Source organism: Clostridia bacterium, from assembly GCA_035561135.1.
GTDB lineage: Bacteria > Acidobacteriota > Terriglobia > Terriglobales > Acidobacteriaceae > DATMYA01.
Genome location: DATMYA010000018.1, coordinates 1 through 57,671, shown reverse-complemented (window position 1 = coordinate 57,671; position 57,671 = coordinate 1). Strand labels below are relative to the sequence as shown.

The window sequence follows — 57,671 nt, the reverse complement described above, 5'->3', positions numbered from 1 at the left end:
GGAGTTCTGCTCATCGGCGAGCCACCCGCCGAGCAATAGCGCCAAGCCAGGCAGCGCAGGAATCGTGTAGTACTCCTGCCGGCTGGAGAAACTGAAGAATATCAGGATGACCCCGGCCCAGATGGCGAAGAGCAGCCGCGCTCTGCCTGCCTTATCCAAACCACGAGAAAGCTCCCGCAAACGGTGCGGAACCTGCCCAAACGCCTTGAACAGGAATGCGCTCCACGGCATGAGCCAGACAAGAATCATGCCCCAGAAAAGCGGGAATGGCACCGTATCGTAATCCTTGGGAAAGCGCTTGTTGAGATACCGCAGGAAATGCTCGTTAACGAAATAGAACCAGAAGAACCCTTTGGATTCTCCAGCGGCAGGATTCCGAAGACCGGCAAGAATGTGCCAGGGCGCAGCGATGGCCAGCAAAACCGCAAAGCTGGAGGCGAGCCTCATACGGAGCAGGTGCCGAAGATTGCTGGTAAGCAGCAAGTAAAGGAAGATGATACCCGCCGGAAAAACAATGCCGATAAGACCCTTGGTCAGCACGTTGAGCGCTGCGGCCGCCGCAAGCCCCCAGCAGGACACGAGCGACGGTCGCTCCTCTTCCAAGCCTTGCAGGAAGAAATCGAAACCTAGCGTCAACCAGAGTCCGACAAGAATGTCCGGGATGAGAATTCGCGTAAAGATGTACGGGCCGAATGATGTTCCGAGAGCGAGAGCGGCATATAAACCTGCGGTTTCGCCCATCGTTCGTCGGCCCAATCGATACGTAGCCAAAAGCAGAGCGAGCATGCCGAGCGCCAGGGGCAAGCGCGCCGACCATTCCGAGACGCCGAAGACTTTGAAACTCGCGCCCATGCCCCAGTACATCAGCGGAGCTTTTTCCAGATAACGAATGCCGTTGTTGATGCGCAGCGTCACCCAGTCGCCCCGTGCCACCATCTCGCGCGATGCTTCCGCGTGCACCGAGTCGGCGTCATCGAGCAGTGCCGGGGTGAAGAGGCCAGGGATGTAAAGAAAGGCCCAGACCGCGATGATCAGCAGCAGATACGTCTTTCGCCGCGATCTTGATTGTGCGAAATTCGGCGCTAAAGCGCTGACCGATGGCTGTTCCTGAGCAGTTATCGACGAATGCATCATTTATGACCGGATTGATGATTATACGGCACTGCTCCAGCTTGCTCGCCGCTGGTTGCGCCGCTTCCGAATCCGGCAATACTGCTGGCAATGCTGCTCAAGAACAGGGTTAGCCATACAAGTACGGCTGTGCCAGGGACGAACCGAGGAAGCGACCGCCCTTCCTTGTGCGCCACGACGCCGAGAACATGCCGCACATTACACGTGCTGCGGCGTTTTGGTTCCTGGCTCGCGGACAGGGCCTCCCGGTTCGCTGATGGGAGTGTCGGGAGGTTCCTTCACCGGTGGGTCACCGGGCTCATCGGGCGGAACCGGAACTTCATCGCCTTCATCTTGTCGTAGCCATACAGTTCGTAGCCACGCAGTTCGGAGCCACACAACCTTCATCACGCTGCCTTCTGCATCTGGCCACGGCCTCGCGATCGCGATTGTGATTGTGTTGCGCCACGCTTGATCGAAGTGACATTGGCTTTTCGCGTGGCGGTGTTGGCCGGGCGGCTTCGCGTACCGGTGCTGCGCGCCGAGCGGCTCGACGCCGAACGTGAACTTGCAGAACGTGTGCCGGCACGTGACTGAGTGCGCGCTGCACCAGAACGGCGGCGGCTTGTGGCAGCCCTGCCGGTTGCTGAAGCAGTTCGTTTCGCAGACGTGCGCGCCACGCTGGAACCCCTCCGCGCGGATGCGCCACGCGTAGACGCGGTACGTGTAGATGCGCGGCGGGAGCTTGCTGCGCGAGTCGTCTTGGACGCGCTACGCGGAGCGGATTTCGCGCGCGTGCGCTTGCCGGACATCGTACGCGACTTGGCACGTGATGAACCCGTCCTTGAACTGCTTCGCGCCGAGGCGGTCGCCGAGCGCCGGGTCCCCGTACTCTTCGAAGCCGTCGAGCGAGAACCGCTCGCCGCGCGCTTGCGACCCGAACTGGCGGAAGTACGACGTACGGTGCCTCCGGTAGCTGAAGCACTACGCTTGGCCTGTGAAGATGCGCGGCCTCGTACGGAGCGTAGGCTTGCTTTCGTGTCGCCCTCTGCCCGCGCCTCGGCGGTTTCCCTTGCAATCAACTTGTTGAAGTTGCTCTTCTGGCCGCGCGCTGTCGTGTCCTGGTACAGCAGTGCGAGTCCACGCTCATCAAACTTCTGGAACCAGTTATCCCAGGAAATTTCCTCCAGGGACTGGCCGCCCGTGTAACCGGGAAAATCAAGTCGCAACATCCCGATATCGCCTTCGCCGCCTGTGCCGCGAACGCAGGAAGGCTTTGCGCCGCGCTCTTCCGCCCACTGTCGAATCTCGTCGTGCTCGGTAGTCGTCTTTGCTGATGCTCGTGATGCCATAGCAACCGCTCCTCAACTCGTTATTGACCCGGTGCTTGTAGCCGGCTAGACCTTGCCATCTCTCCACGGCTTAGCACACATGCCATACGATGCGCCCACTGCCGAGCGCGTGGGCCAGTACGGTACGGTCACGAGAGCGATCTGCAACAGAGCATCTACGGGGTCACAGCAGCCACAGAGTCAAAGCCATCGGCAACGTCGCCGTGGCCGGGTGCCCGCCCAGCATTGCCAGCGCTGGAGATCAGCCGGCGACGCGCTGCGCCGGATATTGATGAAGCTCACGCCCGGCGTCGCGTCCCAGCTTAGTCACGAACGATCTGGAGATCGCGTTTTCACTTTCTGCGCCGCTATGGCGACTCTTGTCGAAACTGCCCGTACCCGGCATCCATCGGTTCACCAACCCAAGCGCCGAGATTGTGGCTCCGGGGAAGATGCCGTGCACTCGCGCAGCGATATTCGCAGGGACACCCAGGATGACTTCCGGCGTACCGCGACGGACGGCTGCAACGATGGATCGCGCAGCACGGCGCGCACCTATCGCCGTCACAGGGGTCGCTGCTCCCAGGCTGAACCAGGTGAATTCGGCGCGGTTGTCACCTTTGAATTCTGCGTTCACATGCGATCCCGTGCGCATGAGGCCCGGCACGACGGTCGTGACCTTGATATTGTCCTTAGCGAGTTCCGCGGCGAGGCCTTCGGAGAAGCCGACGGCAGCAAACTTGGCACAGCCGTAAGGCACGAGGTGCGGAACGCTGATCTTGCCTCCGATTGATGTGATGTTCGCTATGCGTCCGCTGCGGCGCGCCCTCATTTGCGGCAAGACAGCGAGCGTCGGATATACAACTCCCCAGAACATTACGTTCATCGCTTCTTCGAAGTCTTCGATAGATTGGCATTCGATGGGTCCCACGGCGATCACGCCGGCATTGTTCACAAGCACATCGATGCCGCCGAAATGCGCGGTGGCCTGCTCGACCATCTTGTTCACGTCGTCGCGATTGGCAACGTCACAGCGGATAGCCAGCACTCCAGGACCGCGCCGCCGCAAGTCCTCGGCGGCCCACTCCAACTCGTCTTCTTTTCGAGCGCAGATGACCAGCCTGCAACCGAGTGCGGCAAACTCCTGCGCCATGGCGAAGCCGAGCCCTCGCGAGGCACCCGTGATGAGCACCACCTGCCCGCGAAGGTCTGTCGCGCGCATGTAGTTCCACGCCGCGCGGCCGGCCAGCGCCATGCCTACGCCGGCGACTGCCCCACCTGCTGCCAGTCCGGCTGCGGAAAGTGCAACGAAACGGGATGACGGAAGTCGAAATCTCATAATCTCTCCAAGGCGCACGAAGCGCAGGGCTGAAAGCTCACTCGTTCACATGCCCGAAATTGAGAACCGTAACAAACGTGACTCCACCCATGATGTAAGGATGGCAACGGCAAGCCAACAGGCATAACGAAAAGAGTTGATATGTCCGGAGAACACGGCCGCTGAGAATCTCCCCACTTGATGCAATGCATTGCGCGAGTGTCCCATTCCGACAACGACCGTGAGTGTCAGGGCTTCCGGCACATTTCTCCCTTAAGAGCCCCTTAGATGCCGCGCTTCAGGGTGAGTTGGAAGACGCCACCACGGTGCCCAGAAGATTGTGACCAACCACTTCATGACAGCAGTGCTCTAACGGACTACGCCTACTTCGATAACCAAAGCCGTAACCACCCTTAGGAGATTCCATGAAGAAGGCTTTACTCGCCACATCTGTACTGCTGCTCGGCAGCAGCTTTGCCATTGCGCAGTCTGCGGGTACCTCCAGCACAGGCACCCAACAAAGCGGAAGCACTGGTGAAGCGCAGAGCACCAGCAGCCCCAGTGCTTCCCAGGGCACAAGTGGAACAACACAAAGCAGCGATACGAATGCAACGAAGAAAAAGCGTCACCATGCGCGTAAGTCGAGCAAGAAACACAAGGGAACTAGCACGAGCGGCGCGTCCGGAACTAGCGGCGCGATGAGCGGCTCGACATCCAACACGACTGGCTCTTCCAGCGGCACGACTTCCGGAACCGGAAACCAGAACCCTGACCAGAACCCCAAATAGACAACCACCTACCGAGGAAGTGCTGCCAGCGAGGCGCAGCTCAGGCTGCGCCTCAAGCTGTTTACGAGTGCATCTTTCCTGGCTTCGTCCAGGATGACGGCTCTCTTTCCTGCGCATGCACGGGCGAATGGCCAGCCTGGTGACTGCTCTCACGGAGAGGAGTGATTGCCATCACCGCCCCGGGTGTTACTTACTTACTACCCTCGATAGTGCCGCAGTGTGGAGGCGCTATTCCTATGGCCAACTTCCCCATCATCGATTGCTTGTATTCCCCCGAAGCTCGGGCGGGCGACAAGGCTCGGCTCTCGATCGAGGCTTCCGAACAACGCGCAGCACCTTCAGTCGAATGCTCCGAAACACCGGCCTCGCTCTTAGAGCGAATGGACGGGTTCGGCATGACACAGGTACTGCTCTCGCCATGCAGAAAGTGGACGTGCGAGCGGCACTGGATGTGCGGTGAAATACAAACAGACGAGATTGTGAACTACATCGCAGCCGCGCCTCATCGCTTCGCAGGTTTGGCCGGCTACAACCCTTACGCAATCAGTGAAAGCCTGCTGCAATTGAGCGCTTCCGTGAGGATGCAGGACATGCGCGGTGTGTACGTGCCCACGGAGAATTCCACTGTGGCGCTCGGTCACGCTCGCATGTATCCGCTTTATGCGCGATGCGTCGAACTCAATGTGCCGGTGATGACGCAGGTAGGGCTGAGCGGACAAGTCGCACACCCGTCCGAACTGGAGCAGATAGCGGCAGACTTCCCCGAAGTAACCCTCGTTGCCGCATGGTCCGGTGCGATGGATGCGGGCGTGGCGACCAGGCTGTGCGAGCAACGCGACCAGGTGTACGTGGCCTTCAATGGCTTGGACGCGAGCGAGAGCGTTTGCGATTGGCTGGATCTGTGGGCGGGCATGGGCCGATGTATGTGGGGCAGCAACGGTCGGCCCTGGCACGATGTTCTGACTTCTCTTCACACAGCCGGACTGAACGAAACGACACTCCAGAAATTTTTGCATGACAATGCCGTACGTGTTTTCCGCCTTGATCGCGCGTCGGCGCAACCCTGGAGAGATGCAAACCCGATCGCTGTTGCGGAACGCTAACGGCCGTGCGAAATGCGCATGGCAGTTACAGATTTTATTCTTGCTAAGGTGGCCGCCGGGTAAAACGCTGGCGCTTTGAGACCAGAGGTATCGGATGTTTTCGGCAACATCGGAATACGCACTTCGCGCACTCAGCCAACTTGCTCGCCTCCCACGCGGCACCTCGATGCTGGGCCGCGATCTTTCTGAGGCGACCGGTGTGCCCGGCAAGTATCTCTCAAAAGTGATGCTGTCGTTACGCAATGCCGGACTCGTCGGTGCCATACGAGGCAGCGGTGGCGGCTATCGTCTGATGAGAACACCCGAAGCGATACGCCTGCTCGAAGTCGTAGAGCTGTTCGAAGGCCGCACGGTCAGACCGGAATGCATACTTGGGCGAGGTGGTTGTTCTGATGTCACAGCGTGCGCGGCACATGCTGCCTGGCGAGAGGTTAGCATCAGCTATCTGAAGTTTCTGCAAACGACAACACTGGCCGACATCTCCCACTTAACGGCCGCGCGAGTTGCGCGAGCTACATAGAAGCCTAATCCCAGCAATTCACCTCCAGACTTCGCGCGCAAAAATCTCGGGCAGGCAGGCCGCGCGTTTTTGTAGATGTCTGCGTTACGGCACAGCTATGTCACGGCAGCGCGTTGAAGTAGCAAGGTGCACTGACCGGCTGCGCAGGTAGCTGTGGCGGTGTCGCCCATGGCGGATTGCTGAAGTCGAAAAATTCGAGCATGTCGGGCTGCGCCGCATCGCGAGCATTCAGATTCGGCAGATCGAAACGCATCTCGATGAACTTGAGGATCGCCGTGAAGTCAGCCGTCGCGTGGGACACGTACCCTTTGCGCGTGAATGGCGATATCACGATCAAGGGGACGCGGAAGCCCGTCATCGAGAAGTTATCTGCGAAGTTGGTAATCGTTTCGCCCTGTAGTTTCGGTGCGATGCCGTCCGGGTTCGCAGCGGGCGCAGGCGGCACATGGTCGTAGAGTCCGCCCCCCTCGTCGTAGGTCAGGAGAAAAACGGAATCCTTCCACGAAGAACTCTTCATAAGAGCGTCGAGAAGGCGAGCAACGTGCGCCGCACCGGTTTGCACATTATTCTTCGGATGTTCATCAAGACCAGACGAATAACCACCTTCGATCAACACGACTGATGGCAGCGTGCCATTGTTCAGGTCCGTGAAGTACTGCGAAACCGGAACAATCTTGTCCGCATGATTTGTAGCGAATGGCTGGAAATAAGTGAGGAATGTTAAGCCCGGGTCTGTTGTGTACACCTTCCATGTAACGCCTGCGTCTTGAATCAGGTGGAAGATCGTTTTCTGTGAAAGCACCGCTTGAGGCACGGCCGTCCAGCCGTCGGAAGTCGCGGCAAGGCCGAACAGACGGTTCGGCTCTGTCTTGGACAGTACGGGAGAAAACCAGCGATCCGATGTGGCGAAGTTGGTGGCCATGAAGTAGTAAAAGGGCAAAACATCCTGATCGTAGTAACCCATCGCGCGCTGACCTACCAGATCGTTCAACCCATTCGCTGCAGCGTACCCCGCAGCACTGAGGACAAAACCATCCATGGTCGCCGGATTGGTGATGTCCGGCGTGTTGCGATTACGCTGCACATGGCTCTCGCTCCAGGCCGGACTGACATTCTCCGTACATGCGGTGAGCAATTTGAATGAAGCAATCGTCGAGCTACCGTCTCGTGTTTTATTCGATGGATTGACAACCCTATCGAGTCCGTCCACGTCTGCGCCAAATCCGTTCGCGGTCCGATACGCATTCAACTGGCCGAAGTAGCTGTCGAACGAACGATTCTCCTGGAACATGAAAATGATGTGATTGACGTTCTGTTTGAGAGCGGCCTGAGTTGCAGGAGTGCTATTGCTGCCAGAGCCGCCATTGCCGTTGTCACCTCCGCAGCCCGAGAGGACAAGAGCTCCAGCCAGCAGAAAGAACGAGAAAATTCTAATCATCAGTATCAGCCCCCGATTATTTCGGAACACGCCTATGATGAATTTCCTGCGCTGCTGTGTTGCCCGATATCCGGCCTCTCCGGACGGGAGCTTACACGCACAGCTCTGGCCTACGCCGTACGCCGTCCGAACTGACGCTCGTGCGCCACCTTTATATTGCGGATAGTTATTGGCGCGGCTTCGCGATTAGACGAACTCGCTTCCAGGTGAACGCCATGTTTTTGTGAGGCATATCACAGTGGCAGGTGTTATGAAGTTGGTATCATTTGGTCGCAATCGGAAGGTCGTAGTCTGTCCCTGTCCCTAGCAGACCAGCGCGGCGTACTCATGATGAAGGAGAAGCAAGATGGCCACAGGCACTAACGGTTCGACAAACCCAACGTCCAATGCAAACTGGACCCCAACCCAGGGCTACATTCTCGCCGTCATCTGCCTCGTAGCCGGGATTGCAGTAGGTTACTTCCTGCGCGGTTCGGCGAGTACGACCGCATCACCGGTTACCGCTACGCAACAGGCTCCGGCTGGCATGGGCATGAACGGTGGGCAGGTCACTCCTGAGCAGTTGAAGCACATGGCCGATAAGCAGGTAGAACCGCTTCTCGCCAAGCTCAATACCACCCCGAACGATCCGGTACTGCTGGCTGAAATCGGCAACGCTTACTATGACGCGCAGGTCTTCAACATTGCAACCGAGTATTACGGCCGCTCACTTCAGATCGCGCCGCAGAATACATCGGTTCGCACAGACTTTGGCACAGCTTTCTGGTACCTGGGTGATGCCGACAAAGCGATCGCAGAGTTCGACACGGCGTTGAAGACTGAACCATCCAAGGCGAACACGCTGCTCAATCGCGGGATAGTGAAATGGCAAGGCAAGATGGACATCGAAGGTGCCGTCGCAGACTGGCAGAAGTTGCTCGACAAGAACCCGACCTACGAAAATCGCGAGAAGGTGCAGGAACTCATCGTCAAAGCTAAACAGCACACCACGATGAAACCCGGCACGAAAACCGATAAGCCGGCAATGATCCAATAGACGACAGATTAGTCGATTTAGAAGAAGCCTACGTCTCTACACGTAGGCTTTTTCAATGTGCTCCGAACTTATGGACCCTGAATTTCATCGGGAAGACCGCGCCAAAAGACGCGTTTGCCGCGCCAAAAGACGCCTGCTGCGGCGAAAACCTTCACAGTGGGTCAAAGTTGAATTCGACATTCCGTCGTAAGCTGCTGAACTGACTGGGATAACATCCACATTTCGTCTTGCGGAATTTGGCATTGCGAGTGCAATTGCCAACGTTGGATTATTGTGCCGTGTACACCAGCGCCTCGCGTCAGTTCACCCGAACTGTGCGTCGTTATCGCCGTGACGTGCGGAACTGATTGGAGATCCGGTGGAAATTGACATGAATTCACAGAAGCGGTGGAGTAACACTCAGGCATACGGCCTTGCGATCATTTGCCTGCTACTCGGAATTACTAGCGGCTATCTTATTCACGGACCCGCGACACCGGCCGCAGTTCCTTCGGATCCCCACCAGCATGTGCATGAGCTTCCACCAGAGGCCTCCGCAATCCAGCCGACACCTGACCAGCTGAAACACATGGCGGACAAGCAAACCGAACCGCTTCTCGCAAAGCTGGAGGCGAACCCCAATGATCCGGATTTGTTGGTGCAAGTTGGCAAAGCTTACCTTTATGCGCGCCAATTCCAAACGTCGATTGAGTATTTCGAAAAGTCAGTGAAGATCAAGCCCGATGCGCGAGTTCTCACGACGCTCGGTGGTGCGTACCACTTCGCGGGGGCGGACGATAAGGCGCTCGATGCCTGGGATCGCGCGCTGAGAATCGATCCCGGCTACGGAGATGCACTCGTCAACATTGGCCTCGTGAAATTGCAGACTGAATCAAACCCAAAAGCAGCAATCGCGGCGTGGCGGAAGATGCTGAAGGCAAACCCGAATCACCCGCAACGCGCGAAAGTCGAAGCGATGATTGCAAGCGCGCAGGAACAGATTGAAACGCGCTCTGGCAAGTAAGAGGGTTCAGAGGTCATTGCGTAAGCAGGAACGAACGCAAGTGTTGCGACTCAAAATCTGAGCATTGGTAATGCCAACTACCGCACGCCGGAGTTGGCATTTTTGTTAGAGCGTCTGCCCCTGAAGACCTACGGCGCCTATTCGCAAACGTCTTGCCGGCCAGCGATACCGTTACAGAAAGCAGCGACGCCCGTTGTTAATTGGCAGGCGTCACTGTGCCGTTGGGTTCGTGGTCGACCATATGACAGGTCAGCGTACAGGTGTTAGTGCTGCGGTCATAAGAGAGCACGCCGTTGTTGGGACGAACCACATTTACATCGAAGTTAATCAGGCGCTGCCCCGAACCAGCACCCGCAGCAGGCACGCCATGCGCGCTATGACACACAGAACATGAAATGCCAGTGAGGATGTGTTTGCTGTGTTTGCTGAAGCTTACGTCGGACACAACATTGTTCAGGTTGTGACATTTGGCGCACATTGAATAAGGTCCGCCGCTACCCGGGTCCAGCGCGGGATTCGGAGTCAGGTTAATCACAAGACTGCCCGGCCCTCCGCTTGGCCACGTCCCCGCCGCCACCTGGCTGAAGGTGTAGGGACGCTCAAGAATGTGGTCGTTCTTCGATCCGTGAGGTCCGTTCGGCCCGGTCCCTCCAAACTCCCGGTTATCGTCGCTGTTGTGACAGTCGGTACAGAAGATGCGCGTCCCCATGGCGCGATTTTGTATGTTCCCGGAGAGATCCCACATAGAACCCAGCAGGCTGGGCTGTGATGTTGACGTGCTGTCCCTCATTACCGGATGACTCGAGGCCGCAGTAATGTCGAACTGTGTAATCAGGTTTAGCGGATCGCCGGCAAATACCGCGCGCGAAGGCAAGTAGCCGTAAATTGCGAGAGACTGTTTGCCCGAACTGTTTCCGTGGCAGCGAAGGCAGTTTTCGTACTGCTTGGTCGCCATTCCAGTCAGACTCGAACCGTCTGCCGCAACGCCCGCGACTCCATTCTGGGATGGCCGAAGGCCGGGAGCGGCACTGAATGTCGTCACCTGGTTGGCAATGTGCGCGTTGTGACAATCGACACAGGTTGCGTGGCGATTTTGAACAAGAACCACTGGTTCCGAGGGAGAATGCGTGTTGCCGCCAGTCGGGAACGGATGGCCTTTCTTCTCAAACTCCGCGAACACGTTTGCGACTGGCTGCAGCAACTTATCGCTGCCGTTATGACACATGATGCAGCTCTGCGAGGTGCTGTCGATGTTGGCGGCCGGCGGCACCGGATTGCGCAGCAGGCCTGCTGTGCCACTTGCATTGTGTGTGACGTGGCAGGATAAACAGGCGAATTCAGCCACAGTGGAGTAACCGCCCAACCCAGCCGTTGGAGCGACCTGTGCGGCCGAGTTGGCGTGTATGCTTGTCGTCCATTGCGCCAGCGCATTCTCCCGGGCGTTCACGGTGCGCGGCTTGGTCTCATGGCAGGAAAGGCAGAGCGCCCCGTTGGCGTTGTCTCGCACTAGGAACGTCATCGAACGTTTGTCGATGCCCTGGTTGTGCGGATTATGACAGCTCGTGCACTCGACGTTACCCTTGATCAACTTAACGGAGTGTGTGGAGTCGGCCGTAGTCTGGGTCGCGGCAATGCTCGGCACGAGTGTTGCCGAGTCCTGTATCGGGAGCTTGAGGCTGAACGGATGAGAGCCCTCCAGCTTAGTGCTCAGGATGCTCGTCATCGTACCGGACATTTGGGCTTTGCCGTAGGGCACCATCTGTCCTGGCGCGACGGTTCCATCGTGGCAGCTAAGGCAAAGCGTGCTCGTCTCGCCGAGAACAGGCTGTACCGTCGTGTTTCGAATCGTCTCGCTGCTATACATCGAGTATGTCTGCGAAGACAGTGTCTGTCCCCAAAGTGGCCCCTTGCCGATGCCGGAATGCGGAGCATGGCAGTACAAACACGCCGCAGACATCGAGCCACTGACTGGCGATGCGCCGCTTGAAAGGTCGTGTGCGCCCAGAATGTCGCGGCCTTCGTTCTGCGCGGCAGTAAACGTGATCAGCAGCAGCATCATGAGCAATAAGGCTGAAGCAACGCGCATCACTGTTTCGCTCCTTCCGCCTTTACTTTCACTCCATGATATTGGAACACCTGAATCCGCTGATTAAATGAGTCCGCCACGTACACGCGGTCGTTCTGATCGATAAACAATCCTGCTGGCAATTGGAACTCCCCGAGCCGCGTGCCGCGCCCGCCAAACGTGTACAGCAGTTGTCCTGTGCGGTCGAAGACCTGTACCACTCCCCACATGCCTTCGACGAGGTATATGTGCGCTTCCGAATCCAGCGCGATTCCCTTCGGACGGAACAGTCCGCCGGCCCTGTCGCCCAGGCTGCCGATCGCTCCCTTGTACGTGCCGTTGCGATCGAACATCTGCACGCGGAAGTTCATCGCGTCCACCACGGCCAGCACGCCGTCCCTCATCAGAATTTCGGTCGGAAAGTTGAATTCGCCGTCGCCGCTGCCGCGCTGTCCGATTGTCCGCAAGGTTTGTCCGTTCGAGTCGAGCACGTAGATTTTGTCGCGCAGCGTGTCCGTCACGTAGATCTGTTGCGTCTGTGTGTCGATCGCGATTCCCGTAGGACGCTTGAACAAGCCCTCTCCGCCTTTAAGACTGCCAAGCACTCCAAGGTACTTCCCCTGCTGATCCCACATGAACACTTTGCCGGCCTTCGAGTCCGTGACGTAGATGTTGTCTTTCGCATCTACGGCCACGCACTGCGGCTCGATCATAGGGTCCTTGCTTTTTTCTTTTCTCTCCAGGAACTTGTACTTGCGCCGCTCAACGTCGAAGATGTGGACTCCGGTCATGCCCGGATCGCTGACGATCACCCGCCCGCGCGAATCCACGGCCACGCTATACGGCCGCACCATCTTCTTGTAGTCTGGCTCGCCGGCAACTACGTCCACCAGCTTCGTCCAGAAGCCGGGGTTGCCTCGAATGTCCTTCTCGGAGCTGAAGCTGCGTTCGTAAGTCAGCTTGCGTCCGCCTTCCAACAGCAGGTCCGGAGGTGAGACCTGCGCTGGGACTTTCTGACGCTTAGCGGACAGCGCAGGAGCCAACAGCAAAAGAATTAAGGGCAGAATCCAAGCCGCACTGCGCAGCTTTGCCGTGCAAGCACTGCTTAGAAAACGTTGAACCATCTTGAGATACCAAAGTAGTACGAGTTTACTACCGTCGAAGGGGCACCAGAAGCGCTCACCAGTTGCCCTGTCCTCGTGTAACCAGCTCGGAGCGACAACTTTCGAAGCCTGTATTCCAACTGGCTGGTCAACCTGTCGCCATCGTTCATCGAAAACAGCGCGTGCGAAAGCGTGTCGCTCTTAATCTTGCTGTAGTACCCGCTAATCGTCATTCTCTTGAGTGGCGACGCGTTGACGCCCACTGTGTAACTGCGGCCGTTGAAGACCACGAAATCGTTCGTAATGAGGCTGGGCGGCAGGGGCGTCGGATTCAACAAGCCGGATGCCGTCAACACCGTGGTTCCATGCGACTGCGAATAGCCTCCGGTCACCCCGAAGCTTCTCCAGGTTAGTCCGCTTGAAATTGTCTCGGAAAGGTTGCCGTCCCCCTCACGCTGTGTCAAGGCACTGCGCATTGCGCGGTATGAACCGTGCCAGGAGGTTCTGTACGTCAAGCGCCGGCGGACAAACCCGCCGTAACTGTAGGAACTTGTGGTGAACAGTGCAACCTGCGTCTGTACGTTCTGCGAGTAGGCGAAATCCGCGCTGGTTTCCCAACGACCGAACTTGCGCGACGCGCTCACATTGCTGACGAATCCGAGGTTGGTATTGCCGAACTTGTTCGCGTTGTTCACCATTCCGAAGCTGAAATAGAGAAGCCCGAAAAGTGGACGGGCGTACCGGTAGTTCACCGTGCCGCCATACTGCGTGTCTGAAACCTGCTTGCCGTAGTAGTTCTGTTCGCGGTGAGAGATGTGACCATTCACGGACAAACCTTTACCTAGCGTGAGGTAAGTGTTGCCGGTGAAGACCAGGGACTCTGCGCTTCCGTCACCCAGAAAGATGGGCACTCCGCCCGCGTCGATAATGCTTTGCTGCATGGCGTTGAATAGGTTACTGGTGTACCTCACATCGCCATTCAGGCTCAGCCTCCGAAACGGCACAAATGACACTCCAACGGTGGCCGTATCTGTCGTGTTTGTCCGCTCGATGTCGCCTTCGCTGCTTGACGTCGATCGCCCCCAGGACGCCCCTATGCTGCCGGAGAGCGGCAAGGAATGGCTTGCTGAGACTCCGTACGACGAAGTCGTCCCGGCACTCGCCGTCGGCCCGGCGCCAAAAAAACCGGGAAAACTTGAAGCCATATTCTGATGAGTGTAATAAGCGCCTAACTGATAACCCCTTAGCAGATATCTGGAGTCCAGGCTGAAATTCTTTGCCGAGCTCTGTACGTCGCCTTCCGTCCCTAAGACTGTCGAAGAGTTGCTGGCATCGCTGAAGGTTGCGGTCAGGCTCGGCAGCTTTGGCACGAGCGCGCTCCACGTGACGCCGAAGTTCCGCGCCGATCCGGTGGTGTTCAACCCTGCCAGACCCGGAATTCCGTACTCGCCGCTGTTGTTGAACTCTTTTCCAAACGACACGGAACCGGGAAAGCGGCTTCCGCTAAACAAATTCATGGCCCCGTTCACGCCGCTACTGTTCAAAATCGATTGAGAAGCGCCATTGTTTTGGCTGCGGTTATAGTGAGGCTGCAAGCTGAAGGAAAGAAAGTTTGGGTGGTAATAGAAACCGGATAGTGTCCCGCTCCCCATGAGACTGTTGCTATGGCTTGATCCGCCATAGTCACCCCATCCTCCTCCGTAGCCAAAACCAAGTGAACCGTTCAGGTTCATCTTGAGGTTCTCGCCTACCTCAACTTGCGCGCTGGCCGGGGCTAAGAAGAGCAACACTACTGCCAACAATAGGCGAATCTGCCGAATTGTTCTGTTCCTATATCCGTGCATCGGGTCCGTCCGCCTATAACTTTTCGATCTTTGCGTTTTTCCGCAGTTTGTCCCCGAGCGTTGCACGGATGTTCTGCGTCTTCTCTTTTTCCAAGTCCGATCTCAGCTTCGCCTTTACTTCCGCGTATAGCACCTTGCCCGGCAACTGATGCGCCTGTAGGCGGAATATGGTGTAGGCGTTCCCTAATTGAATGAGGTCACTCACGTCTCCCGGCTTCATCGTCATCGCGGCCTTCACAATCTCCGGCGGGAGTTTGCTCGGGGGCACAGGCTTGTGGTCGCCCATATTGACCCTGTAGTCGTCATCCGACATCTGCTCTGCCAATAACCCAAACGCGCGATAACTCTTTGCATTCTTCGCCTGCTTCGCGGCTGCTTCGGCCCGAACGCGCGCTTCCTTCAGGACATCGGGAACATTATTGGGCGGAAGGATGGAAATGCTCTGTATGTGAATCATCTCTGGCCGTTTGAACTGTGACGGGTTCTTGTCGTAGTAGGCCTTTGCCTGGGCTGGTGTAACCGTGGATTTCGCCGTGATTTCGGTCCTCAGCATCGATTCGATCAGCAGCGAGCGCCGTATCAGCTCTCGCAGCGCTGGTTTCGAGCCGCCCAGTTCAACATTCATATAGCCTTGAAAAATTTCCTTGTTCGGGAACTGTTTGCGGAAATTGGCTTCGGCCTGGGCCAGGCGCGCAGGCGGAATCGTCACGTTTCGGCGCTTCGCTTCCTGGTAGAGCAACTCCTCAAAGATGATCATGTCGAGGGCGCCTTGGCGGATCTGCGGCTCCATGTCTTTGGGAAAGCCGTTGTGCTGCCGCGCGTATGGGAAGATGGCATACATCTGGCGCAATAGGTCTCGATCGGTCAGCACCGCGCCGTTCACCCGCGCCACCGCTTTCCCGGTTGTCTGGATTCCGGGTTTCGCGCTGGCGGCGTTGGCGCTCATCTCCGCCTTGACTCCTGTTGGAGCGTGGGAAGCGACCTGTGCGCCGGAGACCGAGATCCCCACCAGAACGACTGCGGCGGTGCAGAACTGCAATTTCATAAATCCTCTCGAACGACTTTCTTCAGAAAAAACAAGGGGAGGGAGCTTCCCCTCCCCTTGAGGGGTAAGAGCAACTAGAACTGCGTGGTGACGTTCATGATGCCGCTGCCTTCGTTCGAACCACCCGCACCGGTGAAGTGGCACTGGCGGCAGAACTGCGTCGCGGACGAAGCCTTGGTGCCGTCAGGAATCGGAGCGCCCGGGTTGTAAGGAGCTGATACGAAGAAGTAGCTCGGGTACGTACCCTTCACGCCAGCAGCGGTACCGCTGAATACGTGCATCGAGTGCGGAGTGTGGCAGGTGGTGCAAACCACGTACGCGCTCTTCGCATCCGTCGCGCCAGCAGGGATCACAACCGGGCTGACACGGCCACCGGCCGGGAAGGCAGCGGTCGACTGCGTGACCTGGAAGGAGCCGTAGTGGTTGATGAACGCCTGGTAAGCAGCGTCCCCAGCCTTCGGCTGCAGACAATCGATCGGGGTACCGTGGCTATTGCAGGTTCCGTCAGCGGCAAGTTTCAGCTCAAGACGGCTAGCAACACCCACTGCGTCCATGGTGGCTTTCGGACCGATCGGGTGATCGTTCTTGTAGTTGCCGGCAGCGGTGCCATCGGCACCGAGCAGGGTCGGAATCCACTCCGCGCCGTAGCTCGCGGGCAACAGACCAGCCGACTGCTCGTAGGAGTGATTCGTCATCATGGCGCCCCTCGCCACGTTACCGTCGTGGCAGCTAAGGCACATCATGACGCCCGTGGTTATATGCTCGTCCGTTTCAGAGTCGGCGGGGAGCGTGATGTCAAACGCACCGCCGTCACCGGTGGCAATCGTCGTGCCGTAGAGCGGACCCATGTCCTGCCCCCACAGAGCGAAGTCGCCCGTGGTTGCGTCGGTTACGTGGGTACCGAGAGAGCTGCCGCCGTTGCCGCGAGCGCCGCTGTGTGGGACGTGGCAACCTACACAACCGCGTCCGCCGTTCTGGTGAGCTCCGAGTTTGTCGATGCCCGTGATGCCCGAACCAGATGTATAGGTCGGGTTCTGTGCCAATGCGAAGCTGGCAAGCGCCAGAACGCAAAGAGCAATCATCATCTTCTTCATGTTAAAAGACCTCCTGATATGTACAGCGACTGCTTTACTGCGCGGAGTCTGTTACCTCTTCGCTCCGTTATGACTGTCTTCTGAACAGCCAAACCTCTTCGTGACATCGAGGCGGACGCTACGGTTGAGCTTTCGCCTCTGAACTCTTGTCAGCCTGCGCGGGCTTTCCTCCTGCCCTGGCCGCAGCTTTTTTCTCTTGCTCGGCGTCGCGCCTGGATTTTTCGGCCCTCGCTTCGTCATCGGTGAAATACCGGAACATCTGCACCCGTCCCGGATATTGCTCCGAAGTAAACACCCGGTTGTTCTTGTCGATCGCTAACCCCGCGAGGGTATTGAACTGTCCGGGAAGCAAGCCGTGGCCACCCATCCAGAGGAGCAACTGCCCCTCCTGGGTGAATACCTGCACGCGGTCTTGCACGCCGTCGGCGACCCACACGTGGCCGTCGCCATCAATGGCGATTCCCTTTGGCCGCGCAAAGTAGCCCGGACCGTCACCAGCCTTGCCGAAGGTGCGGATAAACTTGCCGTCGGCGTCGAAGATCTGGACGCGGTTGTTGAATGTGTCGGAGACGAACAAGTTACCGTCTTGATCGACCGCAACGTTCGTGGGCTTTCCGAAGTTACCCGGATCGGTGAGGGTGTGGGCTTTCCCTGTGGTTCCGATCTTGCGCAAGAGCTTGTATGGCGGATCGGCGTCATAGACCAGCACCTGGTCAAGTTCCGCGTCGGCTACATAGAGGAACCGGTTCTCGTTATCGATGGCCATCCCTCCGGGGTCGGCCATGCCGTCGCTGATTGTGCCTTCCAGTTTGTGGTCAGGCGCGAAGACCAATACACGTCTTGCCACGCTATCGGCCACAAATAGGCGGTCGCTATCGTCAAGCGTGAGCCCGGTAATCATTCCAAAGCGCGCGCTGACGCCATTCTTGATGAGTTCAAATTTCCAGGTCTCTGTATCGACGATGAAGACGGCGCTGACCTTACGGTCGGCGATGTACAGGCGGTTCTTGGAGTCCACGCCCATCCCATAGGGCATGATCAGCTGGAAGCGCGGTTTTTCAGCCTTGGAAGTCTCACCGACTGCCACACCGGCGAGCCGGTCCATCCATCTTCCCTTCTTCTTCTCTTTCGGTTGATCGGCCCTGAACTTCTCGCCCGAAAAATAATTCAAGTACTTGACCCGCGTGATCGCCGGCGGATTCGGCCACACGATCTTCGAGTAGTCGAGCACGTCCAGGAAGTGCGGCTTCTCCGGCACGGCCTCCTTCTTGAACTTCTTGTCCTTGCCGTGGACGGCAGCCGGCACGCTCAGCAGGAGCGCCAATCCGACGAGCACCAGTGCCGTTACCAATCCGCGCCGAATCGATTCTTGATGACCTGTGAACATCTCTGCTTCTCTCATCACTACTTCCCCAGATCCTTATGGCAGCTCGCGCAGAACGCGATGTTGTTGGCCTGGTCATTCACAAGCAAGCCCGGCTGCGCGGAAGCATGCGGCTGATGGCACGTCGCGCAATTGATCGCTACCCGGAGCTTGGTTACGTCGGTCGGATCCATCTGGTCCACAACCGGGTGCTTTTCCACCGGGTGACCAAGGCCGTACTTGATGGGCAGCCGAGCAACTTTCGCGAAGTAGTTTTCCGGCAGCCTCACCTTGCCGTCGAAAATCGTCACGAGGTGCTCTTTCTCTAACTTCTGCGGCTTCGCGTCGGGACCGTGGCACTCGATGCAGAGGGCGCTCGTAGTCTTCGCCCGCAGCAGATGAACGTTATCGCCGCCGTGCGGTTCGTGGCAGGTGGCGCAACCCTGTTCAAATGCCGGCTGATGCAGGTGCTTCTTCTTGTGCTGTTCAGCCTGATCGGCGTGGCAGGCGAGGCAGGCGTTCACTGCGTCCGGCTTGGGGAATCCCTGCGACTTGCCGGCATGGGCATTGTGACAATCCGTGCAATTGCCCATTGCGCCCGGATGCTGAACCTTCGCGGTTTCAATCTTCTTCGCCTGCTCTTCATGACACGTCACGCACAGGGCCTTCGGCTCGGCCTGCGTCAGCACAACTTTGCCGTCCTTCGGAGCCTCGTGACAGGTGGCGCAGGAATCTTTATCGCTGAACGGCGCATGCACAAACCTCTGAACCAGCTTCTTGCCGTTCGACTGGTGTGGATCGTGGCAGGTCAGGCAATCAGCTTTGGCGATGGGTTGGCCGTTGTGCGCCTTGGCGATCGTGTCGTCCTTGGGATCGTGGCAATCGACGCAGAGGGCGGGAGCGTCTTTGGTCAGGTGGAAGTCGAACTCGCGCTTGCCGGCTTCACCCGTCTTGTGCGTGATGTGGCAGGTGGAGCAACCCATGTCGAGCGCCGCATGCCTGCTTCCTTCCGCAGGAACGTCCAGGCCGGTCTTGTGACACGACAGACAAAGGTTCGTTGTCTTGTCGCCCATATCCGCTTTCAAGAGCTGGTTCTTGTTTTCGGCGGTGTGCGGGTCGTGACACTTGATGCAATCGCGGACTGCCGGGGCGTGAACCGTGCCTTTGATATCCGCGGCGTTCTTGTCGGCGTGGCAGGTGAGGCAGAGAGCTTGAGGAGTAGTGGTCGTGAGCTTTACGCGAGTAACGTCTTTGTTAACCCGTACTTCGTGACAGCTAGTACATCCAGTGGCAATCGCCGAGTGCACAAACTTGCCCTTGGACTTGTCTTCGTGGCACTCGAGGCATTTTGCAGCATCGATGTCTTTCTCCAGAGGCACTGGATGCTTGCCGGCGTACAACTTGCCCGTACTTGCGATGAGGAGAATTACAACAATCGATAAAAAAACCCTTTTCACGACTACCTCCGGCCGAGGTGAATTGTGCAAACGCATGGCCGTGAACAGGCCAACTCGGTTCCATTGTGGAAATAAAGCTAAGTTGTTGAAGGTAAGCACAATCAAAACAGGAAAATGTTGCTTCCTGTTCCGGAATCCGAGATTGCCGTCTCCAGAAATGGGCTTTTCTCCACACCCACATCGTGAAATGCCCCACCCCACATTTGAGTCAGCGCGGTATTTGCCCCACTGCGGGATTTTTGCCGTCGGAGAGCCAAGAGGTAGCACCGATCTCGGCTCATGGAAGCGGCAAGTTGTTCAAGCATAATGTCTGGAGTGTCGAATCGGGATTTGCGGATCACGACATTCTCGGCCAGGTTGGCCCGTGAGTCTGAGGAAGCTACAATCGAACCCAGAGTTCTCTGTTGGAAAGTGTGCGGGTGATCACTGCTGTGGGTGATATGGCCCACAGTGTCCTAGTACAAGCGCTTTTAGACTGAACCTAAGTCACCGTCTCCCATGCACTTGCAACAAGATGTGGTTGTGGACTCCAACTTGCACTCAGAGTAACAGCACGCGAAGGAGCCAGATTCGTGATTTCGCTTTGGCAAAAATTCTATAAAACATTCGCTTCGGTGCGAACCGGCATCATCCTCATTATTCTGGTCGGAGTCCTCTCGGCGATCGGTACCTTTATTTTGCAACGGCCAACGTCGGAGTTGGAACAGATTCAGCGGGCATACTCCCCCAACACGCTGATGTGGCTGGACCGGCTTGGCCTGACGGACGTTTTCCATGCATGGTGGTTCGCACTGCTCCTGACGCTTGTCAGTCTGAGCATCATCTTTGCATCGCTCGAGCGCTGGCCAAACGCGTGGCGTTTTTACGCGCGTCCGTACCGCCGTCCGGAACCGCACTTTCGCGCCGTGCTTCCTCACCATACGGAGATTCCGATCCGCGACGGGAAACAGGGCATCGAGGCGGCCGAGCGAGCGTTCCGCCACCTGGGCTTCCGCGCAGAGCGCGTGGTCGATAACGACGACGTATCGCTCTTTGCCGAGCGCAATCGCATTTCTGTGATGGCCGTCTACATCGTTCATGCCAGCCTGTTACTGATTTTCTGTGGCGGCATCCTCGATGCAATGTACGGATATCGCGGCTATCTCTCGCTGACTCCGGGTGAAACGAACAATCAGATTGAGGTCCGCCAGATCGACCAACAGGTCAAAAAGACGATCCCGTTCTCGGTTCGTTGCGATGCCACGGGCCAGGAGAACTACCCTGACGGCACCCCGAAAAAGTGGTGGTCAAAGCTGGCCGTCATTGAGAACGGGCAGGAAGTGAAGCGCAAAGAGATTGTCGTCAACGATCCGCTGGTACACAGAGGCATTCGCCTCTACCAGGCTGGCTACGGGTCGAGCGGCAAGCTCGACCACGTTGAACTTCTCGCAACTGTTAAAGGCAACACCGAGAGCAGCAGGATCAGTCTCGCTCTGGACCAACCCATACAACTGGACGCCGAAACTTCGGTGAAGCTGGTGCGCTTCGTTCCCGACGCTTATGTGCAGGACAACGAGATATTCACGCGCTCGACCAGTCCGGAGAACCCAGCATTTCAGCTTGCAGTCCTCGACAAGGCCGGCAGTGAAGTAAAGATGTGGCTCATGCCTCGTGTCGAGAATCTCGCGCAGGACGACAAGTCCGCCTACGCTTTCCGCGCAACCGATATGAAGATGAAGCCCTTCACCGGACTGGAAGTTTCGTTCCAGCCAGGACAGTGGGCAGTTTGGGCCGGCGTGCTGCTGATGGCTGCCGGACTCGCCATAGCGTTCTACGTAGTCCACATGCGGTTCTGGGCCGTGGCCGTGAACAACGGCGACAAAGGTACAGTGCTCTGGATCGGCGGCGCGTTCAACAAGAATCGTGAACGATTCGAAGAACGTTACAAGGCGCTGGTGGAAGCGACCCGGCGCGAGATCGAGAAGACGCAGGCAAACGCGACGCCCACACAACCAGAGAGCCGGACAACAACCACGGCCGGAGTTTAGGTAACAGGCATTCGGAGGAACAGTGATGTCGAAAGCAAGAGCAGAACAGCAACCCGCGGCGGCAACAGGAACGACACTGCTCGTTCTGGTGGGAATGGCGATGATGTTCCTTTTGATGACCGCCTTCCTTGGAGCTATGAAGACGAAGACGGGGCCGCTCTTTAATGAGAGCAACATGCTGTACGTGGCCCTGATTTTCTATGCAGGCGCTGGCGCGTTGTACATGGGCTTCGGCGTAACGGGAGTTGACCGCTACGTCAAGGTTGCTTCCATCGCGACCGTGATTGGTCTGGTGGCGAATACCCTCGCTGCCGGCCACCGCTGGTACATCGCCGGACGGCCGCCGTTCTCCAACATGTACGAGATGTTGCTTAGCTTCGTGTGGACGGTCGCACTGCTGACGCTGGTGGCGGAACGCTTCTACGGTGTAAAGATCATCGGAAGCGTGACCATGCCGCTGGCGGTAGTGTCGGTCATCGTGATGCAGTTGCTGCCTTCGGAGGTTCGGCCACTGGTACCGGCACTGCAATCGACGTGGCTGCACGTGCACGTATCGCTCGCAATGCTTGCGTATGCCGCTTGCGCCGTGAGTTTTGCCCTCTCCATGATGTTCCTGATTCAGGACAAGATGAAAACCGAGACGTTCCTGGCGCTGACCTCCGGCGGCGTTGGCTTGGTGTATGCCTGCATCGCCGTGCTGCGGTTCAACAACGGCGGCCTCGACGTTATCGCCTGGGACCCTGCGGGCAAGCAAGAAATCTTCATCGCAGAGGGGCAGAGGCTATTCGTCACGATTCCTGAGCTGGGCTGGCTTTTCGCTCTGTCAGCTTTGGCCGTCGTAGTTCCACTCGTGCTCTACTTCGTAGGACGTGCCAAGCATGACGAGAACATCTTCGTGCTGGCAAACCGTGCAATGTTCGTCAGCATTCTGCTGCAGGTCGTCGCCGTCGGCGCGTTCGTCCTCCGTGTTCGCAGCGGACATTACTCAAATCCGCAAGTCGAAGGTCTATTCGTAACGAACCTGGCCGCGAGTCCATTCATCCTTGCCGGTCTGGTTGGCGGCATCTTCGCCGGGCTGCTCTACCTGATGCTGCTCTGGCGCCGTAGCGACCTGGAGCGCTTGCTGCCCTCGACCGATGCGCTTGATTCCGTTACGTACAAGACTATCTGCCTGGCGTTCCCGCTGCTGACGTTGATGATCGCCGTCGGCGCATATTGGGCAAACGAGACGTGGGGTTCGTACTGGAGCTGGGATCCTAAGGAAACCTGGGCCGCCATCACCTGGCTGGTGTACGCCGGCTATCTGCACATGCGGATCACCCGCGGATGGCGCGGACGCCGGGCGGCGTACTTCGCAATCCTTGGCTTTGCGGTCGTAATCTTCACCTTCTTCGGCGTCACATACTTGCTGCCGGGCCTGCACGCATACGCATAAGGCAAACAACCCTCACCGTCACCCATGGGGCTCGAATTCGAGCCCCATTTTTGTTGTTAACAACTAGAGCGTCATGTCGACCGGAGGACGGAAGGCTCGAAGTGGAGATACCTTGTGTTTCGTGTGCGACGGAAATACAAGGTGGTTCGACTACGCGCCCCTACGCTCACCATGACGCTTGTTCTGAATTGGCTTTGTCAGCAGTCTCCATTCTGTTTTGTTCCAGCGGCAACCGTCATGACTTCAAACTACTCTTACCTGAGTTCTCGCAGTCGATCTCATGTACAGGCTGGGACGGGATGGTCCCCTTTCCCAAGAACATAAATACGGCCACCGTTCCTTCCCTGCAATTCCGCACCACCTGAACGGACTCGCCTTGCTGAAAACCTTCGGGCAGCAAGGTATGGTTTTCTTCGATGAACTTGTCTAAGTAGGTTGCGTCGAACGGTACGCCCTGGCTCAAGGACCACCTGGTTTGCAGGCGATCTGCTATTTCCTGCGGTCCCGTGACTTGCAGCTTGCCCATTCGATATTGCTTGCCCTCCTCTACGGAAATCGTCAGGGCGACTGTAGATTCGGAATGCGACCTGGATATCGGCAGGGCTAGAACGTCAAGGTGTCCTCTACTGCCATACACTTCAAGGAGTGCATTTAACCCCGTGCGAACTCTTTCCGTATTGAAAGGGTCGCCGGGCTTAAGCGGAATTCGTGCAACCAGTTGCTCGTCTGTGAAAATATGATTCCCCACCAAGTGAAGTTCTGAAAGGCTGTGAAGTGGGCCTTCCAGGACTTCTGCTTCGACCGTGACAGGTTTCGGAATTGCCAGCGGGTCGATAGCTTTGATGGTGACATTGTCTACTTTCGCTTTGAGATAGCCTCGTTTCTGAAACTGGTCTCGAATCCGCTCGCCGATTTCTTCGGCATTACCGTTAAAACAAGACCCGACGAAATTGGCCGTCACCTCGGCAATCTGCGTCGAATCGAAGGCTCGCGTGCCGCTCAAGATAAGCTGCTGTACGACGATTCCGGCCTTTTTGTCAGTACGGTAATCCTGCTTCGATATGCACTGGCCCTGAAGCAACGTCGGAAGCAGTACGCTACATGCGACGACGATAATCAACCGCCTCATCAGATTGCCTTTCCACGAAGTGTGTATATGCGGATGGCGAAGGATATTACGCGCCCTCGCTTCGAAGTGGAACCTGAATCGCAAACAGAATGAAACGCGCCAGGTCCGAGCAGTGGCGGCCTTTAGGGAATGCGCAATGAGTGACTTAGCTTGTCCCTTGCCGCCTGAAGACCCATAATGGGAACAGACCTTGGTACGACTCGGGAGCGCCTGAGAGTGTCGAACCTTCGAGTGAACTGGCAATTGAGGGCCGTTCTTCCCGTTGCAGCCGTATTGCTCAACGGTCTATTGCTGTTCGTTCTTGTTACGCTGTCGCTTGGCGACCCGGAACGGAACACGGTGCTCGTGGTCGCTACGGCCGGAGCAGTATGTGTTTGCGCAGCGATGTTGATGGTGCTCGGCGTCGTCTTCCGCAGACCCATGGCCGAGTTGCAAGACAAGATCGCACAGGTCCGCGCGGGCAGCATGGATGTTGCCGTCAGTTTTGCCGATCGCAACGATGAGGTCGGCGACCTTGGGCGTGACTTCAACATGATGGTGCAGCAACTGCGCGAGAGCCGTGAAGAGATTCAGCACCTGCACCGTACACAAATTTCCAGGGCGGAGCATCTCGCGACCCTGGGAGAACTGGCGGCAGGGCTCGCGCACGAGATTCGTAATCCCCTAGCCGGGATTGCGGGCGTTATTGAGATCATCGGCCGCGACTTGCCGAAGGAGAGTCCTGCTCGCCTGGTGCTGAAGGATGTTCGCGCCGAGGTGTTGCACATCAATCGCATTGTCTCCGACTTGCTGGAGATCGCGCGGCCAAAGGCCCCGGAGTTTCGGCCCGGCGACATCAATGCGACCGCGGAGCATGCCGTCCTGTTTGCCCGTGAGCAGGCGCACACGAAGGGCGTGGAACTCGAACTGATCCGAAGCGAAGGGCTTCCGCCGCTCGATCACGATGCCGGCCAGATACATCAGGTTCTGCTGAACCTTATCCTGAACGCGATCCAGGCGTGCGATGCCAATGGCAGGGTACGCATTGAGATCACCAGCACCGATAAGCTTGTTTGTGTTGCGGTAGATGACACCGGAAAAGGAATACCGCCGGAGATCCTTCCCAACATTTTCCGCCCGTTCTTTACCACGAAGGGTAACGGCACCGGACTTGGACTATCGCTGGCGCGCCGAATCGTGGAGGACCACGGCGGACGCATCGACGTGACGAGCTGGCTCGGCAAAGGCAGCAACTTTGTCGTCGTCCTGCCGCAGCAGCGATCAACAATTGAGGTCGGTTCGTAGTAAAGTAGTGAACAGGAATGCCCGCAGAAAAAGTTCTCATCGTTGATGACGAAAAGCTCGTCCGCTGGTCCCTGCGCCAGAAATGTGAAGAGTGGGGCTACCACGTTCTGGAAGCCGAGAATGGAACGGCTGGCCTCCGGATGGCGCACAACGAGTCCCCCGACCTCGTACTGCTGGACGTCCGCCTCCCCGATCTGAATGGAATCCAGGTTCTGGAACAACTCAAGCAGGCCGGCAACGCGCGCGCTGTCATCATGATCACGGCTGATCCCCAACTGGAGGACGTGAAAACGGCTCTGAAGTTGGGCGCGTACGATTTCGTCGGCAAGCCGCTCGACTTCGACGAACTCGCCGTGGCCGTGAAGAACGCGCTGGAAACGACGCGGCTGCGCAGTGAAGTGGAATCGCTCCGTGGCGAGGTTCGCAGGCGCGCGGGCTACCACGACGTCATCGGCGTCTCGCAAAAAATGACGGGCCTGATGGTGTTTGTGCGCAAGATCGCCGCCAGCGAGGCGACGACAATCTTGATCCAGGGCGAAAGCGGCACCGGCAAGGATCTGATCGCGAAAGGCATCCACTACGAGAGTAGCCGCCAGAACAAACCCTTCATTGCTATCAACTGCTCGGCTATCCCCGAGACGCTGATGGAGGCCGAACTTTTCGGTCACGAGCGTGGCGCATTCACCGACGCGAAGGCAATGAAGAAAGGCCTGTTCGAGATGGCCGATGGAGGAACGCTCTTCCTCGACGAAATCGGCGAACTATCTCCTCTCCTTCAGGCCAAGTTGCTGCGCGTTTTGGAAGACCAGGTCATACGCCGCGTCGGCGGAGTGCGTGACATGCAGGTGGATGTCCGCGTCATCGCAGCGTCCAACCGGGACCTGGAGCGCGCTGTTCGCGAAGCTCAATTCCGGCAGGATCTCTTTTATCGCCTGGCGATCATCTCGGTCTTCCTCCCGCCCCTGCGCGAGCGCAAGGAGGACATTCAACCTCTTGTGGACTACTTCATCGAGCGCTACAACCGCAAATTTCGTAAGGGCGTTCGCGGACTGACGGACGAAAGCCGCAAGCTATTGATGAAGCATAATTGGCCAGGCAACGTTCGAGAGCTGAAGAACGCAATCGAACGCGCAATGATTTTGGAAGACGAAGAGTTCTTGCGGCCGGAGTATCTGCCATTCGCCGTAGGCCAGCAGGCAACGGGATTGACCGCTTTCGAAATGACGTCGCTGAATGCGCCGGGCGCACCGCTGCGAAATGGCCGCAGTTTGCCACCGTTGACGATCCCTGAGGGCGGCACTTCTCTGGAGGAGGTGGAACGCGCACTGGTGGAAATGGCGCTTTCCCAGGCCAACGGGAACCAGACCCACGCGGCACGGCTGCTCGACATCAGCCGCGATGCACTCCGCTACAAGCTAAAAAAATTTGGGCTGATGCGATCCGACGAAGAAGACGCGGCAACAGCCGAGGTGTAATCGAACGCTCGCAGAAAGGTAAGGGGCACGGCTTGCGCCGTGCCCTTACCTTTTCTGTTCATACACGTAGGCACTGATTTTTGCTGTGTTCTATCGTGCTAAATGGTTCGTGATGCCCCAGCCAGTTTCCCGTCCTTGAGACGGTACACCTCACCGCGCCAGGTCACGGTATTCCCGGCGAAGCTGGCAATCCATACTGCGAGGCCGACAATGTCGCGCAGCGGTACGAGCGATAGGTCTCGCAGGTTGCGCTCGTCTCGCAATACAGCGGTGCAAAGCAGGTACGCACAAGCGAATCGTGTCACGGTCGTGATACCTAACAAGGCCCAGGCCCAGAGTGCTCCGGCGGAAAATAGCAAGGCGAGAATCGCCCAGGGCAGCGCGAATGTGACGAGCACTCCAAAGTATCCCAACCGGCGCATATCGCGCACTGTGCGCGCCCATCGCAATTGGTGCTCGAACATCTGACGGAAGGTGTAGGCGGGCAGAAAAGTTTCCACGACTGGCTCCGCGAGCACCACTTTGTAGCCTGCGCGCGCGGTGCGGACGCCCAGTTCGTAATCGTCAGCGAGGTAGTCGAGCAGAGGCTCGAAGCCGCCGATGTGTCCCAGCACTCGGCGCGGCATCGCGAGAGTCGCGCCAAGCGCGAAGTGCATCCCCCCGTCCAACTGCTTCGCGCAGAGCACGCCTCCGGCAAAGTCTGTGCTGATGGTGACGGCCTCCAGGCGGGAAGCTATCGTGCGATCGGAAACCGCCCGGTACAAAGTCGTTACGAGCCCCACGGAAGAGTCTGCAAAATGGGCTGCTACAGATCGCAGGTAGTCGGGCGGCACGCGGATGTCGCTGTCATTCACGAGCACGTGGTCGTAGCGGGAGGCACGCAACATCTGCACCAGGTTGCTCACCTTGCGATTCGTGCCGAGCACTTCTCTGCCGACGACCAGTTCGATCCGTCGTGCCGGAAACTCACGACGCAGGCGCTCGACCTCCGCTACCGCAGGATCTTCGGCGTCGTTAACGCCGAAGATAATCTCGTACTCTGGGTAGTCCTGCAGACAGTGGCTTCGGAAGGATTCGTACATCTCCGGATCGGCGCCGTGCAGCGGCTTAAGAATGGTAATCGATGGCGTAAAGCCGGGCCGCATCGTGACCGGGGCGCTCACATGCTGACGGATGCTCCATAACGTGAGCACCAGATATCCGAGCCCGCAAATCGCGAGCAGCCCGCATATGCAGGCCACAAACGTGAGCAGTGAATGATTCATTAGAAGCGTGGGACGATATCTCCGCTGAGGTGAACGAAGGTTCAGCTTACCAAACCGGAGTTGTCCAGGAAAGCTGTGCGAATACGGCATACAGGGATCGGGCGGCATCACAATCCCGATCTCAATAGCGAGACTAGATTGATTTCTCGGAAAGAAAGTATTGGAACTGAACCTTCAGCAGCGAAGGTTCGAGGCACTCTCGTCTCAATAGGCTCGAACCTTCAATATTCGTGGCGCTCAGCGGCTTGCCGCACGTTCTCCATTATTATGTCTTGGCACGAGTCACAATTCAGCATTTACCGAATAGAGCTGGTGTTGTCGAGCGCGTTCAGTTGCTGGGTCAAGTAAAAAGGAAACCAGGTCCTTCAAAACAATTACCTGAAACGAGGGGAGGCGGGATACGCCATGGAAAAGCTGGTGAGTAATTCCATGGAATTCTCTGTGATGGACGTGGTCTTCTTCTAAGAACGAAACGATATCGAAACTCGTTTGCCACTTGTCGCCCAGCTCCCAACAGACTGCAAGGCCGATTTCGTTCGCGTTCTTCTCGCCTGTATCCATCTCCTCAATAAGCGAATCGAGGCTGTATCTGTACTCAAGTACACGAACAGGAGAGATGATGGGCTGTTCTAGCCCCGAAAAGTGTTCGGCGTCAACGCCCAGCGGATTCTCCTCAGCTCGGATGAACTTCGTGAAGGGAGGCTCGATATAGATGCGATACAGACCGTCGTACTGATTATATTGGCTTGACGAGAGCAGTTGAATACCGCGGATTAAGCCAGATGACAGCATTTGGTTGAACAGCGCGACAACATCTTGCTCGACCAAGGGTAGTGACCTGATCGGCAGTTCTTCTTCCGGCGCAAACAAGCCTTTTCCGCTGATCTTAAGTGGATACGATTTCTCATGTTCCTTTTGATCATCGATCCACTTCTCTAGTTTCACCGCTTGCATCAATGCGGGCGCTCCTGTGTTCTTCCGCAGCAGGCGCTCGTAATAGTGCCGATAAGCGGTCACAGCCGATACAGACAGCTTCTCGGCCAACTTTGTGTGTTCGGGCTGAAAACCTTTTCGCCCGAGGTCAGGTTCGGAATTCTGAAAGTGAACGATGATATGGGTAATATTCTGAAATCCGATATTGTTCGTGAGCGGGATGGTCACAGGTTGCCCCTGAGGCATATGCTTGGTCGCCTGTTGCAATCCGCCCCTGAGAATCCGGCTACCTTTCCGCAGACCCAATTTGTTGTCGTTATAATCGTCCCACAGGTCTGTCGAGTAACACATGAACACGTACATTTGCACGCCGAGCTGCGAAACCAAGTCCTTCTCGGAATCATCCAATCGTGGTTTTATAGGCGACTTGTTTGAAAGAATCTCCGTGTGGTCCCATTCACCCCAGATACCGTTCAGGTTCGTAAACTTGGCGGGAACCTTTGAAACGTCGAGTCCCTTCTCGACGCGCGATGCCTGGTCCTTTAGGAAGTCGCGTAGGTCCGCCGTGCGTCCTAGGACCTCATGTGGGTATAGATACTTCGGAGTATCAAGGTTAACTAGCGTAGTCGTGGCCGGCTTGCCGCTGATCACCTCTACTTCAACAGAAACTGAGGGCGCCGCCTCACTCGAAATATAGATGCCGCCCAATGGAGTGTGTGCCCGCAGTAAGCACATCCAAACGTCTGCCGTTTTGGCAATGAAATACTGCAAACTGCGCGGGCGGATTGCGCTCCCAATCAACTTCAACGTGAAGGAGGTACCTCTGTCGATCGATTCGAACGCCGTGTGTGTTGGTAACCGGTTGTACCCGAGGGCGACCTACGACGTTTGACATGTCCTCCAGCCAGCTTCGTCCGTTCTCCAGCACACCTGAACAGGCCGATTTCCCATCGATCTTGGTTGCTATCTCCAAGTAGTTGAACCCATAGGCCAGATATGTTGCACCGACGCCTTTGCTACCTCGTGTTCCCCCACCTTCCTTAAACGAGTAGCCCGGTTTCAAAAAGGCCCGGAACTGTGCCTCGGTCATTGCACACCCGTTATCCGTAACGGAAATTGTCTCATTGGGGATATCAATGGTGATCCAGATTGCCGGCTTGTAATTGATGTCCCCTTCTTCGGCCCGTTTTTCTACTGCGTCCAGCGCGTTCTGTATCAACTCGGCAAAAAGATCGTAGTAACCCGTGTAACTTTTGAGAATGTTATGGATTTCTCGTTTCTGAGCGGCAAGGACGAACTCTTCGTCAGTGGCCTCTTTCAACGGATCCCAGCCCAGCAATGGCGCAGCGGTTGCTTGTTGCGGAGTCATGGCGCGTATGTTACCACCGCAGTCAACGCAAGCTTATTTTTAGCTGTCAAGGAAGTCGAGGAACTGCCGATGGGCTGGCACACAACGATAAAGGTTCGGCATTCGTGATGATCAACCGCAGAGGCAGAACGAGCTCCTGAAACTCAGAGCTAACAAGCAAGTTCCTGTGATTCTACTCGTAGCGTAGCGCCTCGATGGGATCGAGGTTAGCGGCTTTCCATGCTGGGTAAATGCCGAATATCAGCCCAATCAGCGCAGAGCTTGCGAAGGCGAATGTAGACCACTCGACCGACATTGTCGCGGGAAGAGAGGGCCACATGATCGGAATTGCCATGGTCACCAGTCCACCACCCAGGATTCCGATGATGCCGCCAATGCCGGTCAGCGTGATTGCCTCCAGCGTGAACTGGAGCAGGATGTCGTACTTGCGCGCGCCGACGGCTTTACGCACGCCAATCTCGCGCGTTCGCTCCGTGACGGAAACGAGCATGATGTTCATCACCCCAACTCCGCCCACCATGAGGCCGACGCTCGACACGGCGAACATGAAAACGAAAACGCCGCCCGAGATCTGGTCCCACACATCCAGCAGCGAATTCTGGCTGAATACGGCAAAGTTATCCGGTTGATCGGGACGCAGCTTGCGTCGTCTTCGCAGCAACTCACGCATCTCGTCGATCGCCTTCGGCACATCGTCCTGCGACGTCGCTTTGACGCTGATCCAATGCTCTTTCAATTCAGGATGCAACTTTCGAAACGTGGTGTAGGGGAAAAAGACGATGTTGTCTTCCGGATTGGTGCCACCGCTAAAGCCCTTCTTCTTCTCTGCAACGCCGACCACTTCAAAGAGCTGCCCTTCGATATTGATCTCTTTGCCGATGGGGTCGTCCTCGCCAAAGAGTTCTTTTGCCGTATCGTAGCCGAGCGCGATGACGTTGCGGCGGTTCTCTTCTTCGGATGGCGTGAACCAGCGGCCAGCGTGCGAGGCGAAGTCAAACACCTCCATGGCCGTCACCGTGTCGCCTTCGAGGATGGTGTTGTTCGCGCGCCGATTGTTGTATTTGACGACGTAAGTTCCGGTACCGAACTGCGGCAGAAAATAGCGTACGCCGGCCGAGACTGCCTTGACGTGCGGCAGGTCTTTCATCGCCATCGCGTCCTCTAGCGTCAGTTCCTTGCGGTTCAGCATCTCCGACGTAGGGTGCCCAAACGTAAATGGCTCCATGTGGAAGGCGAAGATGATGTTGGAGCCCATCTGTTGCACGACGCCTTGCACGCGAGAGTTGAGTCCGCGCACGACCGACGAGATGCTGATGACGGTCATCACCCCGATCACGATACCGAGCACCGTCAGGCCGGAACGGAGCTTGTTCTTGACAATGGTCTCCAATGCCATGCGGACGATGTGACGATAATCGTTCTTGGTAGCCATACGCCTCTACAGTTCGAAACGAAGTGCGGCGATGGGATCGAGCCGCGCCGCACGCCGCGCCGGGTACACTCCGAAGAAAATTCCAACACTGGCCGAAACAATCAGTGCCGCAGCCACTGCCCACAGTTTGATCGCTGACGGCATCCCGATCAGGTACGTTACGGACTTGGCAATCACGATGCCTACGATTACACCAATCACGCCGCCGACGAAGGCCATCGTACTGGACTCGATCAGGAACTGTTGAAGCACATCACCGCGCCGCGCACCCAGCGCCTTGCGAATGCCGATCTCCCGCGTCCTCTCCGTGACGGAGACGAGCATGATGTTCATGATAACGATGCCGCCGACCAACAGTGAAATCGACGCAATCGCAATCGTGACGATGAAGAACGTGCCGCTCAGGTCAGCCCATATGCTGAGGAAACTCTGGTTCGTATCGGCCGAGAAGCTGTCCGGCGCACCCGGACGGTCGTGTCGGCGGGAGCGCAATACGACGCGAGTCTGGTCGAGCGCCGATTCGAGCGGCGCTCCGATGTCGTACGCTTTCCCCCAGATTCGTATGCTGTTGTGCGTGCCGTACTGGCCGAACCAGCTGGTGATGGGAAGGATGACCCAGTTGTCGCGGCTCTGGCCGAGCGTCTTGCCTTCGCGCTTCCCGACTCCAATCACGCGATAGGTGCGGCCATCGACGCGAATCTCTTTGCCAATCGGATCGACTCCGCCCATCAGGTTATCGACAATGTCCTGTCCGATGATTGCAACGTCGGTGGCGTTGTTGAGATCAGCTTCGTTGATAACGCGCCCGGCAACGAGGTCCAGATCGTAGATAGGCGCCATGGAGGGCGTCCATCCCCGGATCGACGTATCGGAACTGCTCTGCTGGGAGTACTTGACCTTACCGCCGAATGAATTGACCGCCGCCCCGACGTAGCGGCAAGCCGTGCAGGCCTCGGCTACTGCGTGGAAATCTTCGAAGGTGATGTCCTTGCGCTTGCGACTCTCGAGATACTCGTCAGCGTTGGTGATGACGTTCGGCATCTTGCTAACGATAAAAACGTCAGCGCCGAGGTTGAAGATCTTCTCGGCAACGTAGCCATTGATGCCGTTCACAAAAGTAACAACAGCGATAACCGCCGAAACACCTATAACGATTCCAAGAAGCGTCAAGATAGAACGCAGCTTGTTCGCCCACAAAGACTGCAGGGCTATACGAATTGCTTCAGCAGTATTCATGAGAGTCCGGTTTCGCTAAGAAGTTTAGCAGACAGCTCGCGAGGCCCGAAGCGTGGTTCTACCCACGCTTGACACAGGCTTCTGCGGTGATTGCCGGCTCGATCGGGATAAAGATGCAGGCCAGCTTTGCCCCCTGTGTTTCAAGCAAACTCGGTGTTCAAGACCCCGTGTTCCTGGTGAAACCTGCTCTCTCCAAAAACATCTATATAATCAATTGGTAGTCGCCGGATCGGATGGTCGCTTCCGCTCATTTACGCTGGCATTGCCAGGCAGAGTGAGGCCGGGGAGAGGAAAGTCCGAACTCCGCAGAGCAGTGTGCCGGATAACGTCCGGGAGGCCACCGTCAAGGGTGGCCGACGGAAAGTGCCACAGAGAAAATACCGCCGGTGCTTTCGAGCACAGGTAAGGGTGAAAAGGTGCGGTAAGAGCGCACCGCCCGGGCAGTAATGTTCGGGGCATGGCAAACCCCACACGGAGCAAGACCAAATAGGGATGGAAGGCGCGGCTTCGGCTTCGCCTGCGTGTCGGCTCGATGCGCCACAACATCCGGGTAGGTCGCTAGAGCCTCGCAGCGATGCGCGGCCCAGAGGAATGACCGTCCTGTTGTACGAAAGTGCAGCAGACAGAATTCGGCTTACAGATCCGTCGGCTCACATAGCCCCTCTCGCCGGAAACGGCGTGAGGGGTTTCCTGTAACTACTGAGTCGTTGAGCTGCTGAACTCCTGAGCCGCTGAGCAAGAAAAGATTTGTCTTCCTGATGAGCGAGGGCGTAAGCCCGAGTCGAAGGAGCCCTTTTACCTCCGCTCAGGAACAAGGTTCCTGACTCAGTGGCTCAGCAGTTTAGTAGCTCAGTGCGTCAGTGAAGCGATTGCGTCTGCAGTGCGGTAATGGATGTCGTTGGCGGTGAGCACATGCTTTCCAAAGAAGCGAACCTCGGCATCGGCCTTCGCTCCTGTCTGTAGCCACATCCCTTCCACTTCACTGAATGTCAACGTGAGTTGCATCTTCTTCACCCACCAACTGGGACTCTTGGCCGGTTCCCCGGCCATTCGCCTCACGTTGAAGGTTGTCGCATCGATCCACGCCTTGCCGCGAATCAGATCCTTGGAATCTCGCTTCGGCTCGATCGCCAGCACAAAACACCGGCGTCCTTCCACAACGTCTACCCCCGCGAACACGAAGTCATAATTGACAGGGGTCAGCGCAGTTTCTTCCCACGAGGCTGCCATCTCACGTTCGTGTTGCAAGACCTTACGGACAATCCTCTCGCCTTGGCCGCTGCCTTTTCTCTCGCGAATCCTGTAATCCTTGGTCACCGGAGGTACAAAGCTGATTTCGGCAATGACGCGCGAGTCTGTTTCCGCGGATTTGTCGCCGTACAGGCGGTATTCACGAGTGACGGTGTAAGCGCGTATGCGTTCGCGATTCGCGGCCTGCTCAGCGGTAAGGCGAGCCACAATCTCATCCGCGTTGAGCGCGACACCGCCCTGAGTCGCCGAGCCGGGATCTTGCGCCAAGCCGTTCCCGATGAACGCCAGCAATACCAGTGCGCTCAGAAGCGCTTTTGATTCGGATGGAAGACACATGCTGCGTACTCAAGAGCAAGCATCGTGCCAGTCCAGACTTCCCCCGCTACCAGGGATTCCGGTAAAAAATGCCAAAGTTTGGAATGTGCGTTTCACTTTCTCTCAGGCGGGAAGGAGCATCAAGCAGCGACTTTCTAGCAGCCAAGCCGAAAGACAACGCCCGGCCGGATGCAATCCGAACTGGCCCACTGATTTCCCAGTGTCAATCAGTCAGCGGGAACTCCCACCGAGTCTCCTCGAGGTTGCGGAGAGCGCGCGTAAAAACTCCCATGAGTGGAATCGAACTTCTCACTATCGACGTTTGGGGCAGAGTAGTGGGAGAATCCCGCGATTAGGTACCTATTTGCCTTCGTATTTCATTCGCCGCAAACGGTTCGAGCCTGTGGACTGCTGTGGATAGCAGTGCAAACCGTCAAGTTTTATTTTAACTCGTTGAAAACAGGCAACTTCTAGTTCTCGATTAGAACAACAATACTTTGTGGTACCCCCTTGACAGGTACAACATGGGGGCGTACTGTTTTCCAGCTACTTGGGAATCCGGAACCTCAAAAAGGCCCGGAACTCGCCCAAAAAGTTGAGGGCCAAATGAGTTCGTAGCTCACTCGACCCTTGTAACCGAAAACACAACCGGGCTTCGGCGGCGTCTTCTTGCTTGGAAGCAGGTTTATACGTCGCTGAGGTTCTGGATGTCAACATGAAAAGGACACACAAATGTTGCTCAGAACTTCAAACACTACCCGGACCGGCACTCGGTTCGACGAAGCAGTAGTTCAGCAGGTCTGGAATAAGGGCACCATCGTTCCGGGTTACGATCCGAACGTCTACCGCAAGGATGCGTGCAGCGCCTGGATGCAGCGCAACCGGCACGGCATGACGATCGCAATGGGATGGGAAATTGACCACATTATCCCGGTGGAACACGGCGGTGTAGACAGCCTCTTCAACCTCCAGCCGCTTCAATGGCAGAACAATCGCGCGAAGTCGGACAAGATCACACCGACTCCGGGCACGTTCTGTGCTGTGCGCACTTAACAACGAATCCCTGGCGGCTCGTCGAAGATGGCGAGCCGTTTCAGGTTTGGACGGCAATTCTTTAGGTCGGAGGAACGCCCGGACACTCGTGTGTATCCGCCTATCTCGATCTCCAGGGCACAGGTGAATACCCGGACGGTTCAGCTACGAGAGATGGCTTCCTCGTACACCTCGATCATGCGCTGTACCGTCGTGTCCCAGGAGAACTTGGCCGCCTGCTCCAGTCCGGCGATCTTCATTCTTTCCCGCAGAGACTGATCCAGCAGCACGCGATAAAGAGCGCGGCTGATCTCAAAAACGTTTTCGGGATTGACCAGGACAGCGGCCTTTCCGGTGACTTCCGGCAACGCAGAAGTATTGGATGCCACCACGGGAGTTCCATGCGCCATGGCTTCAAGCGGCGGCAGTCCGAAACCCTCATACAGTGATGGGAAGACAAAGATTTTTGCCGCGTCGTAAAAGATGCGCAGAACATCGATGGGTACAAATCCCAGGAAGCGGACGTCGTTCTGCACGCCGCTTTTTATAACGGCTCGCCGAAGGTCTGGGTGCTTCGACAGTTCGTCGCCAATGATGATGAGCTTGAGGTTCGGACAACGCGCATCTTTGGCGAGGTCCGTTTTCAACGCAGAAAAAGCTTCGATGATCCGAACCACGTTCTTATGAGGACTGATGCGCCCGGCATAAAGCAGGAATGGATAATTCACCTGGTATCGCTCGGCGATCATCTCGCGGTCGGCGTCCGTGGTGTGCCCTTGCCGGAAGCGGTCGTCGATGGCGTTGTAAACAACCTCGATTTTCTTCTCGGGTACCTGGAAGACGCGCGATACGTCTTTGCCGGTGAAGTGTGATACGGCGAAAATGCGCGCCGCCTTCTTCATCACGAGGCTCGTCAGATAGAAATGCATCATCTGACCCATCGCCGACCGCGAGTTCACGCGATACATGTAATCGAGCAAGTCGTGAACGGTGATGACGTACGGACAATCTCCGGGTGTAGGACGCCAGAAAGTGTGTGGCACATGCACGAGTTGGCAGCCATGATGTTTCACGTGGCGGCGGAACTCGAAATAGCTCTTGAGAGCACCCTGCGAAGACGCTACCGGAATGGAATGGAAGTTGGGAGGCAGGTCGCCGATTTCGCGCAGACGCTCGACCATGCCAATCAGAAAGTATTCGTTGCGATGGTCAAGACGACCCAGCGATCGGACGACGTTGCGAATGTAGGTCGCAACGCCGAAGTCGGCTACACGTCGAATGTCGATGGCAACTTTCACGCGGAGTTCCTGCATTCATTGTCGCATGTTTGCCCATCGCGCCTGGTGTTGTTACAAAGCCACGGCGCGGCGAGCCTCGAACAGCCGGCGACAGCACGGCACAAAGCGAAAGTCCCCGGCCCGCAATCACGCGAACCGGGGACCCGTATGTTCAGCCATTTTCGTCTGCTAAGCGCGGATTGCGGCCGTTTTTGAATTGCGCCGCTCGGCATAGAGCGGGAACCGCTCTGCCAACTCGAGCACCTGCCGGCGTATGCGCTTCAGCGTTTCGGCGTCCGTGCGGTTGTTCAGTGCGTCTGCGATCCACTTGCCGATCTGGCGCATCTCCGCTTCGCCCATGCCGCGGGTGGTAAGCGCAGGCGTGCCCAGGCGAATGCCGCTCGGCTTCATCGGCGGATTCGTATCGAACGGGATAGCGTTCTTGTTGACCGTGATGGCGGCTTCTCCGAGCGCCTTCTCGGCTTCGCTGCCGAGCATGCCCTTGCTGAAGACGTCCACGAGCATCAGATGCGTGTCCGTCCCGCCGGAGATGATGCGGAAACCTTCATCGGCCAATGTCTGTGCCAGCACTTTGGCGTTTGCAACAACCTGACGAGCGTACTGCTTGAACTCAGGCTGCAGCGCTTCGAGGAAGCAGACGGCTTTCGCTGCCATGATGTGCACGAGCGGCCCACCCTGGCAGCCGGGGAATACGCTCTTATCGATTGCAGCTGCGTACTCCGACTTCGACAGGATCATGCCCGACCGCGGCCCGCGTAGCGTCTTGTGCGTCGTCGTGGTCACGATGTGCGCGTGCGGCACGGGTGAAGGATGCGCCCCGCCAGCGACCAGTCCGGCGAAGTGCGCCATGTCCACCAGGTAGAGCGCGCCAACCTTGTCTGCAATCTGGCGCATGCGCGCAAAATCAATGATGCGCGGATACGCGCTGCCACCGCCGATAATCAACTTCGGATGCTCGCGCTCGGCGACTTTTTCAAGTTCGTTGTAGTCAATGGTCTCGGTGTCACGCGAGACGCCGTAGGAAACAATGCGATACGTCTTGCCTGAAAAACTAAGTTTGTGACCATGCGTAAGGTGTCCGCCATGTGCCAGGTCCAACCCCATCACGGTGTCGCCCGGGTTGATGACCGCAGCATAGGCGGCCATGTTCGCCGAGGACCCTGAGTGCGGCTGCACGTTTGCATGCTCGGCGCCGAACAACTGCTTGGCACGATCGCGCGCCAGGTTCTCAACAACGTCGGTGAACTCACATCCACCGTAGTAGCGCTTTGCCGGATACCCTTCGGCGTACTTATTGGTGAAAACGGAGCCTGCGGCTTCCAGAACGGCTTCGCTGACAAAGTTTTCAGATGCGATCAGTTCCAGGCCTTGGTGCTGCCGGTTCTCCTCATTCGTGATCGCCTGCGCCACTTCCGGATCCACTTCGCTCAAAGTACGCGTCATCCAATTGTCTTTCATTTCTTATTCCATTTCCGGCCCTATCTTGAGGCCTGCACAAACTTATGGACGCTCAGTTGTCACAAGAACCGTGCTTGAGTTCGTCCTTTTCAATCTCGGTAATCTTGTCTACGCGACGCTGGTGCCGCCCGCCAGCGAAGCTGGTTCTCAGCCACTTATCGACGATCTTCAAAGCCGTAGGCTCGTCCAGAACTCGCGCACCAATCGCAAGCACGTTGGCATCGTTGTGCTCGCGTGAAACCTCAGCTTCGAATTCGGAACTCACATTCGCCGCACGTACGCCGGGCACCTTGTTCGCGGCAATCGCCATACCGATTCCGCTACCGCACACCAGAATGCCCAAGTCAGCCTTCTTCTGAGCAACGTGTTTGCCGACGTTGCGCGCAAAATCCGGGTAGTCAACCGATTCGTTCGATACCGTACCTTCGTCCTCTACGTTGTAACCGGCGGCGACGAGGTGATCTTTCACTTTTTGCTTCAATTCGAAGCCGGCATGATCTGCACCGATCGCTATCTTCATGGCAAGATTGTAACGCGACAGAAGGCCCCGGTCATGCGAGCTAGTTTCGCGCTGCTGAGCGAACATGTACAACAGTGTGGACGGATAGGTTCTGCTGGCTTGTAGCTGACGCGCTTTCGGCGGATAATCACGCGGACCGCCATGCGCGTAAGCGTACCGGCGCAGCACTCACTAGACATGAGGTTCGGCATGGCGACGCCATCGGAAAGTCCGGCAGCAAACATCTATCGCTACATCGTTTTCGACACATCCACCTACGTCGCCCACATCACCCTGAACAACCCGCCGTACAACGTACTCAGCGTTCCCTTGATGAAGGAACTCGCGGACGCCATTGAAAGCCTTAACGGTCGCAACGACATTAAGTGCATTCTGCTGGACAGCTCACAACGCACCTTCTCGGCCGGCATATCGTTAGAGGACTCGAAGGCTGACCGCGTCTTTCAGACTCTGGAGATGTTCAATCGCGTTTTCCAGGCGATTGGCGAAATTTCAAAACCGCTCATCGTTGTCGTCAACGGGCCTGCAATCGGATCAGGATCCGAACTCGTGGCCTTCGGCGACATGGTGATTGCGACTCCCAACGCGCGCTTCGCACAGCCGGAAGTAAAGATGGGAACATTCCCGCCCTTCGCCGCTATCATGCTTCCTCAGTTGATCGGGCCGAAGAAAACTTATGAACTGATCCTGACCGGACAGGCTTTGACCGCGGAGGAAGCGAAAGACTTCGGCTTTGTAAATCGCGTAGTGCCAGAAGCTGAATTGCAGAGTACCGTTGCGGAAGTGTTAACTCGCATCGGCGAATTCAGTGGTCCAGTTCTTGAAATGACCAAAAAGGTCATCGGCTCCGCCATGGGCCTGCCAATGGCCGAAGCCATTAAGAAATCGCAGGACATCTACCTTAACCAGCTCATGGCGCTCGAAGATTCACAGGAAGGCCTTCGCGCCGTTCTGGAAAAACGCAAACCGATATGGAAGAACCGCTGAGATGATTCCCATTACCCAAAAAAAACAAGGAGCACGCTCAGGGAATGCGTGCCCCTTGTTCGTTCAGGTCCTCTTGGAGAACCTCTGGGGGAGGAAATTCAGAAACAGCATAACGGCCAGCCTACTCTGCCTCCACTGAAATCGAGAGTAGCGGCGTCTTTTTCGGAATAGACGGCGAGAGCGGGGCGACTCGGATATCAATGTGCGAACGCCTTACCTACGAAACGAGAGATGTGCCAGGCGTCCATGTATTTGTAGGGAGTTTCCCCGAGTGTGTAGTGGCCACAGGGCAGCGCCTTAATGGTCGTCCCTAGTTTGCGTCGTTCGAATTCCGATGCAATCTGCAGTGAGAACTCCGGCAGGAACGTCAGATCGTACTTCGTGTAGATCATCAGGGATTTCTTGGGCCAGCGCGCGAACTTGTCGAAATAAGCCATGGGGCTCACGGCCAGGAGTGCACGGCGCAAACGATCCTGGTCAATCACCTCTTCCACGCCTGCGCGCACGTGCCGCGTCGATTGGCCCGTCCACATAACGTCGCCGAAATACGTGGACGCGTGATTGAAAACGTTAATCTTCAGCCGCTCATCGTGCGCACTGGCGATGAACGCATAGCAGGAGCCCAGGCTCGTACCCAGGATGCCTAGCTCCGTATATCCCTGCTGCTCCAGCCAATCGAGACACGCTCGAACATCGATTACACCCTGTCGCGCAGCGTCGATCGTGCGCCCCATGTTGGCGGAAACCGCGTAGTCGGCGCGCTGCAAACTCGCGGGCATGCGTACATCGTGGTAAGGCATGCTCATGCGCAGGCCCGCAATTCCCATAACGTTGAATATCTGGCACAAGGCGTTGTGACTGATGGCGTCGGAATTCCACTGCGGCAGAACGAGAATCGCTCGCCGTCCCTTCGCCGGGAACCAGCGCGCATTCATCACGTTGTTTTCCGGAAAGGGCGTCTCTACCGGCGACGTGAAGCGAAGGAAGGTGCCGATCTGATTGGCGTACTTCAAATCGTGCTTCAGATCAGGATTACTGCCCGTAGCGTGCACGCGGACGGTACGCTGTTCCAGCCGGAAATCCGTTGGCGTGCGATAGGAAAAGAACTCGTCGCTTTGTTCGACGAGGCGCTCGTTCAGCGCGTAGAAGTAGTCCTCAATCTCCCCTGTGCCGGGGCCGGGTCGATGGCCATTGACGAGCGGCCAGCGCTCGGTCCAATCCAATCCCCACTCGAACGGGCGCACTACGCGATTGGTATCGCGCGTCGTGAGACGGTGCTCCCAGTTGTACATAAACTTCTCGTAACGCTTACGCATAAGATTTTCGAGCCTATAGAAAATATAGCAAATGCGGCGCGCAGCACCTGCCCCGCATAGACGCCTTGTCCGCACCTCATAGACGCTGCGCGAGAGCCAGCTTTCATTGTCTTCCGTCAGCCATCTTTCGTTGCTCGGCCTTCGTTTACTGCTTGCGCGACCAGCGCAGTAGATTGCGCTCTATTCCACGTATTTTCTGGGTACTCGCGGTGAGAGCCCACAAAGGATTTCGTACGGGACTGTCATCGCGTAGCTGGCGTGTTCCCACACTGAAATACTGCAGTCACCGGACGAGCCCATCAGCGTCACTTCATCTCCTATGCTGACGCCGGGAATGGCCGTCACATCAATCGTCGTCAGATCCATTGAGACGTTTCCGGCGATACCCGCATAGCTGCCGCGTACGATCACACGGCCGCTGCACGAGAGTTGGCGAGTGAAGCCATCGCCATATCCCACAGGAATCACAGCCAGTCGCGTCGGCGAGTGCGTCACATGAGCGCCGTTGTATCCCACGGCTTGCCCGGCAGCCACATCGCGCATGGCGATGACGCGGGTCTTCCACGACAACACCGGCTGAAGCGGAAGCTCCAGCGAAGCATCCGGCGTTCCGCTCACGACAGAAGTAAACGGCAGGCAATGTCCGAAGAGAGCCAGTCCGGGACGCACCATGTTCTTCCACGTGTTCGGCCGCGCAATAACGGCCGCGCTGTTCGACATGTGCTGGTAAACCGGAGTGAGTCCGTGAGTCGCCAGCGCCGCGACTGAAGATTCGAATTTCGCCAACTGGCGATCAACCCCCGGCGAGTCGAGAACTTCCGAGGACGCGAAATGACTGAACACACCTTCCAGAACAACGTGTTCCGCCGATCGGAGGACGTCGGCAAAGTCATCAAGTTCGGCGATCGGCAATCCGAGGCGTGCCATACCGGTGTCGATCTTCAAGTGCACCGGAAGATCGCACGGCGCTTTGCCTAACTTTGCGGCTGCGTTCTCCAGCGCTTCGACGTGCGCCCGCTCCCATATCGCGGGGGTCAAGTCGTAGTGCACTATGGCTTCTTCCTCGCCGCGCCAAAAGCCGGTCATCACCAGGATTCGGCCCGTGATGCCAGCGTCGCGCAGACGAATGCCCTCATCGGTTGAGGTGACGCCGAACCAAGTCGCGCTTTCTTGCTCAAGCGCGCGGGCACACTCCACCGCTCCGTGGCCGTAGCCGTCGCACTTAACCACGGCGCAAACTGTTGCATTCGGAGCGACAAAATCCGTTATCGTGCGGAAATTGTGCTGAAGCGCCGTCAGAGAAATTTCTGTCCAATTTGGACGAGTATATTTTGTGGCTTCTACGCTAATAAGGGACAAAACGGGCACCAAACATCGATTATAACGAAGCAGACACTCTGCCGCTCTCAGACAAGAACCTTAACTTCGGACGGCGGACGGCGGACGGCAGACGGCAGACGGCAGTTGCCAGTGGTCAGTTGTCAGTTGTCAGTTGACGGCAGACGGCAGTTGCCAGGCGCTAGATGTCGGTCGCCAGTTGCCAGTTGTCAAACGATGTCGGACGGCAGATGTCAGATATCTGCCGGTTGCCGGATAAACAACAATCAGTTTACCTGTGGCGACCTGGACTGGGTGGCGCAGGCCTTCGTGGGTGGAGCAGGCCTTCAGACCTGCATTTTGCTGAACGCTTAGAAAGCGGCTTCACAAGCTGCTGAAAAACTGGATTCCTTTGAAGGGTCACGCCTTCAGGCGTGCCGTAAGACGCACAGAATGAACGCCGGCTTTTGCCACTGAGGGCCAATGTCTTCAAGAGTAGGACTTTTTCCGCGGCCTGTTTAGCCGCCGAGGTACGGCTTTGATGAATGACGCTTCGCCGTCTGCCGTCCACTCTACCCCTGAATCCACTCGCTACGGTCCAGGTTCTCGAAGCGAGTTGAAGCATGCAGGAACGCTAGTTGGATGGTATCGGTGGGGCCGTTACGCTGCTTGCCGATGATGAGCTTGGCTTTACCTTGCAGGTCGGGGTTGTTGCGGTCGTAGTACTCGGGACGGTAGATGAACATCACGACGTCGGCGTCCTGCTCAATCGAACCCGATTCGCGTAGATCGCTGAGCTTTGGCTCTTCTTTGCCGCCGCGCGTCTCAGGCGCACGACTGAGTTGCGAAAGGGCTATCACTGGCACGCGCAGTTCCTTGGCCAGAGCCTTCAGTCCGCGCGATATCGCCGAAACTTCCTGCGTGCGGTTCTCGTAACGCCGGCCTCCGGGGCCGGTGGCCGACATCAGTTGCAGGTAGTCCACCACAACGAGGTCGAGCGATCCGTGCTGCTGTTTCAATCGACGAGCCTTGGCGCGCATTTCCGACAATGAGAGGCCGGGCGAGTCGTCGATAAAGATCGGTGCTTCGATCAGCTGGTTGAAGCCGTCGCGCAGTTTCGCCATATCGTCTTTTGCGAGAAAGCCAGTGCGCATCTTCTGCGAGTCCACACGCGATTGCGAGCACAACATACGCATCAGCAGCGCTTCACGCGACATTTCCAGCGAGAAGACGGCGACCACCTTGTGGTCGTACACCGCGGCATTCTCGGCGATGTTGATGGCGAACGCCGTCTTGCCCATCGAAGGACGCGCGGCGATGATGACAAGATCCGAAGGCTGCAATCCAGTCGTAAGCTCGTCGAGGTCGGAGTAGTGCGTCTCCAGGCCCGTGATCCGCTTGCCACGCGCATAGAGCGCGTCCAGGTTGCCGCCGAAGGATTCGCGGGCGATGTCGCCCACGCCCATCAAGCCCTGGCCAATACGGTCGTCGGAAAGCTGAAAGATCGACGCTTCCGCCGAGTCGAGCACCTCGGCCGCCGTGTCCGCCTGGTCCATCGCGCGCTCGATCATGCTGTTGGCGGCATGGATCACGCCCCGCAGCAACGCCTTATCGCGCACGATCTTGATGTAGTGGTCGATGGAGGAACGCCGCGCAACACCATCCGTCAGCGAGACGATGTACCCGACTCCGCCGACGGCCTCCAGTTCTTTGCCCTTCTGGAGTTCTTCTGTCAGCGTGATCGGATCGATAGGACGGCCCGCATCGGAAAGGTCGCGCATACGCGCGTAGATGCGGCGGTGAGCGTCCAGCGAGAAGTGCTCTGGCAGCAACTCACTCGAAGCCTGATCTTGTAGCTGATTGTCGAGCAGGACAGCGCCCAAAATGGCGCGCTCGGCCTCTGGGTTGGCCGGCATTCCGCGGTCGAGACTGTATTCGGTCGATGCCATCCTGTACTGACTTGGCCCTAATCCTGGCGACGACCTGCGCCGCCATCAATCCCTCGCGATGAAAAGCGAGGGCGAAGCTTTTGTGGAACCACATAGGAAGCTGGCGAAGGAATTCGGGCGAAGCTGCTGAACGGCTTCGCCCGTTTCCCGTGTTGAAAGAACCCTTGTGACTTTAACCCATTCCTAAATTGAGCCCGGGTGTGCCAGCCGCACACTCCGGGCTCTAAGGATGAAACGTCTTGCGAGGATTTCCGGCTTCGGGCCTCGCGGCCTCCACCGAAAACTTTTACTTCCCTGCTCCCGCCGCCGTAGGCGGAGAACCGTTTCAACCGGCGTCGCTGAAGCCCTTTGCCCCTGAGGCCCTTTGGCGAATCGGCATCGCTGCCAGTCGCCCGCGGCCTACGGCTTGAGTTTGCGGCGCCAGTGTTATCCGGCAATCGCTGTGCGGGAGCCGACGAATGCGAAAGTCAAATCCATCGCTCGAGTCGCGCGCGCTTTGCGCTGCTGCGTAGTCCGAAAGACAGATTCGACTAACCGGTAATCCGGCGAGCCAAGACGCTCAGTTGCCCTTTGCGCCATCGCTCTTGCCGCCCTCGCAACGCCCTTTTGGACGCCTCAACGGCATCCCGTTGTTGAGGCCGGCATCTTGCATCGCCATGCTCCCGTCAGCAACCGTAGAAGCACCACGCTTGAGCAAATTCACCCTTGCGTTAGAAGCAGATTGCACCAGCAACATTCGCTACTCAAGCGCGAAACAGCTTCGTCTTGTGACTATCCTGTTGAATTCGCGGAATGTTGTGGAAGGCCGAGGAAAACTCAGCAGAAATCCTGGATGGGCAGGGTCAGGCAGCACGGCACGGCCAAAGATGATATTAGAGCGTCATATCGACCGGAGCGTCGAAGGCGCGAAGTGGAGACACTTTGCGTTTGGTGTGCAGTGCAGCCGCAAGGCGGTTCGACCACGCGCCAAAGAATGGCGCGCTCCGTTCACCATGAGCTTTTAATCTGATGGCGAAAGTAAAAAGGGCACGGCCGAAGCCGCGCCCTTGAACTCCTGAAATTGCTAATCGTGAACGCCGTCCATAAATGCACGCAGCTTCCGCGAGCGCGATGGATGACGCAGCTTGCGCAACGCCTTCGCTTCGATCTGGCGGATGCGTTCGCGCGTTACCGCGAACGACTGGCCGACTTCCTCAAGCGTGTGCTCGGAGCCATCTTCCAGCCCGAAGCGCATCTTGATGACCTTCTCCTCACGCGGAGTCAGCGTGCGCAGCACCTGCGCCGTCTGCTCCTTCAGGTTCACGTTAATAACGGCTTCGGCCGGAGAAACAACCGCGCGATCTTCGATGAAGTCGCCAAGATGCGAATCTTCCTCTTCGCCGATCGGCGTCTCCAGCGAGATGGGCTCCTGTGCAATCTTCAGCACCTTGCGAACCTTCGCGACCGGAATGTCCATGCGCTTGGCGATCTCTTCGCTCGTTGGCTCGCGGCCAAGTTCCTGCACCAACTGACGCGAGGTGCGGATGAGCTTGTTAATCGTCTCGATCATGTGCACCGGGATACGGATGGTGCGGGCCTGGTCGGCAATGGCACGCGTAATCGCCTGGCGAATCCACCACGTCGCATACGTGGAGAATTTGTAGCCACGGCGATATTCGAACTTGTCCACTGCTTTCATCAGGCCAATGTTGCCTTCCTGGATCAAGTCGAGAAATTGCAGGCCGCGGTTCGTGTACTTCTTCGCGATGGAAACCACCAGCCGAAGGTTCGCCTCAATAAGCTCGCGCTTGGCGTGCTCGGCGTCCATGTCGCCCTGGATGATCTCGCGCTGCGTGCGCTTCAGGTCATTGAAGTTCGCGCCCGCCTCGTGCTCGATGTGCTCCAGGTCTGACCGAAGCTGACGGCATTGCTTGCGCAATTCCTTCTTCTGTTCTTCGCCGCGGACCGCGTCAATGCGCTTCTCCAGGTTCAGGGCCTGGCGATCCAGCGCGCGCATGCTATCGACCGTCTTGTTGACGCGGTCGATCAAGCGCTTGCGCTCGTTATTTGTGAAGCCCAGCTTCCGAATGATCTTCGAGATCTGCACCTGCTCGCGGCCCAACTGCCAGCGACATTTGCGGTTCTCTTTTGGCTTCTTTTTAGCAGGCAGTTCCGCCAGCTTTTCGGCGAGTTGCAGCGATTTCTTGTAGTGCTTATTCAGTTCGTCGATGCGACCGACGATATCTTTCATCCGATTCTGCAATACATCGTCGGTGATCTCTTCTTCATCGAAGATCACCACTTCCTTGATCGAACGGACGCCGCGCTTCAGGTCCTCGCCGATTGCGAGAATTTCGCGGATAACGATTGGCGAGCGCGATATCGCCTTGAGAACGCGCAATTGGCCGCGCTCGATGCGTTTTGCAATCTCAACTTCGCCTTCGCGCGTGAGCAATGGAACCGTGCCCATTTCGCGCAGATACATGCGAACCGGATCGTTAGTTTTTTCGAGTGCTCCGGGCGTAAGATCGAGCTCGACGTCTTCGCCGGCCTCGATGTCCTGGTCAAATTTCTTGTCGAGAGTAGAAGAAGGCAACTTCGCCGGACCTTCCAGTACGTCGATACCCTGCGTGCCGATTGTTGTCAGCAGGTCGTCGAGGTCCTCGGGCGAATGCAGATCGTGGGGGATGAGGTCGTTTACCTCGTTGTACGTGAGGTACCCTTTTTCCTTACCCGTATCGATCAGTTTTTTAATATCATCGTACTTGTCTTCGAGAGCCAAGCCCTTATCCCTTCACCGGCGCCTGGTTGGGCAGCCAAATCACATTTGCACACTGCGGCGGGAGCGGTAAGAATATTACCGGCACATGCAGAAACTTACGTATTTTATCACCTGAAACTCCCACCTCCCAGCACTAAGAAGATTTCCTTCAAGCGTTTACACCGGGACTGTCCCAATTTCGCCACTGTAATTTAGATGGCAATCAGCGTGTCAAGGTTTCGTTCTGTTTGTCTTTTCTCCGGGAACGATAGGCCTAAGTCACTGATTGCATGGGTATTCGTGTCGGTTAAATCGCGGCCATCGAGGCCTAACTCCTGCCGTAAGCTCCGCCACCGCGCTTCCCGTCAGCACATCACTCGTTAACACCGCAATACACGCGAAGTTGCTGGTAGTCCGAAAAGCGAAGGAGCACTGGGCTCAGGCCCGGACAGCGGCTAAGGGGTCATGTGGATGCTGAAGCGGATCGCATGGCCCGATCGAGCTCCATTTTCTCTTGAACCAGTCGCGTAAGCTCGCCGGCATCGTTGCTGCTCTGGGCGGCGACGATCAGGGCCTTCAGCTCCCGCTGACGCGCTTCCAGCTTCGGACGGCGCAGAGCCGCCAGGGCACTCTCCAGCAACTCCGCCGTAAGCTCTTCGTGCTCATCCAGCAGCGCCGCAGCCAGAAGACTCCGCTCGCTCTCCTGAAGAGGCAACGACATGGGATCTGCACCCTCTTCCTCAGCCTTCAGCAGCGCCGCAATGAGCGCCTCCGTCCGCAAGCCTTCGTGCAGATGCTCGGACGTGAGCGCGTAATGCGCCTGCCGTGCAGGTTCGAAGTCCCCGTCGTGTCCCTCGCGTTGCGGCACCGGATCGTGCCCCAGGTCGCCAGCCGTCGCCAGCGCGCGGATCAGTACGCGCTCGGCATCCGTGACGAGAGCCTCAGGAGGCGGAGCCACCTTGGTCGTCTTGCGTTCGCCCGCAACGTGCTTCAGTTCCTGCCGCAGCACCGCAGAGTCGATCTGCAGCTTCTGCGCGATTTCCATCGACAGCTCATCGCGCACGATGCGGCTCGGCACGCGCTGCACGTGCGGCAGCAGGTAATTTACGGCCTTCACTTTGCCCTCGCCCGTTCGTACCGGGAACAAGCTGCGCGCCCGCTCAATCAGGTAATCGAAGTATTTCTCCGACTTCCGCAGCGCATCCTTGTACGCACCCACGCCCTTGCGGCGGATGTAGAGGTCGGGATCGAAACCCTGTTCCAGAGACAGCACGCGTATTTCGAAATCCTCGCCGACCAGCAACGCCAGAGAGCGCTCGGCTGCCGCCGCACCCGCCGTATCGGGATCGAAGTTGACGACGATTTTTTTCGTGAACCGTGCCAGCAACCGCGCCTGTGGCTCCGTAAAAGCCGTACCCGACGACGCGATGACGTTGTGAAAACCGGCGTTGAAGACCGAGATGCAATCCATCTGGCCTTCCACGAGGATGACGTAGTCCAGCGCGCGCATCGCCTCTTTTGCCAGATGCAGGTTGTAGAGCACACGCGACTTCGAATAGATCGACGTCTCTGGAGAATTCAGATACTTCGGGCCGGACTTCTCGTCCGCCGCAAGTGTGCGTCCCGTGAATGCGATCACCTTACCCGATTCGTTGCAGATTGGAAACATCACCCGATTGCGGAACTTGGAGTACAGCGCCGCCTTCTGCGCTGGCGATTTATCCCTGTTTGCGCTGCTCTTAGCTATCTCATCCTGAGCGGCGGGCGACTTGCCGCCCGGAGTCGAAGGAACCCTGCGATCTTCTCCAACCTCTTTCCACGAGAACAATCCCGATTCGCGTAGCAGTTCGTCTTCGGTTGCGCCTTTCAGCTTGTCTCGCAACAAGAACCCGGACTCTGGCGCAAAGCCAATCCGGAAGCGTTCGATTGCTTCCTCTGTAAGTCCCCGCCCTTTCAGATACTCGCGCGCAGTTGCCGCGTCCGGACGCCGCAACTGCTCCTGGAAAAACTTGCATGCTTGCTCGTGCAGGTCGATGAGCACGACGCGCTGCTTGGCCTCGCGCGCCTCCGCAGGAGAGCTGAACTGCATTTTCGGCATCGCGATTCCGAGCTTCTGCGCAACCAGCCGAACCGCTTCGGGAAACGTCACGTTCTCGATCTTCTGCACGAAGCTGAACACGTCACCCGACGCGCTGCACCCAAAGCAGTGATAGAACTGCCGCGTCGCATGTACGGAGAAAGAGCCTGTCTTTTCGTTGTGGAAGGGACAGATGCCGGAGTAGTTCTGCGCCCCCGAGCGCTTCAGCTTTACGTACTCGCCTACAATTCGGACGATGTCGGCCTGCTGCTTGACCGTGTACGCGAAATCACCGGGGTTCGCCATTGACTACTAGTCTGCCTCACGCCGCATCGCGTGCGGCATTGAAATGCCAGTCTTCCGGTTCAAAACTGTGGAAATCCTGTACATATCAGCCCGGTGGCCCTGAGGCGATGTGGAAAAAGGATAGCTTTCGATAAAAACTGTTACAGCCATCTATCGCGGAAATCTGGATTACTGGTGGTAAGGCGATATCTCGTCAGGTATCTTGCCGAACGCTGCGTTACCCAAGAAAGCTCAGTACGCCAGCCATCGTAAACGCGCACAATGAGTACGGAGGACTTGAACTTCTTAACGTCTTCTGGCGACACATTCACACGGGCAGATCCAACTTTGGTTGTGGCCACTGCTCCTATTCCCGTGAACGATGGTCGTTTGGGCCACGGGATGCTTGTGTAGACGCCCTTGTACCAACCACGAGGCTTCACAAGATGCTCAGGTGCTTCTATCCAGCCGTTTTCGTCTGTGCTACATGACAATTGGTCTGATGTTTTTGACCATGCGCCTAGTGGATGTTCCGGGTACGGGTATTCGAGCCAGCGCCAACCGTAATTCACAGTTAACGCCTGTGACCGGATAGGTTGACCTGAAGCGCCATCAACGAACCGGAATCTCATCACCGGAACGGCTACCGTGTCACCAAAGATGACAGCGGGACGGTTGTTCTTAGGGTCTGGAGATGCTGCAATCGCGTCCTGAAAGGTTTTCGGCTCAAACCATTCCGTGCAGGTGTTCGTCAGTTGTTGCGCCGATGCGAAGCCGATAGAACCCAGAAGCAGCGCGGAAAAGATCGCCAGTTTCATCACGGTGACATTGTGCCGTACGATTGTTGGTGTGAACAGCCCATATCACTCACTATCCAGCCAAAAATGCAGGACACCAACGAATTCACGAAGCTATTGGCAATGGACGTTACTCTTCCGGCGTGAGTAGATTGGCATCGCGGGCGAAGAGCCAGCGGCCATCGGACTGCTTGCGGAAGAGCGTCATCGTGTAGCCCTTAGCGCGCGAAGTGTTGCCGTTGGGAGTGGTGATGCAGACTGCCAGCTGCGTACGCGTACAGCCAAAGTCGCCGCTGATCAGCACCTCTTCGACGTCGGCATTCGTTGCGACTTTGGCTCCCTTCATGGGCCCATCCCACGCCGCCTTGAATTCTTCTTTGCCGAATGGCGGCTGGCCCGGAACGATGAAGACCATGTCGTCGGCAAGGAGCGTAAGCATGGTGTTGACGTCGCTGGCGGAGGAGGCGCGCAGCCAATTGTCTACCACGGTGCGAATTGCTTGTTCGTCGCTATTCATAGGTTTTAATCCGCAGTCCGGAACCGCAAAAAGTCGCAGGCGGCAGAGAAACAACGTTTGGCGTAGCTGCTTGGCAGTTTCACGCGACTCGTCTCCTGCGCAGAAGCCTACAACTCGGATTGTGCGTTGTGGAAGGACTTTCAAGATTACCGTTCGATTGTGCGGGCCTTTTCTCGACAGATTTGAGGCGATGCGGCTTCGCTTCGAGATGCGCATCTACGGCTACGTGTTATGCCCGAGAACGATCGAATCAGAGTGGACCGCGAGATCAAGACAGATGCGGAACAAAGTCGGCAACCCAGGTTAGCGCCCAACCACAAGCGCGAACCTGGGGCACCCGGCATTGCGAAGATAGTTGGCGAGAACAGGCCATCCCACTCCCTATCCAGCAAATCTGGATTACTTGCGATATGGCGATATCTCAACAGCTATTTCTTTGACGCAACAAGAAAAACCACTGCGTTGCTGGCGAGAGAACATTGAATATTCTTCTCAGGAGCGATTCGTGAATGAAGCTCGTATCGGAACACCGCTTCATACCTGCCTTCGGGCAGTAGCTCGACGCCAGTCAGTTCTTGTGTAGTCAAGCTGGTGACGAGTTGTTTGCGCCCTTTCGGTTCGAGCCTCGTCGGGTTACTTGCCGGCTTTGTAGGAGACGCTCCAGCGGAACCAACGCCTCTACCAACTCCGCCCGAAGCGAACACTTCCCAGCTGTTCCCCTTGCGCTCGTAAAGCGTCCAACCGAATCCACTGGAATCCGAACCGATTTCGACTGTGTTCTTACTGCCATTCACAAGTTCAATCTGCCACCGGGAATCTGTCCGACTGGCGAGCAGTTTCAACGATGCACACTCAGCATCCGCCGCACGTACCATCTGGCACGTCATGCAAATCAGCACAAGCATTGAGAGGATGTGCATGTTCTTCATGGCAAGAAATCTACGCCTAATCACAGCCGAGTTTCACGATAGTTGGCGGTATCAGGCCTTACCACCAGTAATCGTTCGAACATTGGACAAAATGTCAAAAGGCGACCATGTCTGCCTGGACTCACATCGGCCAACTGCCGCCTGCCTTCTATTTACAAACCTCGGCCGCTGTTCTACCCTGCGCACTCTTGTTCATACATACCACTATGAAACGACTAATCCTCACCGCTCTTATCCTTTGCGCCCCGGTCATCCACTCTGCAAACCCGAAGCTCGCGCCAGCGGACATCGTCGGCAAGAGCATCACCGCACTCGGCGCGGTGGAAATACGTGCGCAATTGAAATATCAGGAGCTCACCGGAACCGCGACAATGCGTTCCATGAGCACCGGCGGACTGAACGGCGGTACGGCTGTACTCGTCTCAGAAGGCCGCATGGTGAAGTTCGCTACGAAGTTCGGTCAGAAGGGCGAATACCCCGGCGACCAGTTCGTGTTCGATGGAAACAAGGTAATGGTTTCCAACATTACACCCGGCCGCCACTCCTCTCTCGGCGAGTTTTTCTGGTGGCAGCAGACCGTGCTGCGCGAGGGACTCTTCGGCGGAGTGCTCTCGACCGCCTGGCCTCTCTACGATTTGGCAGCCCGCAAGGCCGAACTCTCCTATGACGGCACCACCAAAGTGGACGGCCGCGATGCGCACCAGATCGTCTATCGGCCAAAGAAATCCGACGGCGCTCTTAGCATCCGACTGCTGTTCGACGCGGAAACATTCCGTCATGTGAAGACGATCTATGACGTTCGCGTGCCCGCGAATCTGGATGTCCAGGCGGTGCGCAGTGAGCGTGAACAAAATTCCGTTTACCGCCTGGAAGAAACATTCAGCGAATTTCGCCAGGTTAATGGCCTTACGCTGCCGACCAAACACAAGCTCACTTACAGCGTGGACGCCAGCTCAACCCAGAACTGGGTGTGGGAGATTACCTACAACGACCTGAACGGCGTATCCCTGGCTGCCGTGGCGCCATAACAGCCACAAACGGAAACGCGCAGCCAACAGCGAGCGGCTGCGTGTGAAACCGGGAACTGCTTACGCCTGCACTTTGATCCATCCGCAATCGCACGCGTCGTCGACGATCTTCTGCACGATCGGATACACCTCCGGCATCCCGATCATCACCGGTTCCATGCGCTTCAACACCTGGTCGCGACGCACGTTGTGGATGCGCCACGTCCCGCCCTCTGTGCGCGAGTTATGCAGCAGCGGTTGCAACCGGTCGAGCGCGTTCGCAAACTTCGATTCCGAAGTCGCCCGCGCCTCGAACTCTTCCCAAAGCCCGCGCAACTCCTTGCCCTGCTCGGCCGGAAGTAACCCGAAGATGCGCTCGGCCGCCTCGCGTTCGCGCTCCTCCTTGCCGACATTTCCCGCAGCGTCGTAGGCGAAGACATCTCCGGCGTCGACCTCGACGACGTCGTGAATCAGCAGCATCGTGAGCACGCGGGTGACGTCCACCGGTTCGACCGCATACTCGGTCAGCAGCATCGCCATTACAGCCAAGTGCCACGAGTGCTCAGCCGAATTCTCGCGCCGCGACTGATCGCATAACAGCGTCTGCCGCAGCACGGTCTTGAGCTTATCGATTTCGAGGATGAAAGAGAGCTGCTGTTGAATGCGAGTCATCGGTACATTTCACCATAGAGCGGAAGAGCAGACAGCGGACGGCAGACTTCAGACGTCGGAAAGCAGACGGCGGAAGAGAAGACAGCGCGCTTTAGACGTCAGACGTCGGAAAGCAGAGACGGCAGACAACAGATCAATGTTAGACGACAGCCAAAAAAGCTTGTCCTCCTGAGCGGAGCGGCGAAGCCGCGTAGTCGAAGGACCCCTTTGATCTCCTATGCACCATCACCCAGGCGGCACGCACTTTTAAAGCGAAGCTGACGTCTCCCGTCCGATCTCTGCGGTCTGCGGTCTGACGTCTGCCGTCTGTCGTCCGCCTTCCGCCGTCCGCTCTTAAACCTTCAGTTCCACGACTGTCGCGCCGGCACCGCCTTCGTTCTGCGGAGGCTCGGTTACGTTCGAGACCTGCGGATTTTTCTGCAAGTACTGCCTGATTGCCTTACGCAGTATCCCCATCCCGCTGCCATGCACGATGCGCACTCGCGACAAGCCCGAAAGGAATGCGCGGTCGATGAAGCGCTCGACCTCGCGCGTGGCGTCATCGACCGTGTGACCGATCACGTTGATCTCCGACGGCGCACTGTCGTCTTCATCGCGGAGACTCACGCTGATGCCGCGAGCACGAGCGGCCTTCACTGGATTGTCAGCGGCGCGGCCCACCACCTGCGCAATGTCGCCAAGCGGCACCCGCGTTTTCATAATGCCGACCTGCACCTCGACGGCTTCATCCTCCAGTTTGCGTAACACCGTGCCTGTGCGGCCCAGCGACTTCAGCATCACGGTGTCACCCTCGCTCACGCGCTGCATTGCCTTCTGCTGCGCCTGCGGTTCGTCGCGATCCGCGCCGGTCGTGTGTGCCACGACCGCGTGGTTGAATTGCTCACGAAAATCGCGGCGCGCCTTCGCAATCCTCCGCTCGGCATCCTTTGAGAGCTTCAGCGCCGCCGCCCGGTCCTGCACGGCACTTACGGCTTCGCGCGCGTGGTACTCGAAATCCTGCAACAGCGTCTCGAGCTTGCGCTCCATGTCGCGCACCTTCTCACGCTGCTCGCGCAATCCGTGCTGCTCAACGTGCTGGCGCTCTTTCGACAACTCCTGTTCGCGTGCTTTCACCTGCGCCCGCTCGGCTTCCAACTGGCGCAGTTCGTTATGCAGCTTGTCCAGGAAGCGCGCAACATCCTGCGTCTGCGAACTGAGTCGCTTACGCGCCTCGCCGACTATCTGCTGATTCAATCCGAGCTGTTGCGCGATATTGATGCCCGCCGAGGCTCCCGGCACTCCGACGCGCAATTCGTAGGTTGGTGCCAGCGTGCGCTCGTCGAAACCAACAGCGGCGTTGACGACGCCTTCCGTGTTTGCAGCATAGACCTTCAATGAAGTGTGGTGTGTGCTGATGATCGAAAGCGCGCCCGCCCGCAGGAAGTGCTCCGCGATGGCCACCGCCAGCGCCGCGCCCTCTTCCGGATCGGTTGCCGAGCCAAGTTCGTCCAGCAACACCAGCGAATCCGCCGTCGCCTCATGCGAGATGAAATCGATGTTCGTAACGTGTGCCGAAAAGGTCGAGAGGTTCTGCTCAATCGACTGGTAGTCGCCGATGTCGGCCAGCACGGCATTGAAAATTGGAAGCTCTGCGCGGTCTGCCGGCACGGGCACTCCCGCCTGCGCCATCAGCGCAAGCAGTCCAACCGTCTTCAACGCCACCGTTTTTCCGCCGGTGTTCGGACCGCTGATAATAAGCTGCCGATGCTCGCGATCCATCTCCAGCGTCATCGGCACGGCGCTTGCGCGCTTCGCACGCAGGTTGCGCTCCAGCACCGGATGCCGTGCATTGCGCAGCACGATGGAATCGCGCGAGTCGCCGCCAAGCAAGATCACCCCAGTGCAACCGTAATCTTCCGCGAAGCGCGCCTTGGCGAATTGCAGTTCCAAGTCGCCCAGCACCTCTACTGCGGTCGCAATTGACAGCGAGCGCTCGCCGATACGGCGTGTCATCTCCAGCAGGATGCGATGAATCTCCGCCAGTTCTTCTTCCAGCAGGCGTACCAGATCGTTGTTCTGCTCGATCGTCTCCAGCGGTTCAACGAACACGGTCTGCCCGCTCGAACTTGTCCCGTGCACGACGCCTTGCACGCGCCGCTTCTGCTCCACCTTGACGGGAATGACGAAGCGTTCGCCGCGTATGGTGATCAACTCGTCCTGAACGGCGCCGCCTTCGGCCAGCCGCCGCAGGTAGCCGCGCAATGAATCCTGAATTTGCCGCCGTTGCTTCTCCGTCTCGCGACGTATGCGCGCGAGTTCTGGCGACGAGCGATCGTCGAGCGTGCCGTCCGGCAAGATCTTGTTACGGAAGAATCGCAACAAATCGGTGAAGTCTTCAATGGCCGCCGATACCTCCACCACGGCGGGCCACTCCGCCCGCATAAACGCCGGAGGCTGAATCGCGATCTCGCGCCACTCGGCCGCGCGGTCCACCACGGAGACGATCTGCCGTATCTCTTCCGTCTCGAGCGCCGCACCCTGTATGCGCGACTTGTCGAGCAGCAACGTGGGATCGGTCAGCCCGGCGAATTCGAAACGGCCTCCGGCGCGGTAGTATTCGCGCAGCTCAGCCGTCAGTTGCTGCTGGCGTTCGATCCACGCGCGGTCCGTAGAGGGCACAAGCTCGGCGAGCCGCCGCCCTCCGAGTTGCGAACTCGTATAACCGCGAAGTATTTCGCGAAACGACTCGAATTCCAGCACGCGAGCGCTGGTGTGCATCAGTGGACTCTGTTGCATGATTACGGCCAAATTGCCTCGTTCATGTTAGCACCCGGAGATGCCCTGTTTGGCAAGCGCGAGCCCTGCCCCGTTTGCTGCAAGCACCCGGTTTTCCAGCTCTTGTGACAAGCGTCACTGCCGGTCCGGACATTCGCGGTGCTAGAATTTTGGTGTCATGACATTCCCTACGAGTCGTTTGCGTCGACTGCGCCGCACCGAAAGCCTGCGGTCGTTCGTCCGTGAAACCAAGCTCTCTCCTGACGGTTTCGTCTACCCCATGTTCGTCTGCCCGGGTGAAGGCATACGCAAGGAAGTTCGCTCCATGCCCGGAGTGTTCAATCTTTCGATCGACGAGGCCGTCAAGGAAGCCGCGTCGGTGAAGGCGCTTGGGATTCCCTCGGTCATCCTCTTTGGTGTGCCCGAGTCCAAGGATGAGGCTGCGAGCGGAGCGTGGGCCGAAGACGGCATCGTGCAGAAAGCCACCCGCGCCATCAAGCGCGAGACGCGAGATCTGCTCGTGATGGGCGATGTCTGCCTTTGCGAATACATGTCGCACGGCCACTGCGGAATCGTTAAGCAAGTCTCCACGCCCGCAGGTTCCGTTGCAACCGGCAGCGCCGCCGCCGGCAAAGCACCCGAGCCCGAGTACGAGATCGTCAACGACGCGAGTTTAGAAATCCTGGCTAAGACCGCCGTGTCGCAGGCGCGCGCAGGCGCCGACATCATCGCACCTTCGGACATGATGGACGGCCGCGTCGCCGCAATCCGACAGGCACTAGACGCCAACGGCTTTCAGAACACGCCGGTGCTCTCCTACGCAGCCAAGTTTGCCAGCGGCTTCTACGGTCCGTTCCGCGAAGCCGCAGATTCCGCCCCAGCCTTCGGCGATCGCCGCTCCTACCAGATGGATCCCGGCAACATTCGCGAAGCCATGATGGAGATACAGGCTGACCTCGACGAAGGCGCTGACATGATTATGGTGAAGCCCGCCATCGCCTATCTCGACGTCATCGCAGAAGCTCGCCGCCGCTTCGACGTACCGCTCGCGGCCTACCAGGTCTCCGGCGAGTACGCCATGATCAAAGCCGCAGCGCAGAATAATTGGATCGACCATGACCGCGTCATGATGGAATCGCTGACCTCCATCTACCGCGCCGGCGCAACCATCATTCTCACGTACTTCGCGAAAGAAGCTGCACGAATACTGGGGTAACAGGAAGCGGACATCGGACGTCAGACGGCAG

General features: G+C 57.4%; 44 protein-coding genes, 1 other RNA gene and 1 pseudogene (1 of these 46 running past the window's edge). 17 read left to right on the top strand and 29 right to left on the bottom strand.

From position 1 onward, the window contains the following. Positions 1 to 1,134 carry the 5' portion of a glycosyltransferase family 39 protein gene (locus VN622_05170; GenBank protein HWR35245.1) on the bottom strand. The gene continues 753 nt to the left of window position 1, outside the view, so 1,134 of the gene's 1,887 nt are visible here — the first part of the coding sequence; it begins with the start codon at positions 1,132 to 1,134; its stop codon lies off the left edge, out of view. Between the two features lie 447 nt (positions 1,135 to 1,581). Here VN622_05170 and VN622_05165 point away from each other — a divergent pair, with 447 nt between their 5' ends. After that, positions 1,582 to 1,707 (top strand): hypothetical protein, encoded by a 126-nt coding sequence (locus tag VN622_05165; GenBank protein HWR35244.1) that lies wholly within the window; start codon positions 1,582 to 1,584, stop codon positions 1,705 to 1,707. 30 nt (positions 1,708 to 1,737) lie between these two features. Further along, entirely contained in the window at positions 1,738 to 2,319 is a 582-nt protein-coding gene (locus VN622_05160) for a hypothetical protein (GenBank protein HWR35243.1), read from the top strand. Between the two features lie 384 nt (positions 2,320 to 2,703). Here the strand turns inward: VN622_05160 and VN622_05155 are convergent, their stop codons facing one another. Next, positions 2,704 to 3,780 (bottom strand): SDR family NAD(P)-dependent oxidoreductase, encoded by a 1,077-nt coding sequence (locus VN622_05155; GenBank protein HWR35242.1) that lies wholly within the window; start codon positions 3,778 to 3,780, stop codon positions 2,704 to 2,706. Between the two features lie 404 nt (positions 3,781 to 4,184). Between VN622_05155 and VN622_05150 the strand changes: the two genes are divergently transcribed. The 3 genes from VN622_05150 (at position 4,185) to VN622_05140 (ending at position 6,170) form a co-directional block, all read left to right on the top strand. Next, positions 4,185 to 4,547, top strand: coding sequence for a hypothetical protein (locus tag VN622_05150; GenBank protein ID HWR35241.1), 363 nt, complete (start codon positions 4,185 to 4,187; stop codon positions 4,545 to 4,547). Positions 4,548 to 4,783: 236 nt separating this feature from the next. Next, a complete protein-coding gene (locus VN622_05145; GenBank protein HWR35240.1) occupies positions 4,784 to 5,650 on the top strand; it encodes an amidohydrolase family protein in 867 nt (288 codons plus the stop codon). Positions 5,651 to 5,744: 94 nt separating this feature from the next. Continuing rightward, on the top strand, positions 5,745 to 6,170 hold the full coding sequence (locus VN622_05140) for an Rrf2 family transcriptional regulator (protein ID HWR35239.1): 426 nt from the start codon (positions 5,745 to 5,747) through the stop codon (positions 6,168 to 6,170). 100 nt (positions 6,171 to 6,270) lie between these two features. On the opposite strand, the gene VN622_05135 is transcribed toward VN622_05140, so the two are convergent. Next, positions 6,271 to 7,608 carry an alkaline phosphatase family protein gene (locus tag VN622_05135; protein HWR35238.1) on the bottom strand — a complete coding sequence of 446 codons (1,338 nt, stop codon included), beginning with the start codon at positions 7,606 to 7,608 and terminating at the stop codon, positions 6,271 to 6,273. Positions 7,609 to 7,954: 346 nt separating this feature from the next. On the opposite strand from VN622_05135, the gene VN622_05130 reads away from it, so the two are divergent. Next, positions 7,955 to 8,644 carry a hypothetical protein gene (locus VN622_05130; protein HWR35237.1) on the top strand — a complete coding sequence of 230 codons (690 nt, stop codon included), beginning with the start codon at positions 7,955 to 7,957 and terminating at the stop codon, positions 8,642 to 8,644. Between the two features lie 370 nt (positions 8,645 to 9,014). Next, positions 9,015 to 9,647: a hypothetical protein gene (locus VN622_05125; GenBank protein ID HWR35236.1), complete on the top strand. Its 633-nt coding sequence runs from the start codon at positions 9,015 to 9,017 to the stop codon at positions 9,645 to 9,647. A 196-nt stretch (positions 9,648 to 9,843) separates the two neighbouring features. Here VN622_05125 and VN622_05120 read toward each other — a convergent pair whose 3' ends face one another. The 7 genes from VN622_05120 to VN622_05090 all read right to left on the bottom strand — a co-directional run bounded on the left by VN622_05120 (position 9,844) and on the right by VN622_05090 (position 19,618). Beyond that, complete coding sequence (locus tag VN622_05120) at positions 9,844 to 11,733, bottom strand: cytochrome c3 family protein (protein HWR35235.1); 1,890 nt, start codon at positions 11,731 to 11,733, stop codon at positions 9,844 to 9,846. Further along, positions 11,733 to 12,761, bottom strand: a complete 1,029-nt coding sequence (locus tag VN622_05115) for a 6-bladed beta-propeller (protein HWR35234.1) — start codon at positions 12,759 to 12,761, stop codon at positions 11,733 to 11,735. The genes VN622_05120 and VN622_05115 overlap by 1 nt, the downstream gene beginning before the upstream one ends. Before the next feature lie 56 nt (positions 12,762 to 12,817). Next, on the bottom strand, positions 12,818 to 14,332 hold the full coding sequence (locus VN622_05110) for a hypothetical protein (GenBank protein ID HWR35233.1): 1,515 nt from the start codon (positions 14,330 to 14,332) through the stop codon (positions 12,818 to 12,820). 340 nt (positions 14,333 to 14,672) lie between these two features. Then, the gene (locus tag VN622_05105; GenBank protein HWR35232.1) at positions 14,673 to 15,704 is read right to left on the bottom strand and encodes a peptidylprolyl isomerase; all 1,032 of its coding nucleotides are present in this window, start codon (positions 15,702 to 15,704) and stop codon (positions 14,673 to 14,675) included. Between the two features lie 74 nt (positions 15,705 to 15,778). Then, positions 15,779 to 16,798: a hypothetical protein gene (locus VN622_05100; protein ID HWR35231.1), complete on the bottom strand. Its 1,020-nt coding sequence runs from the start codon at positions 16,796 to 16,798 to the stop codon at positions 15,779 to 15,781. A 118-nt stretch (positions 16,799 to 16,916) separates the two neighbouring features. Then, positions 16,917 to 18,200 carry an SMP-30/gluconolactonase/LRE family protein gene (locus VN622_05095; GenBank protein HWR35230.1) on the bottom strand — a complete coding sequence of 428 codons (1,284 nt, stop codon included), beginning with the start codon at positions 18,198 to 18,200 and terminating at the stop codon, positions 16,917 to 16,919. A 2-nt stretch (positions 18,201 to 18,202) separates the two neighbouring features. Beyond that, entirely contained in the window at positions 18,203 to 19,618 is a 1,416-nt protein-coding gene (locus VN622_05090; protein ID HWR35229.1) for a cytochrome c3 family protein, read from the bottom strand. Positions 19,619 to 20,190: 572 nt separating this feature from the next. Between VN622_05090 and VN622_05085 the strand changes: the two genes are divergently transcribed. The 3 genes and pseudogenes from VN622_05085 to ccsA (VN622_05075) all read left to right on the top strand — a co-directional run bounded on the left by VN622_05085 (position 20,191) and on the right by ccsA (VN622_05075) (position 23,080). Then, entirely contained in the window at positions 20,191 to 21,645 is a 1,455-nt protein-coding gene (locus VN622_05085) for a cytochrome c biogenesis protein ResB (protein ID HWR35228.1), read from the top strand. 25 nt (positions 21,646 to 21,670) lie between these two features. Beyond that, positions 21,671 to 22,276 (top strand): annotated as a pseudogene (gene ccsA / locus VN622_05080) (cytochrome c biogenesis protein CcsA). Further along, complete coding sequence (gene ccsA, locus VN622_05075) at positions 22,250 to 23,080, top strand: cytochrome c biogenesis protein CcsA (protein ID HWR35227.1); 831 nt, start codon at positions 22,250 to 22,252, stop codon at positions 23,078 to 23,080. The pseudogene ccsA (VN622_05080) and the gene ccsA (VN622_05075) overlap by 27 nt, the downstream one beginning before the upstream one ends. Positions 23,081 to 23,315: 235 nt before the next feature. On the opposite strand, the gene VN622_05070 is transcribed toward ccsA (VN622_05075), so the two are convergent. After that, positions 23,316 to 24,200: a POTRA domain-containing protein gene (locus tag VN622_05070; GenBank protein ID HWR35226.1), complete on the bottom strand. Its 885-nt coding sequence runs from the start codon at positions 24,198 to 24,200 to the stop codon at positions 23,316 to 23,318. Between the two features lie 186 nt (positions 24,201 to 24,386). Here VN622_05070 and VN622_05065 point away from each other — a divergent pair, with 186 nt between their 5' ends. Both VN622_05065 and VN622_05060 read left to right on the top strand, forming a co-directional pair. Next, the gene (locus VN622_05065) at positions 24,387 to 25,493 is read left to right on the top strand and encodes an ATP-binding protein (protein ID HWR35225.1); all 1,107 of its coding nucleotides are present in this window, start codon (positions 24,387 to 24,389) and stop codon (positions 25,491 to 25,493) included. Positions 25,494 to 25,510: 17 nt separating this feature from the next. Further along, the gene (locus VN622_05060) at positions 25,511 to 26,968 is read left to right on the top strand and encodes a sigma-54 dependent transcriptional regulator (GenBank protein ID HWR35224.1); all 1,458 of its coding nucleotides are present in this window, start codon (positions 25,511 to 25,513) and stop codon (positions 26,966 to 26,968) included. Positions 26,969 to 27,066: 98 nt separating this feature from the next. On the opposite strand, the gene hpnI is transcribed toward VN622_05060, so the two are convergent. From hpnI to VN622_05035, 5 genes are all read right to left on the bottom strand, one after another. Beyond that, entirely contained in the window at positions 27,067 to 28,233 is a 1,167-nt protein-coding gene (gene hpnI, locus VN622_05055) for a bacteriohopanetetrol glucosamine biosynthesis glycosyltransferase HpnI (protein HWR35223.1), read from the bottom strand. Between the two features lie 282 nt (positions 28,234 to 28,515). Continuing rightward, a complete protein-coding gene (locus tag VN622_05050; protein ID HWR35222.1) occupies positions 28,516 to 29,874 on the bottom strand; it encodes a hypothetical protein in 1,359 nt (452 codons plus the stop codon). Next, positions 29,849 to 30,535 carry an ATP-binding protein gene (locus tag VN622_05045; protein ID HWR35221.1) on the bottom strand — a complete coding sequence of 229 codons (687 nt, stop codon included), beginning with the start codon at positions 30,533 to 30,535 and terminating at the stop codon, positions 29,849 to 29,851. The genes VN622_05050 and VN622_05045 overlap by 26 nt, the downstream gene beginning before the upstream one ends. A 172-nt stretch (positions 30,536 to 30,707) precedes the next feature. Then, entirely contained in the window at positions 30,708 to 31,967 is a 1,260-nt protein-coding gene (locus VN622_05040) for an ABC transporter permease (protein HWR35220.1), read from the bottom strand. 6 nt (positions 31,968 to 31,973) lie between these two features. Then, a complete protein-coding gene (locus tag VN622_05035; GenBank protein ID HWR35219.1) occupies positions 31,974 to 33,203 on the bottom strand; it encodes an ABC transporter permease in 1,230 nt (409 codons plus the stop codon). A 221-nt stretch (positions 33,204 to 33,424) separates the two neighbouring features. Here VN622_05035 and rnpB point away from each other — a divergent pair. Beyond that, positions 33,425 to 33,856: RNase P RNA component class A (gene rnpB / locus VN622_05030), an RNA gene on the top strand. Between the two features lie 196 nt (positions 33,857 to 34,052). Here the strand turns inward: rnpB and VN622_05025 are convergent. Continuing rightward, positions 34,053 to 34,790, bottom strand: coding sequence for a hypothetical protein (locus VN622_05025; protein HWR35218.1), 738 nt, complete (start codon positions 34,788 to 34,790; stop codon positions 34,053 to 34,055). A 711-nt stretch (positions 34,791 to 35,501) separates the two neighbouring features. On the opposite strand from VN622_05025, the gene VN622_05020 reads away from it, so the two are divergent. Next, on the top strand, positions 35,502 to 35,822 hold the full coding sequence (locus tag VN622_05020; GenBank protein ID HWR35217.1) for an HNH endonuclease signature motif containing protein: 321 nt from the start codon (positions 35,502 to 35,504) through the stop codon (positions 35,820 to 35,822). A gap of 140 nt (positions 35,823 to 35,962) precedes the next feature. Here the strand turns inward: VN622_05020 and VN622_05015 are convergent, their stop codons facing one another. The 3 genes from VN622_05015 to rpiB form a co-directional block, all read right to left on the bottom strand. Further along, positions 35,963 to 37,099: a glycosyltransferase family 1 protein gene (locus tag VN622_05015; protein HWR35216.1), complete on the bottom strand. Its 1,137-nt coding sequence runs from the start codon at positions 37,097 to 37,099 to the stop codon at positions 35,963 to 35,965. 168 nt (positions 37,100 to 37,267) lie between these two features. After that, positions 37,268 to 38,557, bottom strand: coding sequence for a serine hydroxymethyltransferase (gene glyA, locus VN622_05010; protein ID HWR35215.1), 1,290 nt, complete (start codon positions 38,555 to 38,557; stop codon positions 37,268 to 37,270). A 52-nt stretch (positions 38,558 to 38,609) separates the two neighbouring features. Further along, positions 38,610 to 39,077 carry a ribose 5-phosphate isomerase B gene (gene rpiB / locus VN622_05005; GenBank protein HWR35214.1) on the bottom strand — a complete coding sequence of 156 codons (468 nt, stop codon included), beginning with the start codon at positions 39,075 to 39,077 and terminating at the stop codon, positions 38,610 to 38,612. Between the two features lie 141 nt (positions 39,078 to 39,218). Here rpiB and VN622_05000 point away from each other — a divergent pair, with 141 nt between their 5' ends. Continuing rightward, the gene (locus tag VN622_05000) at positions 39,219 to 40,064 is read left to right on the top strand and encodes an enoyl-CoA hydratase/isomerase family protein (protein HWR35213.1); all 846 of its coding nucleotides are present in this window, start codon (positions 39,219 to 39,221) and stop codon (positions 40,062 to 40,064) included. Between the two features lie 197 nt (positions 40,065 to 40,261). Here the strand turns inward: VN622_05000 and VN622_04995 are convergent, their stop codons facing one another. The 7 genes from VN622_04995 to VN622_04965 form a co-directional block, all read right to left on the bottom strand. Further along, the gene (locus VN622_04995; GenBank protein HWR35212.1) at positions 40,262 to 41,380 is read right to left on the bottom strand and encodes an abhydrolase domain-containing 18; all 1,119 of its coding nucleotides are present in this window, start codon (positions 41,378 to 41,380) and stop codon (positions 40,262 to 40,264) included. A 180-nt stretch (positions 41,381 to 41,560) separates the two neighbouring features. Continuing rightward, complete coding sequence (gene alr / locus VN622_04990; GenBank protein HWR35211.1) at positions 41,561 to 42,748, bottom strand: alanine racemase; 1,188 nt, start codon at positions 42,746 to 42,748, stop codon at positions 41,561 to 41,563. Between the two features lie 521 nt (positions 42,749 to 43,269). Continuing rightward, the gene (gene dnaB / locus VN622_04985) at positions 43,270 to 44,646 is read right to left on the bottom strand and encodes a replicative DNA helicase (protein HWR35210.1); all 1,377 of its coding nucleotides are present in this window, start codon (positions 44,644 to 44,646) and stop codon (positions 43,270 to 43,272) included. Between the two features lie 1,063 nt (positions 44,647 to 45,709). Beyond that, positions 45,710 to 47,407 (bottom strand): RNA polymerase sigma factor RpoD, encoded by a 1,698-nt coding sequence (gene rpoD / locus VN622_04980; GenBank protein ID HWR35209.1) that lies wholly within the window; start codon positions 47,405 to 47,407, stop codon positions 45,710 to 45,712. A 442-nt stretch (positions 47,408 to 47,849) separates the two neighbouring features. Then, positions 47,850 to 49,769: a CHC2 zinc finger domain-containing protein gene (locus VN622_04975; GenBank protein HWR35208.1), complete on the bottom strand. Its 1,920-nt coding sequence runs from the start codon at positions 49,767 to 49,769 to the stop codon at positions 47,850 to 47,852. Between the two features lie 140 nt (positions 49,770 to 49,909). Next, on the bottom strand, positions 49,910 to 50,566 hold the full coding sequence (locus tag VN622_04970; GenBank protein ID HWR35207.1) for a hypothetical protein: 657 nt from the start codon (positions 50,564 to 50,566) through the stop codon (positions 49,910 to 49,912). A 109-nt stretch (positions 50,567 to 50,675) separates the two neighbouring features. After that, entirely contained in the window at positions 50,676 to 51,062 is a 387-nt protein-coding gene (locus VN622_04965; GenBank protein ID HWR35206.1) for an SgcJ/EcaC family oxidoreductase, read from the bottom strand. Positions 51,063 to 52,197: 1,135 nt separating this feature from the next. Here VN622_04965 and VN622_04960 point away from each other — a divergent pair. Continuing rightward, complete coding sequence (locus tag VN622_04960; protein HWR35205.1) at positions 52,198 to 53,019, top strand: hypothetical protein; 822 nt, start codon at positions 52,198 to 52,200, stop codon at positions 53,017 to 53,019. A gap of 60 nt (positions 53,020 to 53,079) precedes the next feature. Here the strand turns inward: VN622_04960 and VN622_04955 are convergent, their stop codons facing one another. Both VN622_04955 and VN622_04950 read right to left on the bottom strand, forming a co-directional pair. Beyond that, positions 53,080 to 53,670 carry an HD domain-containing protein gene (locus VN622_04955; GenBank protein ID HWR35204.1) on the bottom strand — a complete coding sequence of 197 codons (591 nt, stop codon included), beginning with the start codon at positions 53,668 to 53,670 and terminating at the stop codon, positions 53,080 to 53,082. Positions 53,671 to 54,003: 333 nt separating this feature from the next. Beyond that, on the bottom strand, positions 54,004 to 56,427 hold the full coding sequence (locus tag VN622_04950) for an endonuclease MutS2 (protein HWR35203.1): 2,424 nt from the start codon (positions 56,425 to 56,427) through the stop codon (positions 54,004 to 54,006). Positions 56,428 to 56,602: 175 nt separating this feature from the next. Here VN622_04950 and hemB point away from each other — a divergent pair, with 175 nt between their 5' ends. Beyond that, positions 56,603 to 57,640: a porphobilinogen synthase gene (hemB, locus tag VN622_04945; protein ID HWR35202.1), complete on the top strand. Its 1,038-nt coding sequence runs from the start codon at positions 56,603 to 56,605 to the stop codon at positions 57,638 to 57,640. The last annotated feature ends 31 nt before the right edge of the window (positions 57,641 to 57,671 follow it).

Bases quoted from the DNA above. Each gene is read 5' to 3' on its own strand.
- VN622_05155 (HWR35242.1), bottom strand. From the start codon at position 3,780: ATGAGATTTCGACTTCCGTCATCCCGTTTCGTTGCACTTTCCGCAGCC.
- VN622_05150 (HWR35241.1), top strand. From the start codon at position 4,185: ATGAAGAAGGCTTTACTCGCCACATCTGTACTGCTGCTCGGCAGCAGC.
- VN622_05145 (HWR35240.1), top strand. From the start codon at position 4,784: ATGGCCAACTTCCCCATCATCGATTGCTTGTATTCCCCCGAAGCTCGG.
- VN622_05140 (HWR35239.1), top strand. From the start codon at position 5,745: ATGTTTTCGGCAACATCGGAATACGCACTTCGCGCACTCAGCCAACTT.
- VN622_05135 (HWR35238.1), bottom strand. From the start codon at position 7,608: ATGATTAGAATTTTCTCGTTCTTTCTGCTGGCTGGAGCTCTTGTCCTC.
- VN622_05130 (HWR35237.1), top strand. From the start codon at position 7,955: ATGGCCACAGGCACTAACGGTTCGACAAACCCAACGTCCAATGCAAAC.
- VN622_05125 (HWR35236.1), top strand. From the start codon at position 9,015: ATGAATTCACAGAAGCGGTGGAGTAACACTCAGGCATACGGCCTTGCG.
- VN622_05120 (HWR35235.1), bottom strand. From the start codon at position 11,733: ATGCGCGTTGCTTCAGCCTTATTGCTCATGATGCTGCTGCTGATCACG.
- VN622_05110 (HWR35233.1), bottom strand. From the start codon at position 14,332: ATGAATTTGTTTAGCGGAAGCCGCTTTCCCGGTTCCGTGTCGTTTGGA.
- VN622_05105 (HWR35232.1), bottom strand. From the start codon at position 15,704: ATGAAATTGCAGTTCTGCACCGCCGCAGTCGTTCTGGTGGGGATCTCG.
- VN622_05100 (HWR35231.1), bottom strand. From the start codon at position 16,798: ATGAAGAAGATGATGATTGCTCTTTGCGTTCTGGCGCTTGCCAGCTTC.
- VN622_05095 (HWR35230.1), bottom strand. From the start codon at position 18,200: ATGAGAGAAGCAGAGATGTTCACAGGTCATCAAGAATCGATTCGGCGC.
- ccsA (HWR35227.1), top strand. From the start codon at position 22,250: ATGATGTTCCTGATTCAGGACAAGATGAAAACCGAGACGTTCCTGGCG.
- VN622_05065 (HWR35225.1), top strand. From the start codon at position 24,387: ATGGGAACAGACCTTGGTACGACTCGGGAGCGCCTGAGAGTGTCGAAC.
- VN622_05060 (HWR35224.1), top strand. From the start codon at position 25,511: ATGCCCGCAGAAAAAGTTCTCATCGTTGATGACGAAAAGCTCGTCCGC.
- hpnI (HWR35223.1), bottom strand. From the start codon at position 28,233: ATGAATCATTCACTGCTCACGTTTGTGGCCTGCATATGCGGGCTGCTC.
- VN622_05045 (HWR35221.1), bottom strand. From the start codon at position 30,535: ATGACTCCGCAACAAGCAACCGCTGCGCCATTGCTGGGCTGGGATCCG.
- VN622_05040 (HWR35220.1), bottom strand. From the start codon at position 31,967: ATGGCTACCAAGAACGATTATCGTCACATCGTCCGCATGGCATTGGAG.
- VN622_05035 (HWR35219.1), bottom strand. From the start codon at position 33,203: ATGAATACTGCTGAAGCAATTCGTATAGCCCTGCAGTCTTTGTGGGCG.
- VN622_05025 (HWR35218.1), bottom strand. From the start codon at position 34,790: ATGTGTCTTCCATCCGAATCAAAAGCGCTTCTGAGCGCACTGGTATTG.
- VN622_05020 (HWR35217.1), top strand. From the start codon at position 35,502: ATGTTGCTCAGAACTTCAAACACTACCCGGACCGGCACTCGGTTCGAC.
- glyA (HWR35215.1), bottom strand. From the start codon at position 38,557: ATGAAAGACAATTGGATGACGCGTACTTTGAGCGAAGTGGATCCGGAA.
- rpiB (HWR35214.1), bottom strand. From the start codon at position 39,077: ATGAAGATAGCGATCGGTGCAGATCATGCCGGCTTCGAATTGAAGCAA.
- VN622_05000 (HWR35213.1), top strand. From the start codon at position 39,219: ATGCGCGTAAGCGTACCGGCGCAGCACTCACTAGACATGAGGTTCGGC.
- VN622_04995 (HWR35212.1), bottom strand. From the start codon at position 41,380: ATGCGTAAGCGTTACGAGAAGTTTATGTACAACTGGGAGCACCGTCTC.
- dnaB (HWR35210.1), bottom strand. From the start codon at position 44,646: ATGGCATCGACCGAATACAGTCTCGACCGCGGAATGCCGGCCAACCCA.
- VN622_04975 (HWR35208.1), bottom strand. From the start codon at position 49,769: ATGGCGAACCCCGGTGATTTCGCGTACACGGTCAAGCAGCAGGCCGAC.
- VN622_04970 (HWR35207.1), bottom strand. From the start codon at position 50,566: ATGAAACTGGCGATCTTTTCCGCGCTGCTTCTGGGTTCTATCGGCTTC.
- VN622_04965 (HWR35206.1), bottom strand. From the start codon at position 51,062: ATGAATAGCGACGAACAAGCAATTCGCACCGTGGTAGACAATTGGCTG.
- VN622_04960 (HWR35205.1), top strand. From the start codon at position 52,198: ATGAAACGACTAATCCTCACCGCTCTTATCCTTTGCGCCCCGGTCATC.
- VN622_04955 (HWR35204.1), bottom strand. From the start codon at position 53,670: ATGACTCGCATTCAACAGCAGCTCTCTTTCATCCTCGAAATCGATAAG.
- VN622_04950 (HWR35203.1), bottom strand. From the start codon at position 56,427: ATGCACACCAGCGCTCGCGTGCTGGAATTCGAGTCGTTTCGCGAAATA.
- hemB (HWR35202.1), top strand. From the start codon at position 56,603: ATGACATTCCCTACGAGTCGTTTGCGTCGACTGCGCCGCACCGAAAGC.